52 protein-coding genes and 2 pseudogenes (2 of these 54 cut by a window edge) are annotated in these 56,152 nt (G+C 62.5%); 35 read left to right on the top strand and 19 right to left on the bottom strand.

Annotated features, from left to right (window positions below):
- From glmU to AC0L14_RS08930, 3 genes are all read left to right on the top strand, one after another.
- Positions 1 to 1,340, top strand: partial view of a bifunctional UDP-N-acetylglucosamine diphosphorylase/glucosamine-1-phosphate N-acetyltransferase GlmU gene (glmU, locus tag AC0L14_RS08940; protein ID WP_473749201.1) — the 3' portion only. The gene continues 22 nt to the left of window position 1, outside the view; the window shows 1,340 of its 1,362 coding nt (coding positions 23-1,362); its start codon lies off the left edge, out of view; its stop codon occupies positions 1,338 to 1,340.
- Between the two features lie 248 nt (positions 1,341 to 1,588).
- Positions 1,589 to 3,412: a glutamine--fructose-6-phosphate transaminase (isomerizing) gene (glmS, locus tag AC0L14_RS08935; protein WP_473487275.1), complete on the top strand. Its 1,824-nt coding sequence runs from the start codon at positions 1,589 to 1,591 to the stop codon at positions 3,410 to 3,412.
- A gap of 79 nt (positions 3,413 to 3,491) precedes the next feature.
- The gene (locus AC0L14_RS08930) at positions 3,492 to 4,250 is read left to right on the top strand and encodes a DUF502 domain-containing protein (protein WP_473487276.1); all 759 of its coding nucleotides are present in this window, start codon (positions 3,492 to 3,494) and stop codon (positions 4,248 to 4,250) included.
- Here AC0L14_RS08930 and recG read toward each other — a convergent pair.
- On the bottom strand, positions 4,202 to 6,310 hold the full coding sequence (gene recG, locus AC0L14_RS08925; protein ID WP_473640100.1) for an ATP-dependent DNA helicase RecG: 2,109 nt from the start codon (positions 6,308 to 6,310) through the stop codon (positions 4,202 to 4,204). The two genes, AC0L14_RS08930 and recG, sit on opposite strands and share 49 nt — an antisense overlap.
- A 325-nt stretch (positions 6,311 to 6,635) precedes the next feature.
- On the opposite strand from recG, the gene AC0L14_RS08920 reads away from it, so the two are divergent.
- From AC0L14_RS08920 to AC0L14_RS08905, 4 genes are all read left to right on the top strand, one after another.
- Positions 6,636 to 6,923, top strand: coding sequence for an FAD assembly factor SdhE (locus AC0L14_RS08920; protein WP_123145930.1), 288 nt, complete (start codon positions 6,636 to 6,638; stop codon positions 6,921 to 6,923).
- Positions 6,924 to 6,937: 14 nt separating this feature from the next.
- Positions 6,938 to 10,435 (top strand): transcription-repair coupling factor, encoded by a 3,498-nt coding sequence (gene mfd / locus AC0L14_RS08915; protein WP_473749200.1) that lies wholly within the window; start codon positions 6,938 to 6,940, stop codon positions 10,433 to 10,435.
- Between the two features lie 183 nt (positions 10,436 to 10,618).
- Entirely contained in the window at positions 10,619 to 11,992 is a 1,374-nt protein-coding gene (locus AC0L14_RS08910) for a class II 3-deoxy-7-phosphoheptulonate synthase (RefSeq protein ID WP_473749219.1), read from the top strand.
- A gap of 138 nt (positions 11,993 to 12,130) precedes the next feature.
- Positions 12,131 to 12,586 carry a dihydrofolate reductase family protein gene (locus AC0L14_RS08905; RefSeq protein ID WP_473749199.1) on the top strand — a complete coding sequence of 152 codons (456 nt, stop codon included), beginning with the start codon at positions 12,131 to 12,133 and terminating at the stop codon, positions 12,584 to 12,586.
- A 400-nt stretch (positions 12,587 to 12,986) separates the two neighbouring features.
- On the opposite strand, the gene groL is transcribed toward AC0L14_RS08905, so the two are convergent.
- The 3 genes from groL to AC0L14_RS08890 form a co-directional block, all read right to left on the bottom strand.
- Positions 12,987 to 14,630 carry a chaperonin GroEL gene (groL, locus tag AC0L14_RS08900; protein ID WP_473749198.1) on the bottom strand — a complete coding sequence of 548 codons (1,644 nt, stop codon included), beginning with the start codon at positions 14,628 to 14,630 and terminating at the stop codon, positions 12,987 to 12,989.
- Between the two features lie 55 nt (positions 14,631 to 14,685).
- Positions 14,686 to 15,942 carry a 5-aminolevulinate synthase gene (gene hemA, locus AC0L14_RS08895; RefSeq protein WP_473749196.1) on the bottom strand — a complete coding sequence of 419 codons (1,257 nt, stop codon included), beginning with the start codon at positions 15,940 to 15,942 and terminating at the stop codon, positions 14,686 to 14,688.
- A gap of 106 nt (positions 15,943 to 16,048) precedes the next feature.
- Positions 16,049 to 16,660 carry an SCO family protein gene (locus AC0L14_RS08890; protein WP_473749194.1) on the bottom strand — a complete coding sequence of 204 codons (612 nt, stop codon included), beginning with the start codon at positions 16,658 to 16,660 and terminating at the stop codon, positions 16,049 to 16,051.
- A 192-nt stretch (positions 16,661 to 16,852) separates the two neighbouring features.
- On the opposite strand from AC0L14_RS08890, the gene AC0L14_RS08885 reads away from it, so the two are divergent.
- The 10 genes from AC0L14_RS08885 (at position 16,853) to AC0L14_RS08840 (ending at position 26,154) form a co-directional block, all read left to right on the top strand.
- Positions 16,853 to 17,551, top strand: coding sequence for a carboxypeptidase regulatory-like domain-containing protein (locus AC0L14_RS08885; RefSeq protein ID WP_473527007.1), 699 nt, complete (start codon positions 16,853 to 16,855; stop codon positions 17,549 to 17,551).
- 90 nt (positions 17,552 to 17,641) lie between these two features.
- On the top strand, positions 17,642 to 18,778 hold the full coding sequence (locus tag AC0L14_RS08880) for a metallophosphoesterase family protein (protein WP_473526992.1): 1,137 nt from the start codon (positions 17,642 to 17,644) through the stop codon (positions 18,776 to 18,778).
- A gap of 23 nt (positions 18,779 to 18,801) precedes the next feature.
- The gene (locus tag AC0L14_RS08875; RefSeq protein ID WP_473749193.1) at positions 18,802 to 19,269 is read left to right on the top strand and encodes a c-type cytochrome; all 468 of its coding nucleotides are present in this window, start codon (positions 18,802 to 18,804) and stop codon (positions 19,267 to 19,269) included.
- Positions 19,270 to 19,433: 164 nt separating this feature from the next.
- Positions 19,434 to 20,858: a cbb3-type cytochrome c oxidase subunit I gene (locus tag AC0L14_RS08870; protein ID WP_473749192.1), complete on the top strand. Its 1,425-nt coding sequence runs from the start codon at positions 19,434 to 19,436 to the stop codon at positions 20,856 to 20,858.
- Positions 20,855 to 22,540, top strand: a complete 1,686-nt coding sequence (locus AC0L14_RS08865; protein WP_473749191.1) for a cbb3-type cytochrome c oxidase subunit II — start codon at positions 20,855 to 20,857, stop codon at positions 22,538 to 22,540. Before AC0L14_RS08870 ends, AC0L14_RS08865 begins: the two co-directional genes overlap by 4 nt.
- Positions 22,541 to 22,543: 3 nt before the next feature.
- Entirely contained in the window at positions 22,544 to 22,720 is a 177-nt protein-coding gene (locus AC0L14_RS08860) for a hypothetical protein (protein WP_404282276.1), read from the top strand.
- Positions 22,692 to 22,901: a hypothetical protein gene (locus tag AC0L14_RS08855; RefSeq protein WP_473526989.1), complete on the top strand. Its 210-nt coding sequence runs from the start codon at positions 22,692 to 22,694 to the stop codon at positions 22,899 to 22,901. Before AC0L14_RS08860 ends, AC0L14_RS08855 begins: the two co-directional genes overlap by 29 nt.
- Positions 22,902 to 23,070: 169 nt before the next feature.
- The gene (locus AC0L14_RS08850) at positions 23,071 to 23,193 is read left to right on the top strand and encodes a hypothetical protein (RefSeq protein WP_276316467.1); all 123 of its coding nucleotides are present in this window, start codon (positions 23,071 to 23,073) and stop codon (positions 23,191 to 23,193) included.
- 49 nt (positions 23,194 to 23,242) lie between these two features.
- Entirely contained in the window at positions 23,243 to 23,971 is a 729-nt protein-coding gene (locus tag AC0L14_RS08845) for a sulfite exporter TauE/SafE family protein (protein WP_473749190.1), read from the top strand.
- Positions 23,972 to 24,027: 56 nt separating this feature from the next.
- On the top strand, positions 24,028 to 26,154 hold the full coding sequence (locus AC0L14_RS08840; protein ID WP_473749188.1) for a heavy metal translocating P-type ATPase: 2,127 nt from the start codon (positions 24,028 to 24,030) through the stop codon (positions 26,152 to 26,154).
- 8 nt (positions 26,155 to 26,162) lie between these two features.
- Here AC0L14_RS08840 and AC0L14_RS08835 read toward each other — a convergent pair whose 3' ends face one another.
- The 4 genes from AC0L14_RS08835 to AC0L14_RS08820 all read right to left on the bottom strand — a co-directional run bounded on the left by AC0L14_RS08835 (position 26,163) and on the right by AC0L14_RS08820 (position 28,621).
- On the bottom strand, positions 26,163 to 27,431 hold the full coding sequence (locus tag AC0L14_RS08835; protein WP_473749187.1) for an FCSD flavin-binding domain-containing protein: 1,269 nt from the start codon (positions 27,429 to 27,431) through the stop codon (positions 26,163 to 26,165).
- Complete coding sequence (locus AC0L14_RS08830; RefSeq protein WP_473749185.1) at positions 27,428 to 27,742, bottom strand: c-type cytochrome; 315 nt, start codon at positions 27,740 to 27,742, stop codon at positions 27,428 to 27,430. Before AC0L14_RS08830 ends, AC0L14_RS08835 begins: the two co-directional genes overlap by 4 nt.
- A gap of 90 nt (positions 27,743 to 27,832) precedes the next feature.
- Positions 27,833 to 28,159, bottom strand: coding sequence for a thiosulfate oxidation carrier complex protein SoxZ (gene soxZ, locus AC0L14_RS08825; protein ID WP_258119666.1), 327 nt, complete (start codon positions 28,157 to 28,159; stop codon positions 27,833 to 27,835).
- A 15-nt stretch (positions 28,160 to 28,174) separates the two neighbouring features.
- Positions 28,175 to 28,621, bottom strand: a complete 447-nt coding sequence (locus tag AC0L14_RS08820; RefSeq protein WP_473749184.1) for a thiosulfate oxidation carrier protein SoxY — start codon at positions 28,619 to 28,621, stop codon at positions 28,175 to 28,177.
- Between the two features lie 139 nt (positions 28,622 to 28,760).
- Here AC0L14_RS08820 and AC0L14_RS08815 point away from each other — a divergent pair.
- Positions 28,761 to 28,994: pseudogene (locus AC0L14_RS08815) on the top strand (sulfite exporter TauE/SafE family protein); the annotation flags it as partial.
- A 254-nt stretch (positions 28,995 to 29,248) separates the two neighbouring features.
- Here AC0L14_RS08815 and AC0L14_RS08810 read toward each other — a convergent pair.
- Entirely contained in the window at positions 29,249 to 30,037 is a 789-nt protein-coding gene (locus AC0L14_RS08810) for an RES family NAD+ phosphorylase (RefSeq protein ID WP_473749183.1), read from the bottom strand.
- Positions 29,997 to 30,380: an antitoxin Xre/MbcA/ParS toxin-binding domain-containing protein gene (locus tag AC0L14_RS08805; RefSeq protein WP_473749182.1), complete on the bottom strand. Its 384-nt coding sequence runs from the start codon at positions 30,378 to 30,380 to the stop codon at positions 29,997 to 29,999. Before AC0L14_RS08805 ends, AC0L14_RS08810 begins: the two co-directional genes overlap by 41 nt.
- 245 nt (positions 30,381 to 30,625) lie before the next feature.
- Between AC0L14_RS08805 and AC0L14_RS08800 the strand changes: the two genes are divergently transcribed.
- The 3 genes from AC0L14_RS08800 to AC0L14_RS08790 all read left to right on the top strand — a co-directional run bounded on the left by AC0L14_RS08800 (position 30,626) and on the right by AC0L14_RS08790 (position 32,108).
- Positions 30,626 to 31,045: a GFA family protein gene (locus AC0L14_RS08800; protein ID WP_473749217.1), complete on the top strand. Its 420-nt coding sequence runs from the start codon at positions 30,626 to 30,628 to the stop codon at positions 31,043 to 31,045.
- Between the two features lie 75 nt (positions 31,046 to 31,120).
- Positions 31,121 to 31,480 carry a diacylglycerol kinase gene (locus AC0L14_RS08795; RefSeq protein ID WP_292651252.1) on the top strand — a complete coding sequence of 120 codons (360 nt, stop codon included), beginning with the start codon at positions 31,121 to 31,123 and terminating at the stop codon, positions 31,478 to 31,480.
- A gap of 40 nt (positions 31,481 to 31,520) precedes the next feature.
- Complete coding sequence (locus AC0L14_RS08790) at positions 31,521 to 32,108, top strand: hemerythrin domain-containing protein (protein ID WP_473749181.1); 588 nt, start codon at positions 31,521 to 31,523, stop codon at positions 32,106 to 32,108.
- A 3-nt stretch (positions 32,109 to 32,111) separates the two neighbouring features.
- Here AC0L14_RS08790 and AC0L14_RS08785 read toward each other — a convergent pair whose 3' ends face one another.
- Both AC0L14_RS08785 and AC0L14_RS08780 read right to left on the bottom strand, forming a co-directional pair.
- Positions 32,112 to 32,699, bottom strand: coding sequence for a DedA family protein (locus AC0L14_RS08785; protein WP_473749180.1), 588 nt, complete (start codon positions 32,697 to 32,699; stop codon positions 32,112 to 32,114).
- Positions 32,696 to 33,259, bottom strand: a complete 564-nt coding sequence (locus tag AC0L14_RS08780; RefSeq protein ID WP_473749178.1) for a DUF1003 domain-containing protein — start codon at positions 33,257 to 33,259, stop codon at positions 32,696 to 32,698. Before AC0L14_RS08780 ends, AC0L14_RS08785 begins: the two co-directional genes overlap by 4 nt.
- Positions 33,260 to 33,342: 83 nt before the next feature.
- Between AC0L14_RS08780 and AC0L14_RS08775 the strand changes: the two genes are divergently transcribed.
- From AC0L14_RS08775 to gltX, 4 genes are all read left to right on the top strand, one after another.
- Positions 33,343 to 34,056: a DNA-3-methyladenine glycosylase I gene (locus tag AC0L14_RS08775; protein ID WP_473749177.1), complete on the top strand. Its 714-nt coding sequence runs from the start codon at positions 33,343 to 33,345 to the stop codon at positions 34,054 to 34,056.
- Between the two features lie 120 nt (positions 34,057 to 34,176).
- Entirely contained in the window at positions 34,177 to 35,892 is a 1,716-nt protein-coding gene (locus AC0L14_RS08770) for an NAD+ synthase (RefSeq protein ID WP_473749176.1), read from the top strand.
- A gap of 568 nt (positions 35,893 to 36,460) precedes the next feature.
- Complete coding sequence (locus tag AC0L14_RS08765) at positions 36,461 to 38,266, top strand: ABC transporter ATP-binding protein (protein ID WP_473749174.1); 1,806 nt, start codon at positions 36,461 to 36,463, stop codon at positions 38,264 to 38,266.
- Between the two features lie 341 nt (positions 38,267 to 38,607).
- Entirely contained in the window at positions 38,608 to 39,981 is a 1,374-nt protein-coding gene (gene gltX, locus AC0L14_RS08760; RefSeq protein WP_473487291.1) for a glutamate--tRNA ligase, read from the top strand.
- Here gltX and AC0L14_RS08755 read toward each other — a convergent pair.
- From AC0L14_RS08755 to AC0L14_RS08745, 3 genes are all read right to left on the bottom strand, one after another.
- Positions 39,899 to 41,083 (bottom strand): DUF2865 domain-containing protein, encoded by a 1,185-nt coding sequence (locus tag AC0L14_RS08755; RefSeq protein ID WP_473529760.1) that lies wholly within the window; start codon positions 41,081 to 41,083, stop codon positions 39,899 to 39,901. The genes gltX and AC0L14_RS08755 overlap by 83 nt on opposite strands.
- An 80-nt stretch (positions 41,084 to 41,163) precedes the next feature.
- Positions 41,164 to 43,488, bottom strand: coding sequence for an NADP-dependent malic enzyme (locus AC0L14_RS08750; RefSeq protein ID WP_123145757.1), 2,325 nt, complete (start codon positions 43,486 to 43,488; stop codon positions 41,164 to 41,166).
- Positions 43,489 to 43,543: 55 nt separating this feature from the next.
- A complete protein-coding gene (locus AC0L14_RS08745) occupies positions 43,544 to 43,999 on the bottom strand; it encodes a type 2 periplasmic-binding domain-containing protein (RefSeq protein WP_473749215.1) in 456 nt (151 codons plus the stop codon).
- Between AC0L14_RS08745 and AC0L14_RS08740 the strand changes: the two genes are divergently transcribed.
- From AC0L14_RS08740 to AC0L14_RS08730, 3 genes and pseudogenes are all read left to right on the top strand, one after another.
- Positions 43,905 to 44,213, top strand: a complete 309-nt coding sequence (locus AC0L14_RS08740) for a hypothetical protein (RefSeq protein ID WP_473749220.1) — start codon at positions 43,905 to 43,907, stop codon at positions 44,211 to 44,213. The two genes, AC0L14_RS08745 and AC0L14_RS08740, sit on opposite strands and share 95 nt — an antisense overlap.
- Entirely contained in the window at positions 44,140 to 44,349 is a 210-nt protein-coding gene (locus tag AC0L14_RS08735; RefSeq protein ID WP_473529762.1) for a hypothetical protein, read from the top strand. The genes AC0L14_RS08740 and AC0L14_RS08735 overlap by 74 nt, the downstream gene beginning before the upstream one ends.
- Positions 44,336 to 44,661: pseudogene (locus AC0L14_RS08730) on the top strand (alpha/beta fold hydrolase); the annotation flags it as partial. The gene AC0L14_RS08735 and the pseudogene AC0L14_RS08730, both read left to right, overlap by 14 nt.
- 195 nt (positions 44,662 to 44,856) lie before the next feature.
- Here AC0L14_RS08730 and AC0L14_RS08725 read toward each other — a convergent pair.
- Positions 44,857 to 45,801 carry a LysR family transcriptional regulator gene (locus AC0L14_RS08725; protein ID WP_473749172.1) on the bottom strand — a complete coding sequence of 315 codons (945 nt, stop codon included), beginning with the start codon at positions 45,799 to 45,801 and terminating at the stop codon, positions 44,857 to 44,859.
- A 142-nt stretch (positions 45,802 to 45,943) separates the two neighbouring features.
- On the opposite strand from AC0L14_RS08725, the gene AC0L14_RS08720 reads away from it, so the two are divergent.
- The gene (locus tag AC0L14_RS08720) at positions 45,944 to 46,912 is read left to right on the top strand and encodes an MBL fold metallo-hydrolase (RefSeq protein WP_473749170.1); all 969 of its coding nucleotides are present in this window, start codon (positions 45,944 to 45,946) and stop codon (positions 46,910 to 46,912) included.
- A gap of 54 nt (positions 46,913 to 46,966) precedes the next feature.
- Here the strand turns inward: AC0L14_RS08720 and AC0L14_RS08715 are convergent, their stop codons facing one another.
- Positions 46,967 to 47,746: an SDR family oxidoreductase gene (locus AC0L14_RS08715; protein WP_292191144.1), complete on the bottom strand. Its 780-nt coding sequence runs from the start codon at positions 47,744 to 47,746 to the stop codon at positions 46,967 to 46,969.
- Positions 47,747 to 47,865: 119 nt separating this feature from the next.
- Between AC0L14_RS08715 and AC0L14_RS08710 the strand changes: the two genes are divergently transcribed.
- Entirely contained in the window at positions 47,866 to 48,687 is an 822-nt protein-coding gene (locus AC0L14_RS08710) for a UDP-2,3-diacylglucosamine diphosphatase (protein ID WP_123145761.1), read from the top strand.
- 129 nt (positions 48,688 to 48,816) lie between these two features.
- Positions 48,817 to 50,034: an MFS transporter gene (locus tag AC0L14_RS08705; protein ID WP_473749168.1), complete on the top strand. Its 1,218-nt coding sequence runs from the start codon at positions 48,817 to 48,819 to the stop codon at positions 50,032 to 50,034.
- On the opposite strand, the gene dgcA is transcribed toward AC0L14_RS08705, so the two are convergent.
- Positions 50,005 to 50,988 carry an N-acetyl-D-Glu racemase DgcA gene (gene dgcA, locus AC0L14_RS08700; RefSeq protein ID WP_473749167.1) on the bottom strand — a complete coding sequence of 328 codons (984 nt, stop codon included), beginning with the start codon at positions 50,986 to 50,988 and terminating at the stop codon, positions 50,005 to 50,007. The genes AC0L14_RS08705 and dgcA overlap by 30 nt on opposite strands.
- Before the next feature lie 99 nt (positions 50,989 to 51,087).
- Here dgcA and AC0L14_RS08695 point away from each other — a divergent pair, with 99 nt between their 5' ends.
- From AC0L14_RS08695 to AC0L14_RS08680, 4 genes are all read left to right on the top strand, one after another.
- Complete coding sequence (locus tag AC0L14_RS08695; protein ID WP_123145764.1) at positions 51,088 to 52,275, top strand: MlaE family ABC transporter permease; 1,188 nt, start codon at positions 51,088 to 51,090, stop codon at positions 52,273 to 52,275.
- A gap of 1 nt (position 52,276) precedes the next feature.
- A complete protein-coding gene (locus tag AC0L14_RS08690; RefSeq protein ID WP_473529768.1) occupies positions 52,277 to 53,098 on the top strand; it encodes an ABC transporter ATP-binding protein in 822 nt (273 codons plus the stop codon).
- 14 nt (positions 53,099 to 53,112) lie between these two features.
- Positions 53,113 to 54,486 (top strand): MlaD family protein, encoded by a 1,374-nt coding sequence (locus AC0L14_RS08685; protein ID WP_473487300.1) that lies wholly within the window; start codon positions 53,113 to 53,115, stop codon positions 54,484 to 54,486.
- A 110-nt stretch (positions 54,487 to 54,596) separates the two neighbouring features.
- Positions 54,597 to 55,202: an ABC-type transport auxiliary lipoprotein family protein gene (locus AC0L14_RS08680; RefSeq protein ID WP_425294063.1), complete on the top strand. Its 606-nt coding sequence runs from the start codon at positions 54,597 to 54,599 to the stop codon at positions 55,200 to 55,202.
- Between the two features lie 464 nt (positions 55,203 to 55,666).
- On the opposite strand, the gene AC0L14_RS08675 is transcribed toward AC0L14_RS08680, so the two are convergent.
- Positions 55,667 to 56,152 carry the 3' end of an aldose epimerase family protein gene (locus AC0L14_RS08675; RefSeq protein ID WP_473529770.1) on the bottom strand. The gene runs 684 nt beyond the window's last position, so 486 of the gene's 1,170 nt are visible here — the last part of the coding sequence; its start codon lies off the right edge, out of view — the gene reads right to left on this strand; it ends in the stop codon at positions 55,667 to 55,669.

Genomic DNA, 56,152 nt, shown 5'->3' with positions numbered 1-56,152 from the left:
CCGTCATACTCGCCGCCGGCGAAGGCACACGCATGAAGAGCGCTGTGCCAAAGGTACTGCACCCGATCGCCGGCCTGCCGATGGTCGCCCATGTCGTCAAGGCTGCGGAAGCCGCAGGCAGCGGTGATCTGGCGCTGGTGATCGGCCATGGCGCGGACGAGATGCGCAAGGCCACGCAAAAGTTCGCGCCGAAGGCGGAGACCTTCGTCCAGGACAAGCGGCTCGGCACGGGGCATGCCGTTTTGGCGGCTCGCGATGCGATATCAAAGGGTTACGATGACGTCCTGGTAATGTTCGGCGATACGCCGCTGATCGATCCGGAGGTGCTGGTTGCTGCACGCCTGAAACTGGCCGAGGGCGCTGCCGTCGTGGTGGTCGGCTTCCGCACATCAAATCCTTCCGGCTATGGCCGCCTGATCGAAAAAGGCGGCAAGCTCATCGCCATCCGCGAGGAAAAGGACTGCACCGACGAGGAGAAGAAAATCACCTTCTGCAATGGCGGGCTGATGGCGATTGCCGGCAAGCAAGCGCTGAAGCTGCTCGACCAGGTCGGCAACAACAACGCCAAGGCCGAATATTATCTCACCGACATCGTCGAGATCGCCGGCGGGCAGGGTTTTGACGTCGTTGCCGCAGAGGCCGGCTTCGAGAATGTGCTCGGCATCAACAATCGCGCCGAACTCGCTGCGGCGGAAGGCATCTGGCAGACGCGCCGGCGGCGCGAGGCCATGCTCTCCGGCGTTACATTGATCGCGCCGGAAACCGTGTTCTTTTCGCACGACACCGAGATCGGCGCCGATACGATCGTAGAACCCAATGTCTGGTTCGGGCCCGGCGTGAAGATCGCCCCGGGCGCCAAGATCCATGCCTTCAGCCATATTGAAGGCGCCACGATCGCTTCCGATTGCGATGTCGGACCGTACGCGCGGCTGCGGCCGGGTTCCGATCTCCGGCAAAAAGCCAAGGTCGGCAATTTTTGCGAGGTCAAGCAGGCGACGATCGAGGAGGGCGCAAAGGTCAACCACCTGACCTATATCGGCGATGCTCGCGTCGGCGCCGGCGCCAATATCGGCGCTGGAACCATCACCTGCAATTATGACGGCTATTCGAAGTTCTTCACCGACATTGGCGAGGGCGCTTTCGTCGGCTCGAATTCTTCGTTGGTGGCGCCTGTTAACATCGGTAAGGGCGGCTACATCGCTTCGGGCAGCGTGATCACCGAAAGCGTGCCCGACGATGCGCTGGCCTTCGGCCGCGCCCGCCAGAGGACGCTGCCCGGCAAGGGCAAGGAATTGCGCGAGCGTTTTGCTTCGGCTGCGGCGGCCCGGAAAAAAGGCTAGCCTGACGGAGCTCCGCAACGAGCTGCATCATGTCTTCGACGGATTTCAGGAACCACCGAGGCGAGATAGGATGCATGCTCGGAGAAACTGAGCGATTGCTGTAACCGGATTGCAAGAGCGCCCTGTCATGGTGCATCTGTGCAAGATCGTTCCGGCTGATACGGGACGAAACGCAATGTGATTTTCGCGGCAGCCCGGCCAACCCTAAATGGCGCCGGGCTTTTATGCCGGAATCGGGGGCAACGTCTATGTGCGGTATCGTCGGAATTGTCAGTCACTCGCCGGTCGCGCCACTGATCGTCGATGCACTGAAAAGGCTCGAATATCGCGGCTATGATTCGGCTGGCGTCGCCACCGTCGAGCACGGCAAGCTTGCGCGCCGGCGCGCCGAGGGCAAGCTGATCAATCTCGAACGCCGGCTGAAGGATGAGCCGCTCGACGGCATGATCGGCATCGGCCACACGCGCTGGGCAACGCATGGAGTGCCCAACGAGACCAATGCGCATCCGCATTTTTCCGACGGCGTCGCCATCGTCCACAACGGCATCATCGAGAATTTCGCCGAATTGCGCGACGAGCTGATGCGCGACGGCTACACATTTTCATCGCAGACCGACACCGAGGTCGTCGCACACCTGGTGGGTCGCGAACTGGCCAGGGGCCTGCAGCCGGTCGAGGCCGCGCACCAGGCGCTGAAGCGGCTGGAAGGCGCCTTTGCGCTGGCCATCATGTTCAAGGGAGACGAGGATCTCATCGTCGGCGCGCGTAACGGCCCGCCGCTGGCCGTCGGCCATGGCGATGGCGAGATGTTTTTGGGCTCCGACGCCATCGCGCTTGCCCCCTTCACCAATTCGATCACCTATCTGGAGGATGGCGACTGGGCGGTGGTGCGCCGCAACGACGTCGGCATCTTCGACATGGACGGCAACAAGGTCGACCGCAAGCGCCAGCAGTCGCTCAGCACCAGCTTCATGGTCGACAAGGGCAACCGGCGCCATTTCATGGAGAAGGAAATTCATGAACAGCCCGAGGTGATCTCGCACACGCTGGCGCATTATGTGGATTTTGTTGGCGGCGTCTCGAAGCCGCTCGAGCTGCCGTTCAATTTCGCTGAGATCAATCGGCTGGCGATTTCGGCCTGCGGCACCGCCTATCTGGCCGGCCTGATCAGCAAATACTGGTTCGAGCGCTATGCGCGGCTGCCGGTCGACATCGATGTCGCTTCGGAATTCCGCTACCGCGAGATGCCGCTGTCGAAGACAGACGCCGCCTTCTTCATCTCGCAATCGGGCGAGACCGCCGACACGCTGGCCTCGCTGCGCTATTGCCGGCAGGCCGGGATGAAGATCGGCGCGGTCGTCAATGTCCGCGAATCGACGATGGCGCGCGAGTCCGACGTCATCCTGCCGACGCTGGCCGGGCCGGAGATCGGTGTCGCCTCGACCAAGGCCTTCACCTGTCAATTGTCGGTGCTGGCCTCGCTTGCCGTGCGGGCCGGCGTGGCGCGCGGAACGATTTCGCGCGAGCAGGAAACGACGCTGGTCCGCCAACTGTCGGAAGCGCCCCGCTACGCCAACCAGGTCCTGAAGCTCGACGGCCAGATCGAAAAGGTTGCGCGCGACCTCTCGCACTACAAGAACGTGCTCTATCTCGGCCGCGACACCAATTTCCCGCTGGCCATGGAAGGTGCGCTGAAGCTCAAGGAAATCTCCTATATCCATGCCGAGGGCTATGCCGCCGGCGAACTGAAGCACGGGCCTATCGCGCTGATCGACGAGAACATGCCGGTCATCGTTATTGCCCCGCATGACCGCATCTTTGAAAAGACCGTGTCGAACATGCAGGAAGTGGCTGCGCGCGGCGGCAAGATCATCCTGATCACCGACAGCAAGGGTGCCGCGCACGCCACGGTGAAGACGATGGAGACGATCGTGCTGCCGGACGTGCCGGAAATCATCTCGCCGATCATCTACGCGCTGCCGATCCAGATGCTGGCCTATTTCACCGCGGTGTTCATGGGCACCGACGTCGACCAGCCGCGCAACCTGGCGAAATCGGTGACTGTGGAATAGCCGTGGTTTAAAAATTTCGCAGTTCCAAAGCCGATTGCGGTTCACTAATGTTGTGCCGCAATCAGTGCTGCGGTGAACCATGTCCGATGCTTCCAAGACCTCAGGCATGACCCGGCTGCGGAATTATTTCCTGACAGGTTTTGTTGTCTGCGCGCCGCTGGCGATCACCGCCTACATCGCCTGGTCGTTCATCGGCTGGGTCGATTCCTGGGTCAAACCCTATATTCCGGCGCGCTACAACCCCGATAGCTATCTGCCGGCGCCGGTTCCGGGATTCGGCCTGATCGTCGCCTTGATCCTGATCACCCTGATCGGTTTCCTGACCGCCAATATCGTCGGCCGCGCCATCGTCTTGTTCGGCGAGCGGCTGCTCGGCCGCATGCCGCTGGTGCGCGGCATCTACGGCTCGCTGAAGCAGATCTTCGAGACCGTGCTGTCGAACAAGGGCGACATGTTCCGCCAGGTCGGGCTGGTCGAATATCCGCGCAAGGGCGTCTGGTCGCTGGTCTTCGTCGCCAGCGAGAAGGAAACCGAGATCAACCAGAAACTCGACCAGGAAGGCAACCCGCTGATCGCGGTGTTCATGCCGTGCACGCCCAATCCGACCACCGGCTTCCTGATGTATGTGCCGAAATCCGATGTCGTGCTGCTCGACATGACGATCGAGGACGGTGCCAAGCTGATCGTCTCGGCCGGGCTGGTCGCGCCGGAGGTCAAGACGAAAATGGTGACGTTGAACGGCAAGCCGATCGGGGTTCAGATCGCCAATCCGCCGGTGGGTGCCGGGCCTCAGCCGGCGCGCAAGAGCCGCACGGCCTCGTCGCGGCCGAACAAATAAAGCAGCATGCGAAGGGCGGCGCCGCGTTCGGATTGCAATTCCGGATCGCGCGACAGGATCAGCCGTGCGTCGTCGCGCGCGGCTTCGAGCAGGTCGGCATGCGCCTCGATGCGCGCCACCTGGAAGCCCGGCGTGCCGGACTGGCGGGTGCCCAGCAGCTCGCCTTCGCCACGCAGTTTCAGATCCTCCTCGGCGATGCGGAACCCGTCCTCGGTCTCGCGCATCACCGACAGCCGGCGCATCGCCGTCTCGCCGAGCGGATCCTTGTAGAGCAGCACGCAGGAGGACGGTTTTTCGCCGCGCCCGACGCGGCCGCGCAACTGGTGCAGCTGGGCGAGGCCGAAGCGCTCGGCATGCTCGATGACCATGATCGTCGCATCCGGCACATCGACGCCGACCTCTATGACCGTGGTGGCGATCAGGATGCGTGTCTCGCCGGCCTTGAAGGCGCGCATCGCCTCGTCCTTGTCGGCGCCCTTCATGCGGCCGTGCACCAGGCCGATCCGGTCGCCGAACAGCTGATACAGCGAGGCAAAACGGTCCTCCGCCGACATCAGCTTGATCTCTTCGGATTCCTCGACCAGCGGACAGATCCAGTAGATCTTCTGGCCGTCGGCGACGGCGTCGCGCATGCGGCCGATCAGCTCGTCGAGCCGTTCGAGCGGCAGGGTGACAGTGCGTATCGGCTGACGACCGGCCGGTTTTTCGGTCAGCTTCGACACATCCATGTCGCCGAAGGCGGTCAGCACCAGCGTGCGCGGGATCGGCGTCGCCGTCATCACCAGCATGTCGGGCGCGTCGCCCTTGGCGGTGATGGCAAGCCGCTGGTGGACGCCAAAACGGTGCTGCTCGTCGATGACGGCGAGGACAAGGTCGTGGAAAGTCACCGTTTGCTGGAACAGGGCGTGGGTGCCGACGACGATGTCGATCTCGCCACTGGCCAGACCGGCCAGCGTCTCGGTGCGCTCGCGGCCCTTTTCGCGGCCGGTGAGGATGGCGATGCGCAGGCCGGCTTGTTCCGCCAAAGGTGCAATCGTCGCAAGATGCTGGCGCGCCAGGATTTCGGTCGGCGCCATCAACGCCGCCTGGCCGCCGGCCTCGGCGGCGCGTGCCATGGCGAGCAGCGCGACAACCGTCTTGCCGGAGCCGACATCTCCCTGCAGCAGGCGCAGCATGCGTTCGGGGTCACCGAGATCGGTGTTGATTTCGGCAAGCGCCATATCCTGCGAATTGGTCAGCGAATAGGGAAGGGCGGCGCGCAGCTTTTCGACGATGCGTCCGTCGCCGACCAATGGTCTTCCGGACAAGCGGCGGACTTTTGCCCGCACCAGCGCCAGCGACACCTGGCCTGCCAGAAACTCGTCATAGGCGAGACGCCGCCAGGCCGCGCCGTCGACGGAGACGTCGAGCGGGTCGGCGGGATTGTGGATGCGGGCGAGCGCGTCGCCGAAGGCAGGAAAGGTCTGGCGGCGCAGAAACTCGCCGTCCTGCCATTCCGGCAGCACCGGCAAGCGAGCGAGCGCCTGGCCGATTGCCCGGCGCAGCACTTTTCCCGAGAGCCCGGCGGTGAGCGGATAAACCGGCTCGACCAGCGGCAGGTTTTCCGCCTCACTGGCCAACGCGATGTGGTCGGGATGAACCATAGTCGGGCGGCCGTTGAACCATTCCATGCGCCCGGAGACCACGACATGCTCGCCCTCGGGCATCGCCTTTTCAAGATAGGCGGCGTGCGCATGGAAAAAGGTCAGCGCGATCTCGCCGGTGTCGTCATGGGCGTAGACCCGGTACGGCACCGATCTGTTGCCGCGCGGCGGCGGCTGGTGGCGGTCGATGCGCACTTCGAGGGTGACGATCGCGCCTTCGGCCGAACCGGCGATACCAGGCCGGTTGCGGCGGTCGATCACCGTGTGGGGCAGCACGAACAGAAGATCGCCGGCACGCGCCGCGCGGTCGCCGAGATCGGCCGGCACGACCTTCTCGATCAGTGCGCCGACCTTCGGCCCGACGCCGGCAAGCGAGGTGATCGGGACAAACAGCGGATCGAGGAGGGAAGGTCTCATTGGTGAGAGACTACCCGATGTTGGCGCTTACCCCCCTCCGGCCTGCCCACTTTGCCATCACTTGGCATCTCCCTCTCAAGCGGGGAGATTGGCAGCTTTGGCCTCATCGCCCATCTTGCAGCGGTGGAGATTGACGAAACCAGGCGCGACAGCAAATCTCCCCCCTTGAGGGGGAGATGTCCGGCAGGACAGAGGGGGGTGTCTGGGCTGATGTTGTCAGGAGTGTACGTCACACCGGGATGTTAGACACCCACCGCACCGTTGCAAGGCTGACACCGCCCTCTATCCACGCTATATGCGCCGCTTCAGGCAAGGATGCTGGTCAATGACGGGAACGAGACGATCAAGCGAGGGGCTCGACGCCCGCCGCCGCAAGCTTCTGTTTCGGTCCTGGCATCGCGGCATGCGCGAAATGGACCTCATTCTCGGCAGTTTCGCAGACGCCGAGATCGGCGCCTTGACCGGCGACGAACTCGACCAATATGAGAGGCTCCTCGATGTTCCCGACACCGAATTCCTGCCCGTGATCACCGGCGAACGCCCGATTCCGGCAAATATCGATTGTGCCGTCCTGCAAAAAATCCTGGCGTCGCGCCAGACGATGACATTCTGAACGACGTGTAATCCATGAGCCTCATTCCCTCGATCGGCCTGCCGAAAGGCCGCGCCGGCCAGTTCATCGTCGACGGTGTCGCCGACGGTTACGAAGCCTTTGCGCTGGTGCAGGCGGCACACGAGATCGCGCCCGACAAGCCGGTGCTGTTCGTGGCCCGCGACGGCCAGCGCCTGCCTTCGATCGTCGAGGCGCTTTCATTCGCCGCGCCTGGCCTGCCGGTGCTCGAACTGCCGGCTTGGGACTGTCTGCCCTACGACCGCGTTTCGCCCGGGGCGGATGCTGCGGCAAGGCGGCTCGATGCACTCACAGCGATGATCGCGCTGGCGAAGAAACCACACCGCGCCGTCATCCTCACCACAGCCAATGCGCTACTGCAGCGCATCCCGCCGGCAAGCCTCGTCGAGGCGCAGATGTTTCACGCCGAACCCGGCAACCAGATCGACATGAATGCACTGGTGTCGCGGCTGGAGATTTCCGGGTTCGAAAGGGTGCCGACCGTGCGCGGGGTCGGCGAGTTTGCCGTGCGCGGCGGCATTCTGGACCTGTTCGCACCGGGCTGGACGGAAGCGCTGCGGCTCGATTTCTTCGGCGACACGCTGGAATCGATCCGCGTCTTCGACGCCGCCACGCAGCGCACCACCGGCCAGCGCAAGTCGATGGCGCTGCAGGCGATGAGCGAAGTGGCGCTGACGCCGGAGACCATCAGCCGCTTCCGCCGCAGCTACATCGATGCCTTTGGCGCACCCTCGCGCGACGATGGGCTGTATGCGGCGGTCAGCGAGGGACGGCGTTTCGCCGGCATGGAACATTGGCTGCCGTTCTTCTACGAGCGGCTGGAGACGGTGTTCGACTATCTGCCGGACGCGCCTGTCGTGTTCGACCATCTGGCGCATGAGGCGCTGGCCGAGCGCCATGCGCTGATCCTCGACCATTACGAGGCGCGCAGGAAGCAGGCCGACGGCGCGCTGAAGGACGCCGTCCCCTACAAGCCGGTGCCGCCCGACCTGCTTTATTTGTCGCCCGAAAACCTCATCGCCTCGCTTGGCCCGCGCGAAGGGATCGACTTCACGCCGTTCGACGCGCCCGACGCCGGCGCCAAGAAAATCTTCCATGCCGGCTCGCGGCATGGCCGCAGCTTCGTCGAGGAACGCGCCGATCCCAATGTCAACGTCTTCGACGTCGTCGTAAAACACATTGCCAATGAGCGGGCCGCTCGCCGCCGCGTCGTCATCGCCGGCTGGACCGAAGGTTCGCTAGACCGGCTCGGCCAGATCCTGGCCGAGCATCACCTCGGCAATCTCAGGCCGGTCGCCACACTGGCCGAGGCGGAAAAGCTCGAACCGGGGCAGGCGGGACTTGCCGTGCTGCCGCTCGAATCCGGCTTCGAGACCGAGAAACTGGTCATCATCGCCGAGCAGGACATCCTGGGCGACCGGCTGATCCGTCGTTCGAAGCGCAAGAAGCGCGCTTCGGACTTCATCGCCGAGGCCTCGGCGATGTCCTCCGGCGACATCGTCGTCCATACCGATCACGGCATTGGCCGCTTTATCGGACTGCGCACCATCGAGGCGGTCGGCGCGCCGCATGATTGCTTGGAAATCCATTATGCCGGCGACGACCGGCTGTTCCTGCCGGTCGAGAACATCGAACTTCTGTCGCGCTATGGTTCGGATTCGGCCGAAGCGACATTGGACAAGCTTGGCGGCGGCGCCTGGCAGTCGCGCAAGGCGCGGCTGAAGCGGCGGCTGCTCGACATGGCCGGGCAGTTGATTCGCATCGCCGCCGAGCGGCAAATGCGCGCCGCTCCTTCGCTGGTGCCGGCGGACGGTCTCTATGGCGAATTCGCCGCGCGGTTTCCCTATGAGGAGACCGACGACCAGCAGACGGCGATCGATTCGGTCATGGGCGACCTGGGCGCCGGAAAGCCGATGGACCGGCTGATCTGCGGCGATGTCGGCTTCGGCAAGACGGAAGTTGCGCTTCGCGCCGCCTTCATCGCGGCGATGGAAGGCTTTCAGGTCGCGGTGGTGGTGCCGACGACGCTTCTCTCGCGCCAGCATTTCAAGACCTTCTCGCAGCGCTTCTCCGGCTTGCCGATCCGCGTCGCCCAGGCTTCGCGGCTGGTCGGCGCCAAGGAACTGGCAGAGACGAAAAAAGGTATCGCCGAAGGCACGGTCGACATCGTCGTCGGCACTCACGCGCTGCTCGGCTCGTCGATCTCGTTCAAGAATCTCGGCCTGTTGATCATCGACGAGGAACAGCACTTTGGCGTTAAGCACAAGGAACGGCTGAAGGACCTGAAGAGCGACGTACATGTGCTGACGCTGTCGGCAACGCCGATCCCGCGCACGCTGCAACTGGCGCTGACCGGCGTGCGCGAACTGTCGCTGATCGCCACGCCGCCGGTCGACCGCCTGGCGGTGCGCACCTTCATCTCGCCCTTCGACCCGCTGGTCATCCGCGAGACCCTGCTCCGGGAACGCTACCGCGGCGGTCATTCCTTCTATGTCGTGCCACGCATCAGCGATCTGGCGGAAATACATGATTTCCTTCGTGAATCCGTTCCAGAGCTGAAGGTGGCTGTCGCTCACGGCCAGATGCCGCCTGGCGAGCTCGACGACATCATGAACGCCTTCTACGACGGCCAGTACGATGTGCTGCTGTCGACAACCATTGTCGAATCCGGCCTCGATATCCCGACCGCCAACACGCTGATCGTGCATCGCGCCGATATGTTCGGCCTGTCGCAGCTGTACCAGCTGCGCGGCCGCGTCGGCCGCTCGAAGGTGCGTGCCTATGCGCTGTTCACGTTGCCGGCCAACCGCAAGCTGACCGACACCGCCGAGCGCCGGCTGAAGGTTCTGCAGTCGCTCGACACGCTGGGCGCCGGCTTCCAACTCGCCAGCCACGATCTCGACATTCGCGGCGCCGGCAATCTTCTCGGCGAAGAGCAGTCCGGCCACATCAAGGAGGTCGGCTTCGAGCTTTACCAGCAGATGCTGGAGGAAGCCGTTGCCGAGGTGAAGGATTCCGGCGAGGTGCAGGATGGCGGCTGGTCGCCGCAGATCGCCGTCGGCACGGCGGTGATGATCCCGGAAAGCTATGTTCCGGACCTGCAGCTGCGGCTGGCGCTCTATCGCCGCCTCGGCGACCTCGAAAACACCGAGGAGATCGACGCCTTCGGCGCCGAGCTGATCGACCGCTTCGGACCGTTGCCGGAGGAAGTGAAGCATCTGCTGAAGATCGTCTTCATCAAGGCGCTCTGCCGCAAGGCCAATGTCGAAAAGCTCGATGCCGGACCAAAGGGCGTCGTCATCCACTTCCGCAAGCGCGAGTTCTCGAACCCCGTCGGACTGGTCACGCTCATTGGCGAGCAGGGCTCGCTGGCCAAGATACGGCCGGACCACAGCGTCGTGTTCAGCCGCGACTGGCCGACCCCTGAAAAGCGTCTGGCCGGGGCCGCCGTCGTCATGACGCAATTGGCCCGGCTGGTGGAGAAGGCTGCCTAGCAAGGCGTTGCTGCTGCTTTGGCCAACGACTACGCCGGCAGTTCCGGCGCATCACGGCCATTCGCCACACGTCCAAATCCGGTCTAGAATAGGAAATCGGCTTCGTGTATGGAGCCGCGATCCCCATTTGGGGGGCGAAATGGCGGGCGATAGCACCCGCTGGAAAGAACGTTGGGTGCAACGATGACGAAATGGTCGCCGAATTCGTGGAGAGCAAAGCCGATCCAGCAGGTTCCTGCCTATCCGGATCTTGCCGCGCTGAAGAACACGGAAGCCCAGCTCGCCACCTTTCCGCCGCTGGTTTTTGCAGGTGAGGCACGCAAGCTGAAGAAGCAGCTTGCGACCGTCGCTGCCGGTGACGCATTCCTTTTGCAGGGTGGCGATTGCGCCGAGAGTTTTGCCGAGCATGGCGCGGACAACATCCGCGACTTCTTCCGCGTCTTCCTGCAGATGTCTGTGGTGCTGACCTTCGCCGGCGCGCAGCCAGTGGTGAAGGTCGGCCGTGTTGCCGGCCAGTTCGCCAAGCCGCGCTCGTCCGACAACGAGACCAAGGGCGGCGTGACGCTGCCCAGCTATCGCGGCGACATCATCAACGGCATCGAGTTCGACGCCAAGTCGCGTATTCCCGATCCCGCACGCCAGGAGATGGCCTATCGCCAGTCGGCGGCGACGCTCAACCTGTTGCGCGCCTTCGCCCAGGGCGGCTATGCCAGCCTCGAGAACGTGCATCAATGGATGCTGGGCTTCGTGTCAGACAGCCCGCAGGGCGAGAAATACGAGTCGCTCGCCAACCGCATCACCGAGACGATGGATTTCATGAAGGCTGTCGGCATCACCTCGGAGACCAATTACGCGCTGCGCGAGACCGACTTCTACACCAGCCACGAGGCGCTGCTGCTCGGCTATGAGGAGGCGCTGACCCGCGTCGATTCGACCTCAGGCGACTGGTACGCGACCTCCGGCCATATGATCTGGATCGGCGATCGCACCCGCCAGCCCGACCATGCCCATGTCGAGTACTGCCGTGGCATCAAGAACCCGCTGGGCCTGAAATGCGGCCCGTCGCTGACGCCGGACGGCTTGCTGCAGCTCATCGACCTGCTCAATCCGGAAAACGAGCCCGGCCGGCTGACGCTGATCGCGCGCTTCGGCTCCGACAAGGTCGCCGAGCATCTGCCGAAGCTGGTCCGCGCAGTGAAGAAGGAGGGCCGCAGCGTGGTGTGGTCGTCGGACCCGATGCATGGCAACACGATCGAGGCCGCCGGCTACAAGACACGGCCGTTCGACCGCATTCTGAAGGAAGTGCAGAGCTTCTTCGAGGTGCATCGCGCCGAAGGCACGCATCCGGGCGGCATCCATATCGAGATGACCGGCAAGAACGTCACCGAATGCACCGGTGGCGCCCGCGCCATCACCGCCGAGGAGCTGCAGGATCGCTACCACACCCATTGCGACCCGCGCCTCAACGCCGACCAGGCGATCGAACTGGCGTTTCTGGTGTCGGACCTGCTCAAGAAGAGCCACCCGGTTCAGCACAAGCAGGCCGTTAACGGCTGATTTCAGTCACCATCGGAATTCACGATAAAGAAGCGCCGGAGAAATCCGACGCTTCTTGATTCCACGCGCCTAGCGATAAACTGGTTGCAAAAGGCAATTGGTTATGTGCCTTTGTGCCGGGACAGAACGGAGGCACCAATGGCCAGGATCGTCTACGCCATGCTGATGTCCCTGGACGGCTACATCGCCGGGCCGGACGGAGACATTGCCCTTCCGGTACCCGAAGGGGAGCTGCACCGGCATTTCAACGACATGATGAGGCAGACCTCGATCGCGCTCTGTGGACGCCGGATGTACGAGATGATGCGCTTCTGGGACAGTCCGGACCGAGAGACCGGTGCCGAGATCGAGCAGGATTTTGCCCGCGCCTGGCGCGGGACCCCGAAGATCGTGTTTTCGACGACGCTTCGGGAAGTCGGACCTAATGCCCGTCTGGCGAACGGCGATGTCGAGAACGTGGTGAGATCTCTCAAGTCGGAAGCGGATGGCGAGATCACCGTCGCCGGCGCCGATCTTGCCGCGCTTCTCGCACGATCCGGTCTCATCGACGAGTACAGGCTCTACATGCACCCGGTCGTGCTAGGCGGCGGCTAGCCGTACTTCCAGTCCGGCCTGTCGCTGACCTTGAGGCCGCTTGGTAAGGAAAGCCTTACCCAGGGCGTGACGCTGCTGCGCTACGCACCCGCTGGTTGAGTCGTGGCCCGACGTCGTTTTGGCGAGAGCGGAGGTTCGTCAGCCAAGGACGAATTCGCACAGATGACCCGAAGGCGACGCCCACACGTCAGATTCTGAATGGCAGCTCTGCGCCGCATGTCGGCCGTAGAGATCAGATTTGCCGCTTTCCGAAAGCAGACATCGCCGGTGGCCACGTTGGAGGTCGCAGGCGCGCCATGAGCCGACCTTGGATACCGTGATCCTCGACGACTTGTCTCACCTCGATAGCGGACGAGATCATTGTTGATGGTCGCGAGCCCGGATTACGACCGCGAAGCGGTCAGAAATCCAAATCCATATCGTGATGATGATGCTCGTGACCGGGAAGCTCCGGCGGCGGCGGGCCAGGCACTTCGGCCACCATGGCCTCCGTCATGATGAGGAGGCCTGCCACCGAGGCTGCGCCCTGCAGCGCCGTTCGAACCACCTTGGCCGGGTCGATGATGCCCTTTGACACCAGATCCCCGTACACGCCCGATTGGGCATCGTAGCCATAGGCGTTGTCGTCGTTTTCGAGGATCCCGGCGATGACGACCGAGCCTTCCAGGCCGGCATTGATCGCGATCTGCCGAGCCGGCCAGGTGATCGCCTTCCTGACGATCGCGATGCCGACCTGCTGGTCCTCGTTGCTGCCCTTGAGCTTCTTGAGCGCCCTGCCGGCGCGCAGCAAGGCGACCCCACCGCCGGGGAGAATGCCCTCTGCAACCGCGGCTCTTGTCGCGTTCATCGCGTCATCGATGCGATCCTTCTTCTCCCTGACTTCGACTTCGGTTGCACCGCCGACCCGGATAACGGCGACGCCACCGGCGAGCCTGGCCAGCCGCTCCTGGAGCTTCTCGCGGTCGAAATCGGAGGTGGTTTCCGCAAGCTCGAGCTTGATCTCGGCGATGCGGGCCTCGATTCTTTCCCGCTTGCCGGCGCCGCCGACGATCGTGGTGTTTGCCTTGTCGATCATCACCTTCTTGGTGCGCCCGAGCATATCGAGGGAAGCATGCTCGAGCTTGATACCCATATCCTCCGAGATCACCGTTCCGCCTGTCATCAGCGCGAGATCCTGCAGCATCGCCTTGCGGCGGTTTCCGTAGGCCGGCGCCTTCACGGCTGCAACCTTGAGAGCGCCGCGCAACTTGTTGACCACCAGCGCCGCAATCACCTCACTCTCGACATCCTCGGCGATGATGAGCAGCGGCTTGCCGGCCTGCACCACCTTCTCCAGCAGCGGCAGTATTTCGTTCAGACTGGACAGTTTCTTCTCGCTGATGAGGACATAGGCATCCTGCATCTCGACCCGCATCTTTGCGCGATTGGTGATGAAATGGGGCGAGATATAGCCGCGGTCGAACTGCATGCCCTCGACGAATTCGAGTTCGGTTTCGAGCGACGTCCCGTCCTCGACAGTGATCACGCCGTCATTGCCGATCCTCTTCATGGCGTCGGCGAGGCAGCGGCCGATCTCCCTGTCGCCGTTGGCCGAGATGGTGCCGACTTGCGCAATCTCGACGTTCGAGGTGACCTTCGTGGCGTTGTTTTTGAGTTCCGCGACGACGGCTTCGACCGCGAGATCGATGCCGCGCTTCAGGTCCATGGGATTCATGCCGGCGGCCACCGCCTTGGCGCCCTCCCGGGCGATCGCATGCGCGAGCACGACGGCGGTGGTCGTGCCGTCGCCGGCCTGATAGGAGGTTTTTGTTGCTATCTCGCGCACCATCTGGGCGCCCATGTTCTCGAACTTGTTGTCGAGTTCGATTTCCCTGGCGACGGTCACGCCGTCCTTCGTGACCCGCGGCGCGCCGTGCTCCCTGCCGATCGCGACGTTGCGCCCCCGCGGGCCAAGCGTGACGCTCACCGCATTCGCCAGGGTGTCAATGCCGCGCAGCATTCTGTCGCGAGCCTCGAACGAAAACATGATCTCCTTGGCAGCCATTTCCTTGATCCTTAAGACCTAATCTACGGGGAACGGCGAAGCTTCATTCGGCCGCTCAGGCGAGATTGTCCCGTGGCAGCCCGAGCCGATTCCAGACATCGGACAGAGCTGCCGCGAGCCGATCAATCATGATGTCCTCATGACAGGGTGTCGGCGTGATGCGCAGCCGCTCAGTTCCCTTTGCTACGGTCGGATAATTGATCGGCTGGATATAGATGTCGTGCTCGCTCAGCAGCAGGTCGCTCGCCGCTTTGCAATGCGCCGGATCACCGACGGCCACCGGAACGATATGGGTGTCGCTCAGGATGACCGGCAGCGCAGCCGCACCCAGCGCCGCCTTGACCCGCCGGACGCGGTCCTGCTGGCGCTTGCGCTCCCACTGCGAGGTTTTCAGATGCCGGATCGCCGCTGTGGCCGCGGCGCAGATCGCCGGCGGCAACGCGGTGGTGAAGATGAAACCCGGAGCATAGGAACGAACCGCATCGATCAGCACAGCACTTCCCGTGATATAGCCGCCGAGGCAGCCGAAGGCCTTGGCGAGCGTGCCTTCGATCACATCGATCCGGTTCATGGCGCCGTCGCGCGCGGCGATGCCGGCGCCGCGAGGGCCGTACATGCCCACAGCATGGACCTCGTCGAGATAGGTCATTGCGCCGTAACGATCGGCGATATCGCAAATGCGATTGATTGGCGCGACGTCGCCGCCCATCGAATAGAGACTTTCGAAGACGATGAGTTTTGGCCGATCCGGACCCGCCGTCTTCAACAATTCCTCGAGATGATCGACGTCGTTGTGGCGGAAGATGGTCTTCTCCGTACCGGACTGGCGGATGCCCTCGATCATCGAATTGTGGTTGAGCGCATCGGACAGGATCAGACAGCCGGGGACCAGCTTGGCGATGGTCGAGATGCCGGTCTGGTTCGAGACATAGCCGGACGTGAAGACCAGCGCCGCCTCCTTGCCGTGGAGATCAGCAAGCTCGCCCTCGAGTTCGACCAGCGGATGATTGGTGCCAGCGATGTTGCGCGTTCCGCCGGCCCCGGTCCCCATCCGGGTCGCCGCTTCGATCATGGCTGCAACGACCCTCGGGTGTTGTCCCATCCCGAGATAGTCGTTGGAGCACCAGATGACGACGTCCTTCGGTCCTTGCGGGGAGTGCCACACGGCGTGGGGGAATCGGCCTGCGATCCGCTCGAGGTCCACGAAGACCCGGTAGCGCCGCTCCTCCTGCAGCCGCGCGATGGCGTCGGCAAAGAACCCGTCATAACTCGTGACGCCGGCCTCCCAGGACTGCCATCGGCTATCGCTCATGCTCCCCCCAATTTCCGGTCGCCGCAGATCTCGATCTCTCTCATCGCGCCGACCTTTGGTTACACCTCACAATTTGCCTTATCTGCAACTCTAGCTAAGGCTTCCTTCATTCATCGGGCTGCGCCATGATTTTGCGCAGCGTGTCGGCAATGAGACTGGCCGGCGTGTCGACGTCCAGGCCTCGGACGAATTTGCCCTGAGGATCCATAATGTAGATGTAAGTACTATGGTCGACGACGTAGTCTTCGGCGCCCGCTTCAGTTTTGTGGCGCGCGCTATAGGCGCCATATCCCTGGGCAACCGCGGCGATCTGTTGCGGACTGCCGGTGAGTCCGACGATCCTTGGATCGATCGCCCCGGCGTATTTCCCCATCACTTCAGGCGTGTCGCGTTCGGGATCGACGGTGATGAAGAGCGGTTGCAGTTTTGCGGCGTCGGGGCCGAGTTCCTCAATCGCCGCGGCGATTGAGGACAGCGTCGTCGGACAGATGTCGGGACAAGAAGTATAGCCGAAGAAAACCAGCAGCCATTTGCCGCGATAAGTCTCATCGGTGACCGTCGTTCCGTCCGGCGCCGTAAGCGTGAATGAGCCGCCGACCGTCACGGGCGAGTCAGTCCGCGCGAGCGGTTGGCAGATCGACAGGGCCGCTGCGAATATGATGCAGAAGCGGGATAGGGACCGTAGGCCCGGAGCGAGGAGTTCATGACGTCGGCTCATCAAGTACCTCCGGTACCTCGAGAAAGACGCTCCAAAACCCGCGACGTTTGCAACTAGCAAACTCGCCTAAACTGCCGAACCTTATCATGTTTTTTTGCTGAATGGCTAGACATGGTACTGGTTTGGCCCTATTTTAGAAAGTTGCCCCTCGTCCTAATGAAGGAGGTGGCGTCTGTGACGATTCGCGAATTGATGAGCGGGCTGGCGGCGATCGCTTTCGTTGCGACAATGTCCGCGCCAACGCAAGCCTACGAAGAGAGTCCGGTCACGGGAGGCGGAACGATCGAGGGTACGGTCGTCTACCGCGGGGACGTGCCGACAACAAAGATCATCCCCACCAAGGATGTCGAGGTGTGCGGGGCCCCCCGCGAGGAGCCGCTGATCGAGGTCGGAGGCGATCAGGCCGTGCTGAACGCGGCGCTGTACCTGGTCGACGTGGCAAAGGGAAAAGCCTGGCCGGAGCCCGGCAAGCCGCCTGAGCTTAACAACCTCAAATGCCGCTTTGAACCCGCGGTTCAGATGATACCGGCCGGTTCGCTGGAGGTGGTCAACAGCGACCCAATGCTCCACAACACCCATGGCTATTATGGCAAGCGCACCGCCTTCAACCTGGCGCTGCCCAATAAGGGCCAGCGCATACCCGTCGAACTGAAGCGCGCCGGCACAGTCCGCATCGACTGCGACGCGCATGGCTGGATGGAAGGCTGGGTCTATGTGGTGGACAATCCCTACTACGCGATCACCGGCGCCGATGGCAAGTTCAGCATCCCCGATGTACCGCCTGGGGACTACAAGCTCGTGGCGATCCACCCCTTCACCGGACCCATCGAGCAGCCCGTAACGGTAGAGGAGAATAAGGCCACCAGTCTGACGATTGAACTGAAAAAATAAGAAAATGGGCGACCCACTGATGCAACAGGGTCGCGTTCCTGTGAGAAGACCGACGCTTTAAGAAACGGTCTGCACTGAGGAGGAAACCTGATGTCTGACGAGCTTGACCGCATTCGGCGCGAAATGCATGCGGTGCTGCAGCCGCCTGGAGTGCGCCCCGACGACTCGCTGCAAATCACCCGTCGCACCTTTATTCACAGATCGCTGCTGTTCGGCGCCGCTTCCGTCGGCCAGACCTTCGCGTGGTGGCCGCTGCTCAACACCATCGACGTTGCTCACGCCGCCGAAGCGCCCTTCAAGTTTGCCTGGATTTCGGACACCCATCTCTACGAGAGATCCCTCAACACGCGCTTCGTCGACAAGGTAGTGCGCGCCGTGCAAGAGGTCCAGGCCATGGATCCGCCGGCCGACTTCCTGATCTTCGGCGGCGACCTGGCCCAACTCGGAAAGATCGAGGAACTCGAGCTTGGCGTCGATCTCCTCAAGGATCTGACGATCAAGAAGTACTACATCCCGGGCGAGCATGACTGGTATCTGGATATGGGCAAGAAGTGGGGCGAGTTGTTCGGCCAGCCCAACTGGACCTTCGACCACAAGGGCGTGCGCTTCATCGGGCTCGATACGGTCAGCCGGGGACCGGACTACTGGACAGTGAAGAAGATGACGCCAGAGGAGCGCATGGGCCATATGGCGACCCTCGACGGCACGGTTGCCGGCGCGTGGGCAGGCGTCGGCCCCGACCAACTCGACTGGATGCAGAAGACGCTCGCTGACTGGGATAAGTCCAAACCGATCGTCATCTTCAGCCATAATCCGCTCTACGAGTACTACCCGCCCTGGAACTTCTGGGTGCGCGACTGGCGCGAAGTGAATGAGGTGCTGAAGCCTTATACCAAGGTCACCAACATCCATGGTCACGTCCACCAGGTACTCTATAACGAGATCGGGTCCATGCGCTCGATCGGCATGCTGGCGACCTCCTGGCCCTGGCCCTATGCCCCGGAGGGCGTGCCCAAGCTCACCAAACCAATGATCCGGGCCGACCCCGGCGATCACTTCGATGGGGTTGGCTGGGAAACCGTGAACGTGAACGCCGACGACAAGGTCGACGTCGAGTATATCATGTGGGGCCGCAAGGAGGTTTTCGTTCAGTCGGACCCGGATTCCTCGCTTAGTCAGCCCGAGAAGTTGCGACCGCGAATGGCCGACAATATGTGGCCATACTAAGGGAGGGCCATACTAAGGGAGGAATGGCGATGACAATCAGAGCGATTCTCGGCACGTTGTGCCGTCCGTTCTCCGTCGCTGCGATTGCGGTGGTCGCCGTCGTAGTCGGCCCCAGCAGTGCCCACAAGGCACCTCACACACCGGAGCAGTTGAAACTATTCGACGAGGTGCTCATGGAGGAGGTCAGGAAGGGCGACCTCTTGTTCCATGGCGATGCGGCGACCGCCAAACAGATGAACGTCGTCCTCTCCAAGACGGGAATGGCCTGCGCAATGTGCCATCCCATGGCCTCCGACACCCACCCGCAGTCCTACCCGAAGTTCCAGGTTGAAATCAACAAATTCGCGACGCTACGCGACATGATCAACTGGTGCATCGAGAAGCCCAATCAGGGCGAAAAGATCGAGTTCGATTCGGAGGCAATGAAGGCCTTGGAAGCGTACATCCTCTGGTCGAACGCCGGCTCGGTGTTAGTCCCCGGCAAGCATTAGTTCTTTCGGCTTGGCGCGGGCTGCGTAGGGGACGAGCTGCGCCGGAAGATATCTGAAACCGGCAACCGACATCGGGTGGTCTCGATGCCGGCAAAATTGGGAGTATTGAAAAGTCGCGCGGCTCAAGCGCGCGTGATGGAAGAGGCGCGCCCGTGGAAGAAACATTGCGTGGCAAATTTGCCGGTATCGACCTGGATGAACTGGTCGACTGGCCGGTTGTGCGAACTTGGCTCTATTGGGGCATGTTCTGGCTCTTGGTCACACCGTCGATCGGTGTGGCGCTGTCGGGCCTCTTCAATTATCCCGATTATCTAGGCACTGCCAACCTGGGACTGACCTTCGGCAGGTTACGGCCGGTCCACGTCAACGGCGTCATCTTTGGCGCGTTTTCCTCCCTCTTCATCGGCGAATGCTACTACTTGGTGCCGCGCCTCTGCGGTGTGCGGGTGCCCTGGCCGCAATGGGGCGTACCGCTGGCCTGGCTGTGGAATGTCTCCGTGGCGGCGGCGCTCATCTCGTTGCCGTTCGGCGAAAACCACGGCCTCGAAGCGGGCGAGTTCCCGCTGTTCGCGAAAATCCCGATCTTCTTCGTTGTCGCCGCGGCGACCGCACAGTTCCTGATCACCATCGCCCGACGTCTCGAGCCACCACTTTATGTCGCACTCTGGTATCTGATCGGGGCTTTCGTCTGGACGACGATGAATCTCGTACTGGGCATCATCCTGCCCTACACGATTTCTGGCATAAACAGCGCGGCCTTCCACGGCCTCTACCTCCACTACATCGTCGGATTGTGGATCACGCCGGCGGGTTACGTGCTGATCTACAATTTCTTGCCGATCAGCGTGGGCAATCCGATCTATGGCCACAAGCTCTCGCTTGTCGGCTTCTGGTCCCTCGCCCTGTTCTACCCCTTTGTCGGCATCCATCATTATCTTTACAGCCCGATCGCCGATTGGGCCGAGACGATCGCGATCGTCACTTCCATGCTGCTGATCATTCCGGTTTGGACGGTGCTGGTGAACTTCTTCGGCACGGTGATGGGCCGCTGGAACGCCTTCGGCAAGAATCTCCCGGCGAAATTCCTGATCATGGGAGCGCTGATGTACCTGGCAGGGTGTTTCCAAGGCTCGACGGAGGCCTTGCGCTCGATCCAGCAGCCGACCCATTTCACCGATTTCGTCATCTCGCACTCGCACCTCACTGTGTTCGGGACGTTCGTGGTCTGGGCAATGGGCGGCCTGGTCTATGTCTGGCCGCGGGCCTGTGGGCGCGAGCTTTGGTCGTTCACGATGGGCAATTGGGCATTTTGGTTGATTACCGTCGGTATCTCCACCATGGGCCTGGTGCTGACCGCCGCCGGACTGCAGCAAGGCTTCCAGTGGATGGCCGGCACCGAATGGCTCGACACGGTTATCTCGATGCGACCCTATTGGCTGGTGCGTACCGTGGGTGGCATAACCATGGATATCGGGATGACGCTTCTCGTCATTAATCTGATGATGACGGCGCTGACCCGCCCCGCCGAAGTGGCGGAAGGTCCGGCATTCGGTTCGGCACCGGTTCCGGCTGGCGGGGCAAACCGATGAGCGCGCGATTCGTTACGCTAGTAGCCGGCATTTTTTTCTTCTTCGCCGCCCTCATCACCCAGGGCTTCCTGCCATTTTTCGAACCCTCGGCGCGAACCAACCGGGTTACTGCCGTGGTCCGCACCGATTTCGGCCAGCTCAAATGGATGATGACTGAGGCCACCGATTACACGCCGCTGCAAAAGCTCGGTCGCGCCGTGTATCTGCGCGAAGGTTGCTGGTATTGTCATTCCCAGTACGTGCGCCCGGTGACCGGCGAGACACGCCGCTGGGGTCCGGTGACCGAGTCAGGCGAGTTTGCCTACGACGTGCCGCACCTGTTCGGCACGCGGCGCATCGGACCCGATCTGATGCGGGTCGGACTTAAGTTCAGTGACGAGTGGCATCTCGCCCATTTCTGGAATCCACGCATGCTCTCCCCGGATTCGATCATGGCACCGTATCGCGGACTGTTCAACGAGCCCGAGCAGCCGGTCAAGATCGTCGATGATGGAGCCGGCAATCGCACGCTGGAAAGGACGTCGGTTTCCGAGGGGCTGTTCGACTTCGCGAGCAAGGAGCAGATCAAGCTCACGCCCAATGCCGACGGGCTGCTGTTCGTGCCCATGCAGGCGCGCGGCAAGGCCCCAGTCATTGTGATACCGAACGAGGAGTACAAAGGCGACGCGGTCAAGATCGCCGCCGAGACGAAAGACCTAGAAGGCCTGATCGCTTATGTCCAGAAGCTCGGCATGGATCGCGGCAAATGGCGCGATCTTTTTGAACCGCAGCAGCTTGAAGTGACCGAAGTCACATTCCCGCGTTCGAGTGAATGGATCGCCCATGGCCGCGAGGTCTATAAGCGGCGATGTCTCGGTTGCCACGGCCTGAATGGAGACGGCAATGGGCCTGCTGCGACCTTCCTTCACATACAGCGCCCGCGAAGCTTCGCGGCTGCTGTGTTCAAATTCCGGCTGACCAAGGAACCACTACCGACTGACGGTGACCTCCTGCGCACGATCACCCGCGGGGTACGCGGCACGGCGATGCCGGCCTGGTATGAACTGCCTCTCACGGATCGGCTCGCTGTCATCCAGTACATCAAGTATGAGCTGGCCGTGGACCGCTCCGATCCGGCCCAGCCTTATGCATTCTTCATCGAGGAGCCACCTGGCCCTCCGCTCTACATCGCAAAGCCGCCCACCGTTTCCCAGGCAATCCTCGAGCGCGGCAAGGAAGTGTGGCAGATCGCAAAATGCTGGGAGTGCCATGGTCAAGGCGGAAAGGGCGATGGCCAGAAGGCTGCCGGGCTGAAGGACGATCTCGGTTTTGGCATTGTGCCGGCCGACCTCACCGGCGGCCAGTTCAAGTCGGGGACAGCGGTCGAAGACATATTCCGCACCATGACGACCGGGTTGAGCGGCACGCCTATGCCCTCCTATCGGGACTCGTTGCCCGAGGAGGACCGCTGGGCGCTCTCGTATTACGTCCTCGCACTTTCGGCCTATAAAGACCCGCTCACATTGCAGGCGCTGACGATCAGCGACACGGATCGCGCGGCGCTTAATGATCTGACGCTGGAGGCGGCTTCTCCGGACAAGGCTTATGTTCCGGGCGGGGTGCCGGCGCAGAACACTTCTGAACTCGGCGAAGGTAACGGCGGATCGGTGACCGAGAAACAAAATGCTGCCGAAGGAGGCTGAGTTATGCTCGGATTTGAGGTCACCGGACCCTACGTGAGCGCGTTGCTTATGAGCCTTGGTGCGCTCTGTGTCTTTATTTGGGGCGTGCTTTCAGGCGCCTTCCACGGCGCCGATGAAGCGGCCACCAGATTCTACGAAAGGGAAGCGGAAAATGACAACGCCAAGCACACAGCAGAGTGACGGTCCGTCTCACGGTTCGGACCCCGACCACGAGATGGAGGAGTACGCCGGCGGCACCGTCCAGTCGCGACACGGGTATATCCCGATATGGCTGCTGGTCGTCTACGCGGTTCTTTTCGTCTGGGCGCTCTATTACGCCTACCTTTATTGGGGCGGAGTCGGACCGGGAAGGATCGGCTAGAGAGCACGGTCGCGCACGCCAGGTGATGGCTGACGAGTTGAGTGAAGGAGCAGGAGATGCTGATAGCCAAGATCGTAATGGGTTTAGCGATTCTGAATCTTTTCCTACTGTTCTCCGCGCTCGCTTTGAACGTTTCCCTTGTTTATTTCGGCTGACCAGGAGGAGGCGTATGCTTGCAGATACCGTTTTCTCGTTCGCAAATGCGAGTCCATTCCAAGTGATCGCCTTTGTCGGCGGCGCGATAGCGCATATCGCCTTCTTCGTATGGGTGGTTTACCTCGTGCGCCATTAGCGGCGCGGAGCAACACTGATCGAACGGTGCGTCGGCAGGAGGTCTGCCAATGACCTATTACCTCGTGATCTTCGCCGCTGGGTTCGCGGGCAGCTTTCACTGCATCGGCATGTGCGGCGGCTTTGCCTGCGCGCTGGGCCACGATCAGCGAGGGGGAGGCGCAACCGTCCTTCGCCACCTGCTCTATAATACCGGCCGATTGACAACCTATTGCTTTCTGGGCGGGCTCGCAGGCGCGCTCGGTCAAGTCATCTGCACCACGCAGGATCTAACGGCGCCGCCGCTCTTGAACGGCTCCCTCGACATCGCCCAGCGAATTCTCGCGATTGGCGCTGGCCTGCTCATGATTGCCATGGCATTGCAGTTCTTCGGCTTGTTGCAGGTCTTTCACCGGCTTGCTATCGGATTTGGCCGCAGCACATTTGCAGTGTCCCTGCGCAGCCTGCTGACAGCCCGGAGCAGCGCCGCACCGCTTGCCTTTGGCGTGTTCAACGGCTTCCTGCCATGTCCCCTCGTCTATGCCTTCGCCGCCCAGGCGGCGAGCACCGCTGGAGCGCTTCCCGGGGTTCTCGTCATGGCATCGTTCGGACTGGGAACCTTCCCTGCGATGTTGATGATGGGCGGCGTCGGCCGGATACTCGGGCCAGCCTGGCGGCTGCGCGGCGTGCGGCTGGCTGGTGGCTTTATTCTTTTGCTTGGTCTCATCACGCTTGGCCGTGGTCTCCTACCTTCCGACGCGCATATCGGCCTTGCTTGGCTGGGCGGACATCCCGCATGACTGCGCATGGCAATATCTTGTGTAGCCATTGCTCGCTGCCCGTTGGCCGGCGCCCAATGGAGCGCAGGCTCAACGGTGAGGCTTGCGCTTTCTGCTGCTACGGCTGTTGCATCGCCTTTCAGGTGAAGAGCGGCAGACACGAAGAGTGGGAGGCCGCCTGGCTTCTGATCCAGCTCGGCGTGGGAGGCTTTCTCTCCATGAATATCATGATGTTCAGCCTCCTCCTCTATTCGGACGCGTTCACCGGCGTCGATGCGGGCGTGCTGCCGTGGATTCACCTTTTGCTCTGGATCTTCGCGACGCCGGCGGTGGTGATTCTCGGCGCACCTTATCTGCGCGAAATGTGGCTCAATGGCATTCAGGGACGCGTGACATCGTCAGCGCTCATCTTGCTTGGCGTCGCTGCCGCCTATGTTTATTCGGCATTTGCCGTGTTCGAGGGCAGCACGCATGTCTATTTCGACACAGCCGTGATGGTGCTGATGCTGTTCACCGTTGGCCGCTATCTCGAGGCAGTTGGCCGCGCCAGGGCGGCGCGCGACCTCGAACCTCTCCTGGCCGCCGAAAGCGAGAGCGCAACCGTTGTCGACGGCGCGGCAGAGATCCGCCGCCCGGTGCGGGAGGTGACGGCCGGCATGCTGGTGCGGGTCCGGCCGGGCGAGCGCATTCCAGTCGACGGCGTGGTTGTCGAGGGGGAATCGAACACCGATGAAGCCGTGATCACCGGGGAAAGCCGGCAAGTGACAAAGGGCGCCGGCTCCACGGTGATTGCCGGCAGTATCAACATCGACGGCCCGCTCCTGATCCAAAGCAGCGGTGACGGAACCGCAACCCGCTGGGCACAGATTTGCCGGTCGGTGCGCGACGCGCTCAGCCGTCGCAGTCCAACCCAACGCCTTGCCGATCGCGTCGTTGGCGTGTCCGTGCCGCTCGTGCTCGCCCTCGCCGGGCTGACGATCGTTTACTGGGCGCAGTCATTGCCGTTCGATCGGGCGTTGCTGATTGGCCTCTCGGTACTGGTGGTTGCCTGTCCTTGCGCCGTCGGCCTCGCCGCTCCAATGGCGACCTCGCTCGGCATCGGCCGGTTGGCACGGCACGGTTGCCTGGTCCGCGACCCCGGCGTGCTCGAGGCCCTCGCGCATTTGCGGTTGCTCGCCTTCGACAAGACCGGCACTCTGACGGCGGGCAAAGCGCGTCTCGTCGGCATCGACCGCGACGGGGTCGGCATCGACGACGTGCTGGCACGCGCAGCCGGTCTGGAGCGCCTTTCCGAACATGGTCTGGCGCAGGCCATCGCGGCAGCCGCCGCTCAGCGGGGCATCATGCCGCTCGTCACCCGCGATGTCCGGACGGTTCCCGGCCGTGGCATCCGCGGCAGCGCCGAAGGCCGGCCCGTGGCGGCAGGGAACGGCAGATTGATGAATGATCTGGGCTGGCCGCTTCCCCCGTCGCTGGCCGAGCGTGCGCGGTCGCTGGAGGCGAGCGGTCATTCGGTGGTCTATGTCGGTTGGGGCGAGCAGGTTCACGCCGTGCTGTCGCTCGATGATTCACCGCTTCCCGAGGCGCAGGCCGCGATCGCGGCCCTGCGTGAGCGCGGGCTCGACGCCACGCTGTTGACCGGCGACTTGGCGCAAGCGGCGGAGCGGATCGCGGCCCTGGTCGGGATCAAGGACGTCCAAGCGGGCCTTTCGCCGGAGGCCAAACGGCTGGCCCTGGATCGGCTCCGCCATGACCACGGTTCGGTGGCGATGGTCGGCGATGGACTGAATGACGGGCCGGTCCTGGCCGCCGCAGATGTCGGTATCGCCGTCGGCTCCGCCACCGATCTCGCCCGCGAGACTGCGGCGCTCGTGCTGCCTGCGGACGGATTGTGGATGCTGCCCTGGATCGTCGACGTGGCCCGCGCGGTCCGCAGGACCATCTTGACCAACCTTATGTGGGCGTTCGGCTACAACCTCGTCGCCCTGACGTTCGCAGCATTCGGACTTCTGCAGCCAATCCTTGCGGCGGCGGTCATGGCCGGCTCGAGCATCCTCGTGGTGGTGAATTCGCTGCGGCTGGAGCGGCTGCCCGATCCTGTTCCAGCGCTGATCCCGGAGCAACGATCCGGCACCAAGGCGGAGCGTACCCACAATGGCGCCGGCATTTCCGCAATGGCCGGCCCGGCCGTCGAGCGGAGTTGAGTTTCGTTTCAGCCAAACACGTCGTGCGTGAACGCGTCATACCAGCCTTCCGCCGCGCGCGCAGCCTGCCGGCGGACCTCGGAGCTTTCCTCGACCTTGCTGACGAAGCTGATGACGCTCTTGAGCTTCCCATCGACGGGCTTGAAGCTGATGGCATTGCTGAACGCATCGTCGGGGGCGAGATAGGTGTAGCAGGTGTTGAACAAATGCGCCGGGAAACGCGCTGATCCGGTGAGATCGGCCGCGATGGCAAAGGCGCAGGCTTTGGCCTGGCTGTTGGCGCAGAAGGCGGATTTCGGCATATCTCCGCCGATGATCGCGTCGCCGACCAGGTGGATGCCGGGCTGCAGTGCCGATTCGAAGGTGACCGGATCGACCGGACACCAGCCCGACTGGTCGGTGAGCCCGGCCTGCTGCGCCAGGCGCCCGGCCATTTGCGCCGGGACGACATTGGTGACCGCGGCCTTGAATGTTGCGCCCGCAGTTATCACCGATCGGGTCTTCGGATCGACAGCCGTGACCCCGCCGGTAAACTGGGCCGGCAGCCATTCGATCATTCCCGGATAGTGGCGGTTCCAGGCGTCTTGGAACACGTCCTGTGCGTTGAACTTGTCCTTCGCATCGAGGATCAGAATTTTGGCCTTGGGTTTGCTGTGCTGGAAATAGGATGCGACGAGCGAAGCGCGCTCATAGGGGGCGGGTGGACAGCGAAACGGATCCGGCGGAACGACGATGAGGAACAGGCCGCCGTCCTCCATGCTTTCCAGCTGCCGGCGCAGCAGCTTGCTTTGCGGTCCTGCATTCCAGGCGTGCGGCATGATCTCCATCGCCGCATCGTCGTAGCCCTCAAGCGCCCGGTCCCTGAATGCGATGCCCGGCGCAACAACGAGACGGTCATAGCTGAGCTTCGAGCCGTTGTTCAGCGCAACGGTTTTCGCCGCCGGGTGAATCGCCGCGGCGGACTCATGAATGACGGTGATGCCGTATTGCCTTGCCAGCGCTTCATAACCATGGCCGAGCGATTCGAACGGGCGTAGCCCGGCGAGATAGAGATTGCTGAAAAAGCAGGTCGTGTAGCTCTGCCGCGGTTCGACCAGGGTCACGTCGACGGCCGTGGCGCTGGAGGCGAGATATTTGGCGACCGTTGCGCCGCCGATGCCGCCGCCGATCACGACGACACGCGCCTTGGCCTGGCCTAGCGCCATCCGCGGACGCAGCGCCGTCAGCAACGCTGCTCCCGTTAAGCAACCGAACTCGCGACGCGTCCAGGATTTCATGGCGGGTTCTTTCCCTGCGCTGCGACATAGCGCGCGACGCTCGCGATCTCCTCGTCGCTGAGCGAGAGCGCGATAGCGTGCATGATGTAACTGGGGCTCTGGCTCGCCCGGTAGGCAAGCATGGCGCTGGTGAGCCTCTCCTCGCCGAGCCCGATGATGGGGGGAATGCCTTTGTCGTGGCCATCGAGGCGATGGCAGGACGCACAGGTCGCGGCGAGTTGAGCGCCTTGATCAGCGCCCGCCGCCGCTTCGGATTGGCTGACGAGCAGGACGAAGCCTGTGGCGATCGCAAATCCCACGACGGGGCGCATGCTGAACGCCCGTCTTTTTCGGAGTTTTGCGGTCACGCTCCCACCCAACTCGTCACACCACAGTTTGCGCAGCTGAATTGCGCCGCCACCTCAACCGACCGTGAGCTGGTGCGACAACGCAAAGACGGCACCGCCATCTTCTTCCCAAACGAAATCGAGCCGGCCGCTCTCCGTCGCGCGCAGGGAAAATTCGAAGAACGGATTGGCCGAAATCGCCTCGTGGAGATCGACACTGAACACCACAGTTTCGTTGTAGCGGCAGACAAACTTATTGATGATCTTGCGCGGGATTACATTGCCTTGATCATCATGGCGTAGCCCTGTTTCCATCTGATGGCTGATGATGGTCTTGACCTGAAAAATCTCTCCCTTCGCCGCAGTGTTTGGCACGATCACGCGTGGTGTCGGGGTGGTCACTGTCTCTCTCCGATCTCAGGCACAGCCATCCGTGGCGACACGGACCCACGCCGTGGTCATCAGCAAGACGCCGTCATTCATTTCGGCGACAGCGACGACATGTTGCGGTTTGGCAAGGCGGATGCGTGTCGACACGCGCGGCAGAGTGCGTTGCGGGGCGAAGCGGAAACTGGCGACTTCGATAAGCGGGTTCTGCGGTGCGAACACGCGGATTTGCCTCACATGGTCGGCCTCGGTCATGGGGCTGTCGATGTCGAGACTCATGGGCACGGTGTAGCCGGTCGGGAACTCCGCCGGCATTATCAGGCGAAGGCGATCTGATCTCGTGGCCGTCCGTCCGGTGAGCTGTTTGACGAGATCCAACGCCTCATCGTTCGCACGCGCGCTCCGCGGCGAGAAAAGCGCGACCCCGGCGACCCCCGCACTCCCGGCGATCAACACATCGCGGCGCGTCAAGCTCATTGTCCCGGTCTCCAAACCCTGCCAGCGGCGGCAGGCGGCGCACTCGGACACATCAGTGCGGCAGCTTCTGCGAAATTTAGCACTGACAACCGCTGGGAGCAATCTCGCGGAAGTGCCCATGGACGCCCTTTAAACCAATGCACTCTGTTTTACCGGCCGTTGGGAGCACGCCGGCGGATTCTGCGACTACCTAACTGCGGTTGCCGGCCTGATCGCTGGAGGCGTTTTTGCGGCACCGCTGTCGGGATAGATGGTCAAGGCATTGCGGGAAAGGACGTCTTGCGGGTTGTCGGATCTCTGGTCACACTCTTGGCCCGGCTATCAGATGCTCGAATTAACTGGAGCGCTCGAACCGCGCCAGCGCAATGTCTGATTTACAGGCATGCGCGACATTCACGATAAGGCTGAAAAAGGACGGGTTAGGGGCAGGTCACGACGATGCCCACACCAACCTGAATGTCCGTTCTTGAATATTCGCAGCCTGAAGCTGTCAGTCCGCTCCCGGCCCCCATCAAGACGTTTGGCACATTGGCGCCAAGCGTCCGCTCCTGGCGCATCTTTCCATTTGACCATAGGCGCATCCCACCCCAAGCGGTAGTTTAGCGTCGGATTTTCACTAGTATCCAGTCAGCGCCCGCGCTCCCAGCGCAGTCCGTTGAGCCGGGGATCGGTGGCAAACGCCGTCCTGGAAAACTCGATCCGCTTTTCCGGGAACTCACAGATCGCCTGCACGCCGAAGGCGCCCAGCCTGATGCGCCAGGTATGGGGTTCCAGCGGTTTCGGCTTGGCAAAGCCGCTACATGCCAGCAGCGCCACATTGGCGCCTTTCGGGTCGCGCACGGAGCGATAGCGGATCGCCTCCAGCCCGGCTTCGCGCGCGACATCGGCGATATTTTGGCAGGCCGCGTAGTCCGTGGGGTGCGTCCACGCCGCCGCGTCGCGGTCGAGCGGCGGCCGCGTCAGGTCGATCACCTTTGTGCTGCATATCGCAGCGGCGAAGGCCGTGTATTCGGCGGCGTCGTGCGGCCAGGGCGTAGCCGGCGATTCCGCGAAGAACAGCAGGCGGTAAAAAGCCATCTCAGAGACGGCGGTCATCATGGTTTCCGCTGCGTAGTAGACGCCCTTGGTCCTGCCGGCGCGGCGGAAGCGCGAACCGTGCGGGTAGACCGAGCCATAGCGGAACGGCGTTGCCAAGAGATAATGCAGATGCCGGCATTCCAAGGGGATTTGCGGCTTGGTTTCCTCGATCAGGTCTTCGAGGAGGGCCTGCTCGTCGAGCGTGTCAACGACTTTCAATGTCGAGACGCGGTGCTGCGCCTCGACGATGCGCCAGTATTTGCCGTCGAGCCAATACTTGCCGTCGAGTTTGGCGGCCTCAGACGAGAGCGCGTCGGGAGTCCAGATAGGCGATGACATCGATAAGCCCAGATATCGTCACGATTTTTTCGAGCGGGGTGCTATCGAAAGCCGTGTTCGCGTTCTTCAGCCATGCCCGGGCGACGGTCTCGTCGCCGCCGACAATGGCGTCGAGCGAGCGGAACAGCCGGACGAACAGAACGGCAAGCTCGAATGGCTTGGTTCCACGCTCCAGCAGGAATTCTTGCCTGCGCATGCGCGAAACCGTGGCTTCCGAAACCCCGATGATGGAGGCCAGCATCCTGGCGGTAATGTCCAGCAGGTCTGCGGCGCGCAGTGTGGCCTTGGTCAGGACTGCATTTTCGGCCGGGTTGGCGGCGAAATGGGGTTGCATTGTAAGCATCTCTCCTTTCTGATGAAAATATATGCTATAAAAATTTATATGGAAAGACGCTGGCTTTAAACAATTTGGCGGGCCGTCGAGAGGCTGCTCGCGCGGCCCGCCGCTTTGTACAAACCGTGCTGTGCGTGACATGCCCGCCGAATGTCGCATTTGCTGGGACATAGCCGCTGCAAAACTGGAATCCTGGCAAGCACGCCGATGCCATGAACGGCGATTTCAGGGTGGCGACTGAGTTGGGAGGCAAGATGGACGACGCCCATACCGGATCATGCCTGTGCAGGGCTGTGCGGTTCAGGACGCGGGGGCTGTTGCGCGGCGTGATTTATTGTCACTGCACGCAGTGCCGGAAGCAAAGTGGTCACTTCTACGCTGCAACCAATGTTCCCAACGCAGACATCACAATAGCGGGCGCGGAAAGCATCACCTGGTACGAAGCATCTTCGTTTGCCAGGCGCGGTTTCTGTAAGACATGCGGCTCGCTGCTGTTCTGGAAGCCGCAGGATGATGAATATGTCTCGGTTTTGGCCGGACTGTTCGACAAGCCCACCGGACTTCAGGGCCAATGCCACATCTTCGTCGGCGACAAGGGCGACTACTACACGATCGACGATGGGCTGCCGCAGTTCGAGAAGTCGACGCCGTCGATCAAGGTCGCCGACGAATGATTTTTGCAGAGGTCGCCTTATTCCCTTGATCCGGCCATTGCGCTATCCCCTGCCGGTGGTTCGGAAAGGTTTGGCATGCAGCGGCTGATCGATGCTTTCTTCAATTCAGTGCGGGCATTTCGCAAATTGGCTTCCAGCGAGAAAGCCTTCCAGCAGGAGTTGATGCTGCTCGTGCTTGCTTTGCCGCTCGGCTGGTTTGTTTCGGTGTCGTGGCGCGGCTATGCCCTGCTGATCGGCGCGGTGCTGCTGCTGATCATGGTCGAAGTGCTGAACACCGGCATCGAGGCGGCATGCGATGCGTTCAGCCGGGAGTTCAACGTCGATATCCAGCTCGCCAAGGACTGCGGTTCGCTGGCGGTGCTGATTTCGGTGGTGATCGTTGCCGGCGTCTGGGGCATCGCCATCATCGAGCGCATTACGGGGCTACCGATCTAGTATCTCACCTCTTATATGACGGTCACCAAAGGAGACCGTCATGGGTGAAGGTGCCGATTCCCTGCTGCTTGAGCGAGCCGGCCTGCCGGACGATTTACGCTGGCTGGCCGAAAAATACCCGCGCGAGGTCTGGCAGGCGCATTCCAACATCCATGGCATGGCCACTATGTGGCTGCAGCGGCACGACATGTTCCGCGAGCTCGGCGGCATGCTGACCAACGGCATCGGCGACTATCGCGAGGGCAGGCTGACGGCGCCGGAGTTCGCGCGCTGGTTCGCGCCGCGCCTCAACCATTTTCTCGGTCATCTCGACGGCCACCATAACGTCGAGGACAATCATTATTTTCCGGTCTTCGCCAAGGCGGAGACCCGGCTGAAACGCGGCTTCGAGATTCTCGATGCCGATCATCACTCGATCCATGAAGGGTTGGAGCGCAATGCCGAGGCCGCAAACGCCTTCATCCGCACGCTTCAGGAGAGCGAAGACAAGCAGCGCTTTGCCGCCGATGCCTATGCCGACGAGAACAGCCGGCTGATCGCCATGCTGACCCGGCATCTTGCCGATGAGGAGGACCTGATCATTCCGCTGATCCTTGATCGTGGCGATCGTGCGCTCGGCATCGATTGATCCTCACATTTCCTTGCTACGCTCCTTTTTGGCAATGGTGTGAGCGATGAACCAGGCGAGGACGGCCACTGCCAGGCCAATCGCCAGGGCGATCAGCAATCGCTCGTGACGGGCCAGCGCCTGCCCGACGATGCGCTCCGCGCCGAGCCCAAACACATAGCCGATGGCGGCGAACAATCCGGCCCAGATGATCGATGAAACGGCGTTGAGAATGACAAAGCGCGCCACGGCAATGCCGGACAATCCGGCGGCGATGCCGCCGACCAGGCGCAGGCCATAGATAAAGCGGTTCGACAGTACGAAAATATCGGGATGACTGGAGACAAGACGATAGGCGTGGCTGAAGCCCGGCCGGCTCCTCAATTTGATCACGAGCGGATGGTCGGCGAAGCTTCGGCCGAGGGTGAAAAAGAACGTGTCGCCGACAAAGGCGCCGATAGCGGCCGCCAGAAAGGCTTGCCACAGAACGAAAACATGCTGATGCGCGAAAAAACCGCCAAGGATGGCAGCACTTTCGCCCTCGGCTATACAGCCCAGAAAGACGGCAATCAGCCCATATTGTTCGATGAGATGGTGGATGACCTCCGTCATGAAGGCGTCCGCTGCTTCGACAGAATCTCTTCGATCCGTTTCACCTGTTCGGCCAGCTGCCCAATCTCATCGCGCATGCCAACGATCTGGCTGTGGCGCAGTTCGTCCAGCTTTTCATGCAGCGCCATGATCTCAATTTCGGCCTTGAGGTTGACCTCGTAGTCGTGGGCGGCGTCGATCCGGTCGCGCTCAGCCTGGCGGTTCTGCGCCATCATGATCACCGGCGCCTGCAGCGCAGCGATCATGGAGAGGATGAGGTTGAGGAAGATGAAAGGGTAGGGATCAAAGGCGTCGCGCGACAGGAGCCAGACATTGCCTGACGTCCACAGGATCAGGAAGGCGATGAAGGTCAGGATGAAGGACCACGAGCCGCCGATCCGGGCGATGGTGTCGGCGAGGCGGTCGCCAAACGTCTGGCGAAAGGCGACGGCCTTGTTGGTGTCCTTCGAGATCGTGGTGCGTTCGAGCGTGCTTTGCAGCACCTGGCTCTCAACCTGGCTCAGGCCATCTGGCTTTCGCTTCAGCCAGCGCTTTGCCAACTCTTCGATAGTCTTGTTCATGCCGCCTCCGTCGTCAGCGATAGACCTAAAGGCTGCCGGTTCGCACGGGAAGTGGTAGATTGACGCGACAGGGTGAGGAAACAATGATGGATTTTCAGAAAATCCGCGCCCGCGCGGCCAAACGCAAGGGCGGAGAAGCGGTGCTGGCGTCGCTGCTGGGGCCCGTGCCCGACAATGCCGCGGTGGCTGACATCACCGACGACCGGATCCTGTCGACCATGGCCGAGCGTGTTTTCGCCGCTGGTTTCGTCTGGCGGGTCATCGAGCAGAAATGGCCTGGTTTCGAAGAAGCGTTCCTCGGCTTCGAGCCGAAGCGGCTGCTGTTCCAGCCCGATGATTTCTGGCACGATCTGGCAGCCGACGAACGCATCGTGCGCAACCCGCAGAAGATCAAATCCGTCCGCGACAACGCCGTGTTTGTCGAGAGGGTGTCGAAGGAGCATGGCGGCTTCGGCAGGTTCCTCGCCGATTGGCCTGAAGACGACCAGGTTGGACTGATGGCCTATCTCGGCAAGCATGGCAGCCGGCTCGGTGGCAACACCGGTCAGTATTTTCTGCGGTGGCTGGAGTGGGACGCCTTCATCGTCTCGGCCGACATGGCGGCGGCGCTGCGCGACGCCGGCCTGGACATCGCCGAAAGCCCGACCTCCAAGAGGGATCTCGACAAGATCCAGAACCAGATCAATGCCTGGGCGGCACAAACCGGCCTGCCGCGCCGGCATATTTCGCGCATTCTGGCGATGTCGATCGGCGAGAACCACTCGCCGGAAGCGTTGCGCGAATATATGGGCGAATAAGGCACGATCGACATGTCGATCGGTCCGATCGGTCTGACACGAATGACATGTGTCATTCGGTCTGGGTGGTTCAAATGAACGCCATTGCCCGGCGAATTCTGTCGCGCTAAGTCAGCAGGCATGACCGACCAGACCGTTTCCGATATATTGCGCATCGCCGTCGCCCAGCTCAATCCGACGGTCGGCGACGTCGCCGGCAATCTCGCCAAGGCGCGTGAGGCGAGGGCGGATGCCGCCCGCCAGGGCGCCGACCTCGTGCTGTTCACCGAGCTTTTCCTCGCCGGTTATCCGCCCGAGGACCTGGTGCTGAAGCCGGCGTTCCTGAAAGCCTGCGAGCAGGCGGCGCAGGATTTCGCGAGGGATACCGCCGATGGCGGGCCTGCCGTCATCATCGGCACGCCGCTGAAGCGCAAGAGCGGCACGCACAATTCGATCATCTTTGCCGATGGCGGCAAGATCGTTGCCGAGCGCTACAAGCTCGATTTGCCGAACTACGGCGAATTCGACGAGAAGCGCGTCTTCCAGGCCGGCCCTGAAATCCAGGGACCGGTCAATTTCCGCGGCGTGCGCCTGGGGATTCCGATCTGCGAAGACATTTGGGGCGATGTCGGCATCTGCGAGACGCTGGCCGAAAGCGGCGCCGAAATCCTGCTGGTGCCGAACGGCTCGCCCTATTATCGCGGCAAGGTCGATGTCCGCCACCAGGTTGTGATCCGCCAGGTCATCGAATGCGGAATGCCGATCATCTACGCCAATCAGCTTGGCGGCCAGGACGAGCTGATCTTCGACGGCGCGTCGTTTGCCATAGGTTCTGACAAGACGCTGGCCTTCCAGATGAGCCAGTTCGAGGAGACGGTCAACGTCACCACCTGGAAGCGAAACCGCGCCGCCGCAGGCGCGCAAAATGGAAATAATTCCGACGGCTGGGTCTGCTCCGAAGGGCCGATGTCGAAAATACCGGAAAAGGAGGAGGCCGATTATCGCGCCTGCATGCTGGGCCTGCGCGACTACGTCAACAAGAACGGCTTCAAGAACGTTGTGCTCGGCCTTTCCGGCGGCATCGATTCGGCGATCTGCGCAGCACTTGCTGTCGATGCGCTCGGCGAGGAACGGCTGCGCGCCGTGATGATGCCTTATCGCTACACCTCGAAGGACTCGCTCAAAGACGCCGAGGATTGCGCCCGTGCGCTCGGCTGCCGTTACGACATCGTGCCGATCTTCGAGCCGGTCGAGGGATTCCTGCATACGCTGACGCAGCTTTTCGAGGGCACCAAGGAAGGCATCACCGAAGAAAACCTGCAGAGCCGCGCGCGCGGCACCATTTTGATGGCGATCTCTAACAAATTCGGCTCGATGGTGGTCACCACCGGCAACAAGAGCGAGATGTCGGTTGGCTATGCCACGCTCTACGGCGACATGAATGGCGGTTTCAACCCGATCAAGGACCTCTACAAGATGCAGGTCTATGCGCTGGCGCGCTGGCGCAATACGCACGTGCCGCCGGGCGCACTGGGTCCATCCGGCGAAGTGATCCCGAACAACATCATCGACAAGGCGCCGTCGGCGGAACTGCGCGAGAACCAGACGGATCAGGATTCGCTGCCGCCCTATCCGGTGCTGGATGACATATTGGAGTGTCTGGTCGAGAACGAGATGGGTGTCGACGAGATCGTTGCCCGCGGCCACGACCGGGCGACGGTGACGCGCGTCGAGCACCTGCTCTACATTGCCGAATACAAGCGCCGGCAGGCAGCGCCCGGCGTGAAGATCACCAAAAAGAATTTCGGCCGCGACCGCCGTTATCCCATCACCAACCGGTTCAGGGATGGCGGGTAAGCGCCGTTTCTCGCTCCTGTGAGATGGCTGCGGCCGGACGAGTGGCACAGTCAGCTTGACCGCATTCCGGCCGCCTGACCGAGGAAATCGTACAACCCGCGATTGTTGCAAAATCGCCTCACAGTTGGACCAGATGCGCTTTTCGGCAACTTGCTGGCTTGGCGACACGTTGACGCATCTCTATAAACGCCTTTCCGCGATCCCTACGCATCGGCCCGAAAATCGGAACCGATTTTCGGAAAGCACGATGCGCAGGTTCAATTTGTTAGAGCGTACTTTGTGCGTCCAAATCGACGCACGTCGCTCTAATGGGAGGACCGAATGGCAGGATTTGACATCGTTATGCGAGGCCGCGAAGCCTAGGTCTCAGAGGGCGCGCCGGAAGGTTTTCACCTTCATGGGCAAGCCCACCTGACAACAGGCCTTCGTCGATGCCGGTCGCCGCCCGTATTCGGGCGAGCCGCCAAATATGCCGAACCTCCGCATTCCCGGGCGCTAATTCGCCCAACGCGGTTTTTTCAATTTTCGACCTTACCGGGGCCGGGCTCGCTTGCGCCCGAATGACATCATGGCTCGTTTTCAGATAGATTTGCGCGCCGGCGCCTTTCGCAGCGTCCTTGGCTTCACGCTCAGCCATTGGCGGCGCCAGCCGTGGCGGCTTTCGCTCATCATGGGCACGTTCCTGCTGTCGACCTTGGCCGACGTGCTGACGCCGCTCTATTCCGGCCGGCTGGTCGACGCCGTCGCCAGCAGTGCTGCAGCCGACGATGTCGCGTGGAATGCGGCGACGGCAGCGTTTTCGATGCTGGTGACGCTGGCGCTCACCGGCGTCGTGCTGCGCAACCTCGCCTTCATGGCTATCGTCGAACTGACCCTGAAGATGATGGCGGATATCGCCGCCGACGCGTTCCATCGCGTCCAACGCTTCTCCACCGACTGGCACGCCAACAGCTTCGCCGGATCGACCGTGCGCAAGATAACCCGCGGCATGTGGGCGCTCGACCTGCTCAACGACACGATCCTGATCGCGCTGCTGCCGTCCGTCGTCATGCTCGTCGGTTCGACGCTGCTGCTCGGCTGGTTCTGGCCGCTGATGGGTGCTGTCGTCGCCGCAGGTTCGGTGCTGTTCATCGCGGTGACGGCGCTGCTGTCGCTTGGCTATGTCGCGCCTGCCGCAAGGCTTGCCAACGCATGGGACACGCGCCTGGGCGGCTCGCTGGCCGATGCGGTGAGCTGCAACGCCGTGGTCAAGGGTTTTGGCGCCGAGGAACGCGAGGAAACGCGCCTCGCCAAGGTCGTCGCCAGATGGCGCGCCCGCACGCGCCGCACTTGGGTGCGTGGCACCGTCAACGGCACCACGCAAGGGTCGATGCTGCTGCTTCTGAGAACAGCGGTGATAGGATTCTCCCTGCTTTTGTGGTCGTGGGGGCAGGCGAGCGCCGGCGATGTCACCTTCGTGCTGACCTCGTTCTTCGTGCTGCAAGGCTATTTGCGCGATATCGGCACGCATATCCGCAATTTGCAGCGCTCGATCAACGACATGGAGGAACTGGTCGACTTCCAGTTCGAGCGCCTCGGCATCGAGGATGTGCCCGGCGCCAGGCCGATCCGCATCACCGACGGCCGCGTCAGCTTCGACAAAGTCACCTTCCATTATGGCAGCCACCGACTGCCGCTCTATCGCGACTTTTCGGTGGACATCGCGCCGGGCGAGCGCGTCGGGCTGGTCGGCCATTCGGGCTCGGGCAAGACGACCTTCGTCAAGCTGATCCAGCGCCTTTACGACGTGAACGCGGGAACGATCCTGATCGACGGTCAGGATATTTCCGGGGTGGCGCAGGCGTCGCTGCGCGGGCAGATCGCCATCGTCCAGCAGGAGCCGATCCTGTTCCACCGGTCGCTGGCCGAAAACATCGCCTATGCCCGGCCGAGCGCCACGCAAGCCGAAATCGAGCACGCCGCACGGCTGGCAAGCGCGCACGACTTCATCGTCGATCTGCCGAAAGGCTATGGCACGCTGGTCGGCGAGCGCGGCGTGAAACTGTCGGGCGGCGAGCGCCAGCGCGTGGCGATCGCGCGGGCCTTCCTCGCCGATGCGCGGATCCTCATTCTGGACGAGGCGACGTCGAGCCTCGATTCAGAATCGGAGGTGTTGATCCAGCAGGCGATGGAGCGGTTGATGGTCGGCCGCACGACGCTGGTCATCGCGCACCGGCTTTCGACGGTACGGGCGCTGGACAGGCTTCTGGTGTTCGATCGCGGCCGCATCGTCGAGGAGGGTTCGCATGACCAACTAATCCGGCTGCAGGGCGGCATCTACCGCCGGCTGTTCGAGCGCCAGGCGCTCGAATTGACCAAGGGGCTGGCGATCTGACGGCCTACAGCGCCGCGCGTCCATTAGAGCGACGTGCGTCCACTTGGACGCACAAAGTACGCTCTAACATTTTGAATCTGCGCATCGTGCTTTCCGAAAATCGGTTCCCGATTTTCGGGCCGATGCGCTAGAGCGACGTGTGTCCACTTGGACGCACAACGTACGCTCTAACACTTTGAATCTGCGCATCGTGCTTTCCGAAAATCGGTTCCGATTTTCGGGCCGATGCGGTAGGACGCGCGGCGCTGCCGCCTTTTCATCGCCTTCGTCATGTTCTATGTCTGCGGCCAGGCGCGGGGGCGTGTCTTGTCAACAGCAAAACCATCCGGTACGCCCCGTTCATGACAGTTACCGTCCGTTTCGCCCCGTCACCAACCGGCCGCATTCATATCGGCAATGCGCGCACTGCGCTGTTCAATTGGCTGTTCGCCATGAACAACAAGGGCCGCTTCATCCAGCGCTTCGATGACACCGACGTCGCGCGCTCGACGCAGGAATTCTCCGACGCCATCCTCTACGACCTGCATTGGCTGGGCATCTTTCCCGACGCCACGGAATACCAGTCACGGCGCTTCGAGATCTACGATGCGGCGATGGAGAAATTGAAGGCAGCGCGCCTTCTCTATGCTTGTTACGAGACACCCGAAGAGCTCGATCTCAGGCGCAAGGTGCGCCGCACGCGCGGCCTGCCGCCGGTCTACGGCCGCGAAGCGTTGACGCTGACGCCTGAGCAGATCGCCGAATACCAGTCCGATGGCCGCCGGCCGCACTGGCGCTTTCTGCTGCCCAATTTCACCAGCGACCCCTTGCAGCCGGAGCGCACGGAAATCCACTGGAACGATCTGGTGCGCGGCGAGGAAACCGTCGACCTCGCCTCGCTTTCCGACCCGGTTCTAATGCGCGAGGACGGGACCTATCTCTATACTCTGCCTTCGGTGGTCGACGACATCGAGATGGGCGTCAGCCACGTTATCCGTGGCGACGACCACGTCACCAACACCGGTGTGCAGATCGCCCTGTTCCAGGCATTGGGTGCCGAGCCGCCGGTGTTCGGCCACCACAATCTGTTGACCACCGCATCGGGCGAGGGCCTGTCGAAGCGGAGCGGCGCGCTCTCCATCGAGAGCTTGCGCGAGACCGGCATCGAACCGATGGCCGTCGCCTCGCTGGCCGTGCTTGTCGGCACCTCGGAAAACGTCGTGGCGGTGCCCGATATGACCGAGCTTGCCCGGCGCTTCGATCCGGCCGCGACCTCGAAATCCGCCGCGAAATTCGACCCGGACGAGCTCTTCGTGCTCAACCGCACGCTGCTGCATCATATGCCGTTTTCAGAGGCGCGCGACCGGCTGATCGTGCTCGGCATTTCCGGCGAACAGGCCGAGCCGTTCTGGCTGGCGGTGCGCGGCAATCTCGACAGGCTGGCCGATGCCGCAATCTGGTGGCGCACACTTCGCGACGGCCCGCAGGAGCAGCCGGACTTTTCCGACGTCGACCGCGATTTCCTTCGCCAGGCGTTCGACCTTTTGCCGGAAGACCCCTGGAACGGGTCGGTGTGGAAGGAGTGGACGGGCAGGATCAGGGAAGCGACCGGCCGCAAGGGCAAGGCGCTGTTCATGCCGCTCAGGTTGGCGCTTACGGGGCAGCCTTCGGGACCGGAGCTTGCAGATCTGTTGCCGCTGCTGGGTCGGGAAGGAACGTTGGCCCGACGACCCTGACCTTGCGCTGTCCCGGCGGCGGCAAAGTCGTCGGCGAGGGTTTGACGGCGAGGCGCTTGATGACGTCGCGGTCGAGCCCGCCTTCGACATTGGCCAATGTCTCGGGGTCGGCGCCTGGATCGGGTTTGGCGACAGGCAATGGTGTGGTCTCTACATCGGGGTCAGTCTGTTCCGGGCTTGGCGGGTTGCCGGCAATGATCTCGAAATTTCGTGCTGCGTTGCAGCCGCAGGCCGGCGAGGGAGAGGTTTCGGGCTGCTTGTAGAGATAGGCGGTCGGCAGTTCGCTATAGGGCCTGCCGGTTACCGAAGACGTCATGTCAGCCGAGTTGTCGCCTATGCCGCGCGCATAAAACACCTGCATCTCGGTGCCGGGGCAACTCGAATCGCAGTTCTTCTGATCGCGCTCGAAATCGCCCAGCGAGGCGGCATTCGACATCGGGAAGAAATAGCCGTCGCAGGTGCGCACACACATTGTGCGGAATTCGTCGCCGAGGCGCGGCAGGTCCATGCCGTCGGGCTGATTGATCATGGCGCGGACACCGCGTTCTTCGTCGGGATCGCTCGGTTCGTCCAGCGCATCGGGCTGATTTCTGGCGTCGCCCAAAAGCCGATCGAGCAGATTTCCATTGCCATTCTCACGTTTCGCCTCCAGGACAGGCGCACGTTCCGAAGGCACGATGCTGTCGCGACAGCCATTGGCGTCGAGCGAAGCCAATATGCGCGCGCGATCGCGGCGCGAGCCGCCGTCGGCGAGCTGCGCGCGCTTGATCTGCAGGGCATCGAGATTGGCGATCATGCGGTCGAGCGTGGCCTCGAGTGCGCCGCAAGCGTTGCGATTGCGGCCGAGCAGCAAAAAGTCGCAGCCGGCGCTGTCGGACTGGCGGCTTGCCTTTGAAATCTGCTCGCGCTGTCGCACGATCGCGTCGTCGTATTTCCTGAGCAGGGCCGGCTTGCCGCCACCGCGCGAAGCGGCCGCGAGATCGGCTTCCAGCTGGCGGCAAACACCGGAGGCGGCCTGCGGCTGAGTGACGGCAAGGCCTGATAACGCCAGTGCACCGAGCAGCGCCGCGGCACGCGTCAGCTTCCACCCTCCGCCCGTCATTCGCCGTGAACTCCGTTTAACCGCCCGTCGCGAAAGCTACCGCTTTGCGGTTATTTGTTAGCTTACCGCGAAAGGCCGTTTTAGCCCAGATTTACGACCGCCTGCGCCTTATGGGCCGCTTCGACCACGGCGAGCGCCGTCATGTTGACGACACCGCGTGACGTCACCGACGGCGTCAATATATGCGCCGGCCTGTCGGTGCCGAGCAGGATCGGCCCGACATGCAGCGCGTCCATCATCGCGCGCAGCGCGGTGAGCGTGATGTTCGCCGAATCGAGATTGGGGAACACCAGCAGATTGGCTTCGCCCTTCAGCCGCGAATGCGGATAGACGCGCTGGCGCAGTTGCTCCGACAGAGCCGAGTCGGCATGCATCTCGCCGTCGCATTGCAGGTCTGGCGCAATGCGCGCCAGGATCGCCGCTGCCTGCCGCATCTTGAGCGCGCTTGGCGAATCGCGTGAGCCGAAATCCGAATGCGACAGCAGGGCGGCCTTGGGCTCGATGCCGAAGCGCTGGATTTCTTCGGCAGCCAGCACCGTCATCTCGGCGATCTCCTCGGCCGTCGGATCGACGGTGACGTGCGTGTCGGTGAGGAAAATGATGCCGCGCTGCGAGATCAGCATGGAAAGCGTCGACAGGTCATGATCCTTGATACCGGCGCGCGGGCCGATGATCAGGGTGACATTGCGCAAATGCCGCTCGAAACGCCCTTCCAGTCCGCAGACCATGGCGTCGGCGTCGCCACGCTTAAGGGCAAGTGCTGCGATCACGGTGTTGTCGGTGCGCACCATGGTGCGCGCGGCCTCCGTCGTCACACCGCGCCGGCCGGCGAGTTCAATTAAAAGGTCGACATAGTGGCGATAACGGGGATCGTCCTCGGGATTGATCAGGCCGAAATCGACGCCCGGCTTGATGCGCAGCCCGTAGCGTTTCAGCCTGACTTCGATGACATGCGGGCGACCGATCAGGATCGGCTCGGCGATGCCTTCCTCCAGCACCACCTGGGCGGCACGCAGCACGCGCTCGTCCTCGCCGTCGGCATAGATGACGCGCTTGGCGCTCGACGTCTTGGCCATCGTGAACACCGGCTTCATGACCAGGCCGGAGCGGAAGACAAAGCGGTTCAGCGTGTCGATATAGACCGTCATGTCGGTGATCGGCCGTGTCGCGACACCGGTGTCGCAGGCGGCCTTGGCGACGGCCGGAGCGATGCGCAGGATCAGCCTGGGATCAAAGGGCGAGGGGATCAGGAAATCGGGCCCGAAGATCGGCGTTTCGCCGGAATAGGCGCGGGCGGCGACATCCGACGGTTCCTCGCGGGCAAGGGCCGCGATCGCCCGCACCGCGGCCATCTTCATCTCTTCGTTGATGGCGCTGGCGCCGCAGTCCAATGCGCCACGAAAAATGTAAGGAAAACAAAGTACATTGTTGACTTGATTGGGAAAATCGGAGCGGCCGGTGCAGATCATCGCGTCGGGTCGCGCCGCCCGTGCTGCTTCCGGCATGATCTCGGGGTTGGGGTTGGCCAGCGCCAGGATCAGCGGTTTTGGCGCCATATGCTGGAGCAATTCCGGTTTCAGCACGCCGGCGGCCGAAAGACCCAGGAACACGTCGGCGCCCGGCAGCACATCGGCCAGCGTGCGCGCCTCGGTGTCCTTCACATAGGGGTCCTTCCAGCGGTCCATCTCGTCGACGCGGCCCTTGTAGGCGACGCCGAAACGGTCGGTGACCCAGATGTTTTCGACGCGCGCGCCAAGCAAAACCAGCAAGTTGAGGCAGGCAAGGGCCGCAGCTCCTGCGCCGGAGGTGACGATCTTGATGTCGGAGATGGTCTTGCCGGCAAATTCCAGCCCGTTGAGCACGGCCGCGGCGACAATGATCGCGGTGCCGTGCTGGTCGTCGTGGAAGACCGGTATGGCCATGCGGGCCTTGAGCCGTTCCTCGACCTCGAAGCATTCGGGCGCCTTGATGTCTTCGAGGTTGATGCCGCCGAAGGTCGGCTCCAGCGCCGAGATCGTCTCGACCATGCGCTCGATGTCAGGCGCGTCGATCTCGATATCGAAGACGTCGATGCCGGCGAATTTCTTGAACAGCACCGCCTTGCCTTCCATCACCGGCTTGGAGGCCAGCGGACCGATATTGCCCAAGCCGAGCACCGCCGAACCATTCGAGACGACGCCAACCAGATTGGCGCGCGCCGTGTAGTCGGCGGCGGTTGCCGGATTGTCGCGGATTTCCAGACAGGGCGCCGCGACGCCGGGCGAATAGGCAAGCGCCAGGTCGCGCTGGTTGCCGAGCGGCTTTGTTGCCTGGATTTCAAGCTTTCCAGGCCGTGGATGCTTGTGGAAATAAAGTGCGGCTTCGTCGAGGTCCGACCGGGCTGCTTTTTTGTTTTCGCCTTCCATGCGGGCCTCCCTGCGATCCTGCCTTGAAGCCCTTTTAGCATGCAGCGTTGGATTTTCACGATGCCAAATGACGCAACCGCCAATTAGGCGCAAGAATCGTCAAAAACTCATCTATGTCAGACTGTTGCGCTGAAATCCTCACCTGCCTTGTTGCTGCCGGGCTGATGTCATGCGAGCGCATTGCGCGACCGGGGTATGTCCTATCGCGGGCAGTTAAGTCACGTCTAGACGACCTCAAGCAGTTTCCAGACGCTGTCGACAAGGCCGACCGTGGCCGCCGTTTCGCGATCACGGCAAGCGGCCAGGCGGGCAGCGATACGTCGGCGATTGCTGCATACCGGACGCCCTGAAATACAAGCCGCTGTGTCGATCGTGGCAGCAGGGCCGCGCCCAAGCCTGTGGACACGAGCGATAGCATGGTCAGTGCCCGCGTCGCCTCCTGGACGATCCGCTCGGTGAACGTGTCCACGATGCGGGCATGGGGCGCCGGGCCTTGTGCAGCCGGAAACATGATGAGCCCGTGTCGGGCGATGTCCGCCAGCGTCACCGTGCGTCTGCCGGTCGTCAGGCAGAACGGCAATAAGATCTTCAGCAGGATAGTCATGGACGTCGAGACGTTCGTCGGTCCCGAGCGGTGGATGCACGAAACCGATGTCGATCTCACTCAGCGACAACGCCGCAATCTGCTCATTGGTGGACATCTCGATCAAACGCGTCATCGATAAGATATCGAATAGCTGGCAGTCTTTGCGGAACGCAATTGCGACCGGAGATATCATGTCCCATTTCACCGTTTTCCCCCTCGTGCTCACAGCAGCCATGATGGCCGCCGCTCCAGCACTGGCAGGCACTCGCCTCTGACGAGACGGCGCCGACGCGCCAGCCGCAGAGTTTCCGGTCACCGAGCGGCGCCATGGCCGACAGCTTCGAACTCGCGTTTGATCGCCGGCAATGGTCGGCGGCGGCCTCACCATGCCAGTGCTCGTCATCCGCTCCGGACGGGATTTCTGGAGCCGGCCGGAGGACGCGAAGACAATCGCAGACGAAGCACCGAAGGCGGAACGTCTGGACATCCCTGACGCCACGCACTTCGTGCATCTCGATCGCGAGGCCGCAGGGCGCGGTGTGTTCCTCGACGCTGTGAAGCGGTTTCTCGATCGGCAGGAGGAATAACCATGAAGGGTAGTTCATGTGTCCTGCGGGAGCAGCAGCCGCAAGGTGTCAGGTCGACCGCCTCCAGGCTTTGCGGCTACCGTCCACCCGACAGCTACTCACCGCGCGGTTGCGGGGCTACGCCTATCTCCGCCGCGCCACATCTCGACTCTCCCGTCTCCGCCATTTCCCTGCGCGCACAAACGTCAGACTTCACTAGGCCGGCGCCGTTTCCTTGGATGTACATGCTTTTTTGTCATCGATGAACGCACCCATCGCGGCGAGGTGGTCGGCGAAGCCGGCAACGAACCGCCTGACCTTCAACGGAATAAAGCGGTTCGACGGATAGACCGCATGCACGTGGTGCGGTGCGTAGTGCCAGTCAGGCAGCACATATTCGAGCCGCTCTTGCGCGACGAGCGGGTCGAGTATCACCTTGTGGCCGAGGCCGATGCCGATGCCAGACAGCAGTGCCTGCTGGTTAAGGAGCGAATTGTTGGAGCGCATGGCCGGCCGAATCCGCACCTCGGCCTTTTGGCCGCCTGGGCCGGTGAGCGGAACGATCTCGCGCGTCGTGATGTGGGCGTAAAGCAGGTAGTCATGCTCGGCAAGATCCTCAGGTCGCCGCGGCCTGCCCATCCGGTCGAGATAGTCCGGCGTTGCCGCGAGGCGTCGCTCCATCACACCCAGCTTGCGCACGATCAGCCGATCGTCATCGATGGTCCCCATGCGGATCACAACGTCGAGCCGCTCTGCGATTACGTCGACGAAACTGTCGGTCAGTGCCACGTCGAGCATCAGTTCCGGATAGGCCCGCTTGAACTCGATCAGATAGTTGCCGAGCACACCTGCGCCGAAGCTGGCCGGCGCGCCGACTGCAAGACGTCCGCACATCTTTGATTCGAGACAACCGACGCTGCGGTCCGCCTCCTCGAGGCGCTCGACGATGTCGCGGGCACGCTCCAGATAGCGTCGGCCGGCTTCCGTCGGAGAAACATACCGCGTCGTACGGTCAAATAGCCGGACGCCGAGGCGCTTTTCCAATGCGCGGATCTGCTGGCTGACGGCCGGCTGGCTCAAGCCTAGCCCGCGCGCGGCCGCCGAGAAGCTGCCGGTCTCGAAGGCGCGTATGAAGCTGGTCAGCTCGGTCAGGCGGTCCATGATAGCAACTCCCCGTCGTGATTAATAAGCAAAGGTAATAGCTTATATACGATACAGGCAAGTTCAAAAAGCTGAACCTATGAAGTAGACCCGTCTTGCTCTGACTCGGAGCCCCTACGATCCCCCAACCGGAGATGATGCCATGACGCGTTCCCGCCGACATTTTCTCGCCAGTGCCGGCCTAGCCGGCGGCGCCCTTCTAGCCGGCGCCTCCGTTCCGGCACTGGCCCGTGCGCCGCTGGCTCACGCCCCGACCCTTGGCGCGTTGCACCGCAAGGTGGGTTCGATCGAGGTCACGGCGCTGCTGGACGGCTATATCGACATTGGTTCCGAGTTGGTCATCGGGCTCGCTGAGGCCGATGCGGAGCGGCTGGCTGCGGCCAGCTTCCAGAAGCCCGGACCGCGCCGCGCACCGGTCAATGCCTATCTCATCAATCTGGGCGACCGTCTGGTGCTCGTCGACGCCGGTACGTCGGACAGCATGGGCCCGTCACTCGGCCGACTTCCGGCCGCTATCGAGGCGGCCGCCGTCTCTCCGGACCAGATCGACACATTGCTGATTACCCACATGCATCCCGACCATATCAACGGCGTGCTGACTCCCGCCGGCCAGGCGCTGTTTCCCAATGCCGAGCTCGTCGTCACCGCCACCGACTACGCCTTCTGGCACGACGACGCGAACATGAACCAGGCGCCGGACGAGGCGAAGCCGTTCTTCATCGGGGCACGCAAGGCTGCCGCCGCTTATGCGGACCGCCTGCGGCAAGTGGACGGCGAGCGCGAGGCGCTCGGCTCGATCCGCACCGTGCCGCTGCCCGGCCACACTCCGGGCCATGCCGGATTCATCGTGGAATCGGACGGCGAGGCGCTGTTCATCTGGGGCGATGTCGTGCACATGGCGACCTACCAGTTCGCGCGCCCGGACTGGAGCATCGCGTTCGATGTCGATTCCAAACTGGCCGCCGAAACGCGCAAGCGGACGCTCGATCGGGTCGCTGCCGACCGGATGCTGATCGCCGGAATGCATTTGCCGTTCCCCGGTTTCGGACACGTCGCGCGCGACGGCCAAGCCTATCGCTTCGTGCCGGCCGAATGGCCCTATGAACTGTAGTGGCGGCCAGCGCGGGAAGGGGCGGCGTTCCCAGCAGGTACCAGGCGTTAGGTATTAGAACGCGCTGACATAGGCGCCGCCGTCGACCGGTATGTTCTGCCCGGTCAGGTAGCCGGCATGAACCGAGCACAGGAAGGCGCAGATCTGGCCGAATTCCTCCGGCGTGCCGAGCCGCTTGGCCGGAACGTTGGCTGCTGCCTGGGTCTTGCGCACGGCGGCAGCAGCCGGATCTTCGGGGGTGCCGGCTTCATGCGGAGGGCGCAGCCTGTCGGTGTCGATCTTGCCCGGCAGCATGTTGTTGATCGTCACATTGCGGTCGATCACCGTCCGCGCGACGCCGGCCAGGAACGAAGTCAGGCCGGCGCGCGCGCCGGACGACAGATCGAGGCCGGGAATGGGAACATAGACCGACAGCGAGGTGATGTTGACGATGCGGCCGAAGCCGCGTTCGGCCATGCCGTCGATGACAGCCTGAACCAGCTCGACCGGGGTCACCATGTTCTGGGTGACGCCTTCGAGGATCTTTTCGCGGTCGAGTTCGCGGAAATCGCGAAGCGGCGGTCCGCCATTGTTGTTGACGAGGATATCGGGATTGGGACAGGCGGCAAGCAGCGCCTTCTGCACCTCGGGCTTCGACACGTCGCCGACGATTTCGGTCACCTCGACGCCAAATCTTTCGCGCAGTTCGGCGGCGGTCTTCGCCAATTGGTCGGCATTGCGCCCGTTGACGACCAGATCACAGCCGGCCTCGGCCAGCGCCATGGCGCAACCGCGCCCAAGTCCCTTGCTCGAAGCACAGACGATGGCCTTTTTTCCGCGAATACCGAGATCCATGGCGATTTCTCCTCTGATTGGCGCGGCAACCTACTCTTGAGGCTGGACCAATCGCAACCGTCATACGGTTGTTGCATGAATCGGGGCATAGGCTGCACGAGAGCAACGGTGAGAATCCAATGCCTGGCGCAGAGCCCCGCACTTTCCGCAGCATGTTCATCTCCGACGTCCATCTCGGATCGAAGGCGGCGAAGGCCGAGTTCCTGATCGATTTCCTGCGCCATCACGACGCCGATATCATCTATCTCGTCGGCGACATCGTCGACGGCTGGCGGCTGAGACGGAACTGGCACTGGCCGCAGAGCCACAACGACGTCGTCCAGAAATTGCTGCGTAAGGCGCGCAAGGGCGCCAGCATCACCTACATCGCCGGCAATCACGACGAGTTCGCGCGCCAGTTCCAAGGCGTGCATTTCGGCGGCATCGTCGTCGCCGACCGCGCCATTCACGAGACCGCCGACGGCAAACGTCTTCTTGTTATCCATGGCGACCAGTTCGACACTGTCGTCCACAATGCGCGCTGGCTGGCCTATCTTGGCGACTATGCCTACGACGCGGCCATGCTCGTTAACCGCGTGGTGACGCGGCTTCGCCAACTGCTTGGCCTGCCTTATTGGTCGTTTTCGTCCTGGGCCAAGGTCAACGTCAAAAAGGCGGTGAATTTCATCGGCTCGTTCCAAACGATGCTGACCGAGGAAGCGCGCCGCTCGCATGTCGACGGCGTGATCTGCGGGCACATCCACCATGCCGCGATCGAAAATTATGAGGACGTGCAATACATCAACACCGGCGATTGGGTGGAGAGTTGCACCGCGGTGGTCGAGCATTTCGACGGCCGGATGGAGATCCTGCACTGGGCGCACGTCCTGCCGGAGGCTCCGGTCGGCAGCGAAGTGCTCGTGCCGATCGACATCAAGGGCAGGGCAGTCCAGGCTGCCTGACCAAACCCGACCTCACCTCGCTTTAATCGATTAGTCCAAGCGGTTCCGCCGACTTTTTCAGCATGTTATGGATTTGGCGTGCGCTGCAGGCCGACTCGGCTGAACGCTGCGCCGACGGATTGCCTGTTGATGTCCTCCCTGCCGCCGCTTTCACCCGAACAGCTCGTCAAGCCGCGTCATTTCGAACTGCGCATGGGCCTGATTTTCTTCACGCTTTTCGTGCCGCTCGGAATGCATTTGCCATATTTCCCGCTGTGGTTGCAGGCAGAGGGTTTCGATGCCGAGCAGATAGCGGTCATTCTCGCAGCACCATTGTTCCTGCGCGTGGTGACGACGCCATTGCTTACAGCACTGGCCGACAGGGCGAGCGACCGCGCCCATGTCTATGTCGCGCTGGTGGCCGCATCTGTGGCTGCGTCCGCCGGTTATTTCCTGACGCCGACCTACGCCATGGTGCTCACCGTTTCGCTGGCGCTCACCGTGGTCTGGACACCGCATTCGCCGATTGCCGATTCGCTGGCGCTATCGGGTGTGCGCCGCTTCGGCTCCAACTACGCAAGCATGCGCAAATGGGGATCGATCTCCTATCTGTGCGCAAATCTTGCGGGCGGTTTCATCCTGTCGGCGACCGGCGCCCAGGCTGTTCCGATGATCATCTTCGTGGCGTTTGGCGCCGCGCTTGTCGTCGGATTGATCGCGCCGCGGCTCGGCCGTCCGCGCCGTGCCTCGCCGCTTTCTGCGGCCGACATCCAGCAATCGGCGCCAAAACTCCTCAACGCCTATTTCCTGTATTTCTCCATCGGCGTCGGCGTCATCACCGCCAGCCACGCGTTTTTCTACGGCTTCGTCTCGATCTACTGGAAATCGATCGGCATCGGCGATCAGGTTGTCGGGTTGCTTTGGGGCTGGGGTGTGGTGGCCGAGATCGGCATGTTCATGGTCTTTACCCGGGTTTTCGGCTCCTTCTCGGTCGTGTCGATCATGGTGATGGCCGGGATAGGCGCGATCGTGCGCTGGATTGCCTTCCCCATGATCTGGCCGCTCGGCCTCGGCATTGCCGGATTCTTCGCTGTCCAGACGCTGCATGCGGTCTCCGTGGCGCTGGTTTTGATCGGCCTGCAGAAAATGATCGGTGAGACGGTCGCGGAGGAACGCACCGGGGCCGCGCAAGGCATCGCCTATTTCTCCAACGGCTTTTTCACGGCCGTGGTGACGCTCATGTCCGGGCCTCTGTATGACCGCTTCGGCGTGGGTGGTTTTTTTGCCATGGTTCCGATCGCCTTGGTCGGCCTTGTACTGATCGGGTTTGCCGCGCGTTCAGCCCCACAGCGCCGCATCGGGCGGTGACACCAGTGAACCTTGGTAGACGAGACCGGGAACACGGTCGCGGGCAAGCAGCAGCGGCCCGTCGAGATCGACGAAATCGGCATCCTGCGCCAAGAGCACGGCCGGCGCCATGGCCAATGACGTGCCGACCATGCAGCCGACCATGACGCCAAAACCCAGTTCGCGGGCGCGATCGCGAAGGACGAGAGCAGCGGTCAAGCCGCCTGACTTGTCGAGCTTGATGTTGACGGCATCGTAAAGGCCGACAAGCGAAGCAAGGCCCCCTGCCTCATGCACACTTTCATCGGCGCAGATCGGCACCGGATGCGCGATGTGGCGAAGGATGCCGTCACGGCCCGCCGGCAGCGGCTGTTCAATCAGGGCGATGCCGTATTCGGCGGCAAAGGCGAGATTTGCAACGATGTTGTCGTCGCTCCAGCCCTCATTAGCGTCAAGGATGATGCGGCCCGCCGGTGCCGCCTCTCTAACCGCACGGATACGGGCCATATCGTTGTCGCCGCCGATCTTGACCTTGAGCAGCGGGCGCTGGGCGTTGGCGCGGGCCTGGGCTGCCATCGCTCCAGGCTCACCGAGCGACAGAGTGTAGGCCGTTTCAAGCGCCCTCGGCGGAACCATGCAGATGCTGAAAGCGACCGGCTTGCCTGTGATCTTCGCCTCCAGGTCCCATAGCGCGCAGTCGACGGCGTTGCGCGCCGCGCCCGCCGGCATGGCGTCGAGCAGCGCGGCCCGGCTGATGCCGCCTTGAATCTGCTCCCGCATCGCCTCGATCGCATCGCGCACACCGTCCATCGTTTCGCCATAGCGTTTATAGGGAACGCATTCGCCGCGCCCGCTATGGTTGGCTTGGCTGATCGTCACTGTGATAACCTCGGCCTCGGTCTTCGAACCGCGCGAAATGGTGAAGGTCCCGGCGATGGGAAAGCGCTCGGACTCGACCGAAATGACACGCGCCATATTTTTCTGCTCCGGCTGTGCGACAACAAGCTTGTCGGCAAATCGACAGGTGGGTTCCGTCAGGTTAAACAGATGGCCCGTCAGGCTAAACAGGACGCCATGTTGACGATCCGCAAACGCTTCGCAAGCGGCAAGACCGCCAAGGAGGCCGACCACCAGCCACGCGTCGCGGTCGGTGAGGAGGGCGGCGTTCTCGGCTGCGCCTTCTCCGGAAACTGGACGACGCGCACCGTGACGCTGGTCGACGCCGAGATGCGCAAGATCGAGAAGCGCAGCGGTTTCCAGACGCTGGCGATCGACCTTTCGCGTATCGAGAAGATGGATACCGCCGGGGCCTGGGTGATCGACCGTCTGGTTAGCGCCTTCGAAAAGAAGGGTGTGGAAATCACGGTGCAGGGGCAAAGCGAGATTGCCTCGATCCTGCTCGGCGCCGTCGGTGACGCGGTTCGACGCGAACCTGATTCCGGCACCGCTAGGCCGCCGAATATCATCATTCGCGCGCTTGAGGCGGTTGGCCGGCGCGTCTATGAGATGCGTGACGATTTCCTGGCCGCGATGAATATACTGGGCGCCACGATACGCGGCTCGCAGATGAAGCTTGGCCGCGGCCATGCGGTCAATCCGGCGGCGATCTTCAACCAGATGGACCGCATGGGCGTCGGCGCCATCCCGGTGGTCGTGCTGATGTCGGCCATCGTCGGGGCGATCGTCGCTCAGCAAGGCGCCTATCAGCTCAGCTATTTCGGCGCCGATATCTTCGTCGTCGACCTGGTCGGCGTGCTGATCCTGCGCGAGCTCGGCGTGCTGATGACCGCGATCATGATCGCCGGCCGATCGGGCAGCGCCATTACGGCTGAAATCGGCTCGATGAAAATGCGCGAGGAGGTCGACGCGCTGAAGGTCATCGGGCTCAATCCAATCGGCGTGCTGGTGTTTCCGCGGCTGGTCGCGCTGGTGATCGCACTGCCTTGCCTGACGATCATCGCCAATTTCGCCGCACTTGGCGGCGGCATCGCGGCGGCATGGCTCTATTCCGACATCGCACCGGCCGCCTTCATCGACCGGCTGCGCGTCGCCATCGATCTCAGCACCATCTTTGCCGGGCTGATCAAGGCGCCGTTCATGGCCATGATCATCGGCACGATCGCCTCGGTCGAAGGCATGAAGGTTGGCGGCAGCGCCGAATCGCTGGGACAACACGTGACCGCTTCGGTGGTGAAGTCGATCTTCGTGGTCATCATCCTCGATGGGCTTTTCGCCATGTTCTATGCGGCGATCGAGTTCTGACATGGCGACGCAGGGCAGCACAAAGGCGACTGGGGTTGCGGAAAGGGCCGACGAAGACGAGATCGTGCTTTCCGCGCGCGACATCACCGTGTCCTTCGGCGACAAGGTCATTCTCGACAGATTGTCACTCAATATCAGGCGCGGCGAGATCCTCGGCTTTGTCGGCGCCTCTGGTGCCGGCAAGTCGGTTCTCCTGCGCACTATCCTCGGCCTGGTGCACAAGCAGTCGGGAACGATCAAGCTGTTCGGCGTCGATGTCGAAAAGGCGAGCGAGAGGGAGCGTCTTCGCATCGACATGCGCCTTGGCGTTCTCTTTCAGCACGGCGCGCTGTTTTCGGCGCTCACGGTTCTCGAAAACGTGCAGGTGCCGATGCGCGAATATCTCGATTTGCCGAAAAAGCTGATGGACGAGCTGGCGATGCTCAAGGTCGAACTGGTCGGGTTGCCGCCGGATGCGGCGCGGAAATTCCCGTCCGAGCTTTCCGGCGGCATGATCAAGCGTGCGGCGCTGGCGCGCGCACTGGCGCTCGACCCCGACATCGTGTTCCTGGACGAGCCGACATCCGGCCTCGATCCGATCAGCGCGGCTGAGTTCGACGAACTCGTCGTCAAGCTGCGCGATACCATGGATCTGACCGTGTACATGGTCACGCACGATCTCGACACGCTGTTCACCGCTTGTGATCGGGTGGCCGTGCTCGGCAACAAGAAAGTGCTGGTCGAAGGCACGATCGACGACATGCTCAGAAGCGAGGAACCCTGGGTGAAATCCTATTTTCGCGGAAAACGTGCGCGGCAACTTGATCTTGCGGCCCGCGCGTAGCCATAAGTGGATAAATGGAAACCAGAGCCAACTACGTCATTGTCGGCATTTTCACGCTAGCTGCGATCCTGGCAGCATTCGCGTTCGTCTATTGGACGGCCGCGATCGGCGAGAGGGGTGAGACGGCGATGCTGCGGGTGCGCATTCCGGGATCAGCTTCCGGTCTCGGCCGCGGCAGTTTCGTGCTGTTCAACGGCGTCAGGGTTGGGGATGTAAGGCGAGTCTATATTGACCTCGCCAATCCGACCGCCGCCATAGCCGAAGCCGAAATAGGCCGCACGACGCCGATCACCAAATCGACGCAGGCCGATATCGGCCTTGCTACCCTCACCGGTCAGGCCAATATCGAACTCAGGGGCGCCGACCTCAAGGAGGTCAACCTTCTCGACCAGGCGGAGGCGGAGGGCCGCGTCGCCGAGATCGTCGCCAACCCGTCGGCGGTCACCAACCTGTTGCAGACGGCGCAGAACATCTTTACCCGCGCCGATACGGTTCTCACCCAGCTCGAAGGCTTCACCAGGGACGTTCGCGGGCCGCTGACGCAGACCGTCAACAATGTGCAGACCTTCTCCGACGCGCTGGCCAAGAACTCCGACGGCATCGACAAATTCCTCGCCAGCGTCAGTTCGCTGTCGGACGAATTGAGGGGCGTCTCGGGCAAGCTCGACGGTACGCTGAAGGCGGCGGAAGGGCTGCTCAACGCCGTCGACAAGGATCAGATCAAGAGCATCGTCGCCAATGTCGATACGGTGACCGAGAACCTGAAGGAAACCAGCAAGCAGTTCGACACGGTCGTCAGGAATGTCGACACCGCGGTGGGATCGATCAACGATTTCGCCCAACGGACGCAAGGCACGCTGGCCAAGGTCGACGGCGTTCTCGACGGCATCGACCCGGCACAGGTTCGCACCGCGCTGGCCAACATCCAGAAGGCCAGCGAAAACGCCAACGAGGCTGCCGCCGACGTCGCCAAGGTGACCAGCAAATTCGCCAACCGGGCCGACGATATCGACCAGACGATCAAGGACGCGCAGCAACTGGCGGAGCGTCTCAACGACGCTTCGGTGCGCGTCGACGGCATCCTCGCCAAGGTCGATACATTGCTCGGCTCAGGTCAGGCCGACGGCATGATAGCCGATGCCAGGAATACGCTGAAATCGTTCAGGCAGGTCGCCGACACGCTGAACGCCCGCCTCGGCACCATCACCGACAATCTGGCGCGATTCTCCGGTCAGGGCCTGCAGGACGTCGAGGCGCTGGTCCAGGACAGCCGCCGTTCGATCAGCCGCATCGAAGAGGCGGTGACGGATCTCAGCCGCAATCCGCAGCGGATCCTGTCAGGCGGCGAAGGCGAGGTTCGGCAATTCGACGGCAGGGCGCGGCGTTGACTTCGGCTTTCGCCCGCCCCAAGAACAGCAGGCAAGTGCACTGCGGAAGCGGATTGCTCATACGATTCGGGGGACAACGGGGATCGCGTGTGAAGTCGGTGGTGCTTAAATTGGGCGGGGTCAAATCGGGCGGGCTCAAAGCGGGTGTGGCATTGCTTACGCTTTCGCTAGCCGGTTGCGCGTTTTTGCCGGGCGGCGGGCCGGCGCCCCTGGACACATTCGAACTGTCGGCGCCGCCGCTCGATGCGCGCGGCCGCAGCCGCCGCCAGATCCTCATTGCCCAACCCTCCGCGCTCAAGGCGCTGGACAGCCAGAACATCGTTATCAAGCCGTCTGTGCGTTCGATCCAGTACCTCAAGGGCGCGCAATGGGCCGATCGGCTGCCGCTGATCGTGCAGGCGCGGCTGGCCGAGACATTCCAGCGCTCGGGCAGCTTCGCCGGTGTCGGCAAGCCGGGCGAGGGGCTGGCGATCGACTATCAGGTGATCGTCGAAGTCCGTTCCTTCGAAGTCCGGGTCGACGGCGGCGAACATGCCGAGGTCGAGCTGTTCGTGCGGATACTGAACGACCGCAATGGCGAGGTGCGCGCCTCGAAGAGCTTTACCGCGACCGCGCCCGTCTCCGGCGGCGGGAACCAGGCCTATGTCGGCGCGCTCGACCGCGCATTCGGCGATGCCGCCAAGGACATCGTCCGCTGGACCGATTCGGTGATCTGACACAGCCGGAACTGCCGGGCGCAGCTTAGGATCAAACTCAATCATCTGGCTGCCGCCAATGGCCGAGACGGGTGGGGAACTGCCGTCCGTTTCGACGACTGGAACGAGCAGGGAGCGCCAATTACCGACCTTCCCGGCGCTTCTCCAAAGCCGCCCTTCGCGCTACAGCTTTGAATCGACCCCCTTTCGGACGTAGACAGCGACTTGCATGAAGGTCTGATTTGGCTACGGCCGGCGGCTTTGTGGGCGATGGAAAGCCGCAACGTTCGCCTGCTTCGCCGCGGAGACGCTGCGTGTTCCGCCGGGGACATAGCGCCAGCAAGCAAGCTCCGGATCCGCTGCCTTGCCTCCCGCAGCGACGACGCACAGAGCTCCAGCGTCTCGATCGAAACGCCCGTCATCCATGATCTCCGAATCATGGCGACCCATCGATTCAGCAACCAGAAAAGAACGCAGCTGCAACGCTAGGACGCGTCGGTGGAGAATTTGTGTATCGTAGTCGACTTCAGCGTTTCGCCCGGGTTCAGCACCGTCGTTGGAAATGACGGCTTGTTCGGCGAATCCGGGAAGTGCTGCGTCTCAAGGCAAAAGCCGTCGGTCTGGCGGTATTGCTGACCGGCCGCGCCGACGAGCGTCGAATCGAGGAAGTTGCCGCTGTAGAACTGGACGCCGGGCTCGGTGGTCGAGATCTCCATGATCCGGCCCGAGCGCGGCTCGTAGACTCGGGCGGCGAGCGAAAGTCCACCACCCGACCGGTTCAGCACGAAGTTGTGATCGTATCCGCGGCCATAGGCCATCTGTGGGTCGTTCGAGCGGATGCGTGCGCCGATCGGCGCCCCTTGGCGGAAGTCGAACGGCGTGGCGGTCACGGAGGCGAGCTGCCCGGTCGGGATCAAGGTCGCATCGACCGGCGTGTAGCGATCGGCGTTGATCGTGAGGATGTGATCGTC

The sequence above is a fragment of the Mesorhizobium sp. WSM4841 genome, from assembly GCF_055811515.1.
This window is presented reverse-complemented; position numbering and strand designations above follow the sequence as displayed.

Excerpts from the sequence above, each read along its gene's own strand:
- AC0L14_RS08830 (WP_473749185.1), bottom strand. The coding sequence starts at position 27,742 with ATGCGCCCCGTCGTGGGATTTGCGATCGCCACAGGCTTCGTCCTGCTC.
- AC0L14_RS08735 (WP_473529762.1), top strand. The coding sequence starts at position 44,140 with ATGTCGATCTCACTCAGCGACAACGCCGCAATCTGCTCATTGGTGGAC.
- recG (WP_473640100.1), bottom strand. The coding sequence starts at position 6,310 with ATGAGACCTTCCCTCCTCGATCCGCTGTTTGTCCCGATCACCTCGCTT.
- AC0L14_RS08880 (WP_473526992.1), top strand. The coding sequence starts at position 17,642 with ATGTCTGACGAGCTTGACCGCATTCGGCGCGAAATGCATGCGGTGCTG.
- dgcA (WP_473749167.1), bottom strand. The coding sequence starts at position 50,988 with ATGGCGCGTGTCATTTCGGTCGAGTCCGAGCGCTTTCCCATCGCCGGG.
- AC0L14_RS08720 (WP_473749170.1), top strand. The coding sequence starts at position 45,944 with ATGACGCGTTCCCGCCGACATTTTCTCGCCAGTGCCGGCCTAGCCGGC.
- AC0L14_RS08745 (WP_473749215.1), bottom strand. The coding sequence starts at position 43,999 with ATGTTTCCGGCTGCACAAGGCCCGGCGCCCCATGCCCGCATCGTGGAC.
- AC0L14_RS08905 (WP_473749199.1), top strand. The coding sequence starts at position 12,131 with ATGGCCAGGATCGTCTACGCCATGCTGATGTCCCTGGACGGCTACATC.
- AC0L14_RS08740 (WP_473749220.1), top strand. The coding sequence starts at position 43,905 with ATGGTCAGTGCCCGCGTCGCCTCCTGGACGATCCGCTCGGTGAACGTG.
- AC0L14_RS08755 (WP_473529760.1), bottom strand. The coding sequence starts at position 41,083 with ATGACGGGCGGAGGGTGGAAGCTGACGCGTGCCGCGGCGCTGCTCGGT.
- AC0L14_RS08840 (WP_473749188.1), top strand. The coding sequence starts at position 24,028 with ATGGAGCGCAGGCTCAACGGTGAGGCTTGCGCTTTCTGCTGCTACGGC.
- AC0L14_RS08820 (WP_473749184.1), bottom strand. The coding sequence starts at position 28,621 with ATGAGCTTGACGCGCCGCGATGTGTTGATCGCCGGGAGTGCGGGGGTC.
- AC0L14_RS08705 (WP_473749168.1), top strand. The coding sequence starts at position 48,817 with ATGTCCTCCCTGCCGCCGCTTTCACCCGAACAGCTCGTCAAGCCGCGT.
- AC0L14_RS08810 (WP_473749183.1), bottom strand. The coding sequence starts at position 30,037 with ATGTCATCGCCTATCTGGACTCCCGACGCGCTCTCGTCTGAGGCCGCC.
- AC0L14_RS08775 (WP_473749177.1), top strand. The coding sequence starts at position 33,343 with ATGATGGATTTTCAGAAAATCCGCGCCCGCGCGGCCAAACGCAAGGGC.
- AC0L14_RS08805 (WP_473749182.1), bottom strand. The coding sequence starts at position 30,380 with ATGCTTACAATGCAACCCCATTTCGCCGCCAACCCGGCCGAAAATGCA.
- AC0L14_RS08835 (WP_473749187.1), bottom strand. The coding sequence starts at position 27,431 with ATGAAATCCTGGACGCGTCGCGAGTTCGGTTGCTTAACGGGAGCAGCG.
- AC0L14_RS08785 (WP_473749180.1), bottom strand. The coding sequence starts at position 32,699 with ATGACGGAGGTCATCCACCATCTCATCGAACAATATGGGCTGATTGCC.
- AC0L14_RS08930 (WP_473487276.1), top strand. The coding sequence starts at position 3,492 with ATGTCCGATGCTTCCAAGACCTCAGGCATGACCCGGCTGCGGAATTAT.
- hemA (WP_473749196.1), bottom strand. The coding sequence starts at position 15,942 with ATGAGCGATAGCCGATGGCAGTCCTGGGAGGCCGGCGTCACGAGTTAT.
- AC0L14_RS08860 (WP_404282276.1), top strand. The coding sequence starts at position 22,544 with ATGCTCGGATTTGAGGTCACCGGACCCTACGTGAGCGCGTTGCTTATG.
- AC0L14_RS08920 (WP_123145930.1), top strand. The coding sequence starts at position 6,636 with ATGACGGGAACGAGACGATCAAGCGAGGGGCTCGACGCCCGCCGCCGC.
- AC0L14_RS08780 (WP_473749178.1), bottom strand. The coding sequence starts at position 33,259 with ATGAACAAGACTATCGAAGAGTTGGCAAAGCGCTGGCTGAAGCGAAAG.
- AC0L14_RS08855 (WP_473526989.1), top strand. The coding sequence starts at position 22,692 with ATGACAACGCCAAGCACACAGCAGAGTGACGGTCCGTCTCACGGTTCG.
- AC0L14_RS08890 (WP_473749194.1), bottom strand. The coding sequence starts at position 16,660 with ATGAGCCGACGTCATGAACTCCTCGCTCCGGGCCTACGGTCCCTATCC.
- AC0L14_RS08690 (WP_473529768.1), top strand. The coding sequence starts at position 52,277 with ATGGCGACGCAGGGCAGCACAAAGGCGACTGGGGTTGCGGAAAGGGCC.
- AC0L14_RS08725 (WP_473749172.1), bottom strand. The coding sequence starts at position 45,801 with ATGGACCGCCTGACCGAGCTGACCAGCTTCATACGCGCCTTCGAGACC.
- mfd (WP_473749200.1), top strand. The coding sequence starts at position 6,938 with ATGAGCCTCATTCCCTCGATCGGCCTGCCGAAAGGCCGCGCCGGCCAG.
- AC0L14_RS08800 (WP_473749217.1), top strand. The coding sequence starts at position 30,626 with ATGGACGACGCCCATACCGGATCATGCCTGTGCAGGGCTGTGCGGTTC.
- AC0L14_RS08685 (WP_473487300.1), top strand. The coding sequence starts at position 53,113 with ATGGAAACCAGAGCCAACTACGTCATTGTCGGCATTTTCACGCTAGCT.
- AC0L14_RS08850 (WP_276316467.1), top strand. The coding sequence starts at position 23,071 with ATGCTTGCAGATACCGTTTTCTCGTTCGCAAATGCGAGTCCATTCCAA.
- AC0L14_RS08790 (WP_473749181.1), top strand. The coding sequence starts at position 31,521 with ATGGGTGAAGGTGCCGATTCCCTGCTGCTTGAGCGAGCCGGCCTGCCG.
- AC0L14_RS08765 (WP_473749174.1), top strand. The coding sequence starts at position 36,461 with ATGGCTCGTTTTCAGATAGATTTGCGCGCCGGCGCCTTTCGCAGCGTC.
- AC0L14_RS08750 (WP_123145757.1), bottom strand. The coding sequence starts at position 43,488 with ATGGAAGGCGAAAACAAAAAAGCAGCCCGGTCGGACCTCGACGAAGCC.
- glmS (WP_473487275.1), top strand. The coding sequence starts at position 1,589 with ATGTGCGGTATCGTCGGAATTGTCAGTCACTCGCCGGTCGCGCCACTG.
- AC0L14_RS08910 (WP_473749219.1), top strand. The coding sequence starts at position 10,619 with ATGACGAAATGGTCGCCGAATTCGTGGAGAGCAAAGCCGATCCAGCAG.
- AC0L14_RS08885 (WP_473527007.1), top strand. The coding sequence starts at position 16,853 with ATGAGCGGGCTGGCGGCGATCGCTTTCGTTGCGACAATGTCCGCGCCA.
- groL (WP_473749198.1), bottom strand. The coding sequence starts at position 14,630 with ATGGCTGCCAAGGAGATCATGTTTTCGTTCGAGGCTCGCGACAGAATG.
- AC0L14_RS08695 (WP_123145764.1), top strand. The coding sequence starts at position 51,088 with ATGTTGACGATCCGCAAACGCTTCGCAAGCGGCAAGACCGCCAAGGAG.
- AC0L14_RS08865 (WP_473749191.1), top strand. The coding sequence starts at position 20,855 with ATGAGCGCGCGATTCGTTACGCTAGTAGCCGGCATTTTTTTCTTCTTC.
- AC0L14_RS08770 (WP_473749176.1), top strand. The coding sequence starts at position 34,177 with ATGACCGACCAGACCGTTTCCGATATATTGCGCATCGCCGTCGCCCAG.
- AC0L14_RS08795 (WP_292651252.1), top strand. The coding sequence starts at position 31,121 with ATGCAGCGGCTGATCGATGCTTTCTTCAATTCAGTGCGGGCATTTCGC.
- AC0L14_RS08875 (WP_473749193.1), top strand. The coding sequence starts at position 18,802 with ATGGCGATGACAATCAGAGCGATTCTCGGCACGTTGTGCCGTCCGTTC.
- gltX (WP_473487291.1), top strand. The coding sequence starts at position 38,608 with ATGACAGTTACCGTCCGTTTCGCCCCGTCACCAACCGGCCGCATTCAT.
- AC0L14_RS08715 (WP_292191144.1), bottom strand. The coding sequence starts at position 47,746 with ATGGATCTCGGTATTCGCGGAAAAAAGGCCATCGTCTGTGCTTCGAGC.
- AC0L14_RS08845 (WP_473749190.1), top strand. The coding sequence starts at position 23,243 with ATGACCTATTACCTCGTGATCTTCGCCGCTGGGTTCGCGGGCAGCTTT.
- AC0L14_RS08710 (WP_123145761.1), top strand. The coding sequence starts at position 47,866 with ATGCCTGGCGCAGAGCCCCGCACTTTCCGCAGCATGTTCATCTCCGAC.